Consider the following 57,671-nt stretch of genomic DNA (forward strand, 5'->3'; position numbering starts at 1 on the left):
TGATGCTCTATCCCGTAGACAGGTTCAGCGGTTTTGGCATAGGCGATCTTTATCGCCGTAGCACCGAACTGCCCGTCAGTCAGTCCGGTTCCCTTCACCACAAGCAGGGCGAGAAGCACGGCGCCTATGAGATTGCCCGTGTAAACTATCATCCAGTTCCGCAGCATGTCAGCGGCGGTTATCCTTTTATCCGCAACCCCTGCGATCATCATCGTATTCCCTGTCCAAAGCTCAGACCCCGGGATGACAGCCAGCATGAGCCCGAAGGAGAACACCGCTCCGGTGAGGAACCGCTGAACACCGACCCACTCTGTGCTGCCTGTGGTTACCATGGTAGCCAGATGTGCGGCAAAGCCTATGTACGCTCCCGCCAGAAGCGCCAAAACAAATGCTCTGGAAGCAGGCAGAGCGCATTTTGCGGCGGCGGTTTCAAGCATGGCTTCGGTCATTTCGGGAGGGGTGAGGAATTTCCGCATCAGGCACCTGTAACAGAGTATGTTCGTTTTATTTTTTGTAAAAAAGAAGAAATTTTGATGATTAGTTTTCCGGAAAGTTCTATAATTCTATAATATCTGTACTTTTTATATCAGCAGGTGAAAAAATGCAACTTTTAATGACGGCAATGTCCGTCAGCGAGAAGATCAGAACAAAAGGAATCGAAATCGGCGAACGCACATCCCATCTCCCGCTGAGCTTCCGGCTGGGTGAGGATCAGTGGGTGGTTATCTTCCGTTTCGGCGTGGTTGTCACTGTCGGTCTGAGCGATAAGGAGAGGAATGACATTCTCTCAGAGCTTGAGCCGTTTATAGATGAGCCCGACACTTCTATTGAAACTGAGAGTCTGTTTATCCAGACCGGATCAAACGAAGATAAGTTTGAGGGCGATTATGTGCGGGTGACGGAGCTTACCCGCCAGCATGTTCTCACAATGGCGGATATTCTGGCGAAAAGCGTAATGCTCGGCAGGTATGAGGCTGCCATGTCTGAGGTTTTTCAGCAGATAGAGCCCCTAGCCCTGCGTCTGAGATCCGGTGTGGGCAAAACCCGCACTTACAGAGAGCTGGTGAGCACCATCGGCTCGGCGCTGCTCATTCAGCACACCATGGTCGGCGGGGTTGAGGTGAACGAAAAGCCGGAGATCCTGTGGGAACATCCGGAGCTTGAAAGGCTTTACCTCAAGCTTGAGGACGAGTTTGAGATAATAGAGCGCAGCAAGGCGCTGGAGAGGAAGCTCAAGCTAGTGACCGACACCACGGAAAAGCAGCTCGGTCTTCAGCACAACGCCCATTCGCTCAGAGTGGAGTGGTACATAGTTATTCTGATTATTGTGGAGATAATGCTTACTCTTTACGAAATGTTCATTAAACATGTATAAATAGTGTTAATGGTACCTCAGCCGTCTTGGTCGGGCGGCTGTTATTTATTGACGGGGGTGTATTTTGGCGGGGTTCCCGAGGGAAAACTCATATCTTCGCGCGGAGGATTCAGCGTCAGGTGATGCAGACGGCATCAGCTGGGGCTTTACAGCCAAAGCGGCGAGGCTGATAATGAAATCGGCGGTGAAATACTATCTCCGCTTTTCGGAGGACAGCGTAACTGTTCTGCCTCCGGCTGACAAAAACAAGAGCTATCTGCTCTATCTTCATGTGCCTTTCTGTCTCACTCTGTGCCCTTACTGCTCATTTCACAGATTTAAGTTTAATGAGGAAACTGCAAGACGCTATTTCAGCCTGCTGAGGGATGAGATGCGCATGACGGCACGGCTGGGCTACAGCTTCAGCTCGGCTTATTTCGGCGGCGGCACAACGTCTATTCTCCCTGATGAGCTGGCAAAGACAATTGACCTTGCCAGAGAGCTTTTCGGCATAACCGAAATCTCCTGCGAGAGCGATCCCAATCATATAGATCCCGAAAGCCTGAAATACACCGAAGGGCGGATAGACCGTCTTTCCGTGGGGATACAGACCTTTAACGATAAATATCTCGAAAATATAGGCAGAAAAACGAAGTTCGGCAGCGGAGCCGAGCAGTATGAGAAGGTGCAGGCTATACTGAAGCACTTTCCCATCGTGAATGTGGATTTGATGTACAACTTTCCCGGGCAGACTGAGGAAGAGCTTCTGGAGGACATACGCAAGGTGCGGGAGCTGAACCCCCAGCAGGTGACTTTTTATCCGCTTATGTACGCCCCTTTTGTGGGGAGAAAGCTCAGGGAAAAGATTGGTAAATCAACAAACGAAAATGAGGCAAGGCTCTTCGCCCTCATCATGAAAAACATGACCGAACCGTACATTCAGCGCACATCATGGGCTTACGCCCTGAAAAAGAAGGAATTTATAGACGAATACGTTGTGGATCACAGCGAATATGTGGGCTTGGGTTCGGGGGCATTCAGCTTTCTGAACGGCACTCTGTATGCCAATTCGTTTTCTCTTAAGGAATATGCGGACCGTGTGGCGGCGGGGATGGCTTCCGTGGTAAAAAGCACTGCCTTCGGCAGGCATTCGGTTAAGCAGTACCGCATGATGGTGGAGATGTTCGGTCTCCACGCCGAGCCTCCGTACAGACCTTTTTTTGAATATAATGCCCTTAAAGCTGTGGGCGCTGTGAGCAGACGGGATGGTAAGACCATTCTCACCCCCAAGGGACGTTTTCTTCTTTCCGTAATGATGAAAGGGTTCTATAACGGTATGGACTATATAAGAGAATCCATGAGAGCAGACCTTAAGGCGGAGGATGAGAGAATCTGCCTTGGTTGCAGGGAAGATGAATGACGGAAAATTTTTTTGACGTGGCTGTAATAGGCGGCGGTGCTGCGGGGCTTATGGCTTCGGGGTTTGCGGCTTCCGCAGGGGCAAAGACCGTGCTTCTGGAACGGGGTTCTTCCCTCGGGCGCAAGCTGCTGATAACCGGCGGCGGACGCTGTAATCTCACCAATAATCAGACAGATATAAAGAAACTCACGGAAGTTTTCGGAAAGGAGGGGCGTTTTCTCTACTCCGCTTTCAGCTCATTTTCTCCGGCGGATACACTGAAATTCTTCTCTGAACTCGGGGTGGCGTGTGCGGAGGAGGACGCAGGCAGGGTGTTCCCTGATGATGACGACGCTAAGTCCGTTCTCAGGGCGCTTACCGCGTTCATCCGTTTCAGCGGCGTTAAGATATGGACAGACGCCGAAGTGAAACGTCTTGAATGTGCGGACGGCAGGGTCACAGGTATTATCCTTGAAAACAGCATCATCCGTGCTGACAGAGTTGTAATAGCAACAGGCGGACTGAGCTACCCCGCCACAGGCTCCAAGGGCGACGGCTATAAATGGGCGGAGCGCTGCGGACATACCATTGTTCCGCTCCGTCCGGTGCTTACCCCGGTTAAGCTCAGAGAACGCTGGATAGCTGATCTTGAGGGGCTGAGTCTGCGGGATGTGTCCTTAAGCGCATATTCCGGCAAAAAGATTGCCGAAGAACGGAGTGATCTCCTTTTTACAGGGGACGGAATGACCGGACCCGTTGTTTATAACATAAGCAGAAGAATCTCCGGAAGTGAGCATGGGATGAGGCTCTTACTGGATATATTCCCCGATGAGACGAGAGAGGAGCTTGATAAGCGCCTTGCGGAGCTCTTTGCGTCGAATGATAAAAAGATGATGAAAACAGCACTCGGGGCAATTCTCCCGCCAAAGCTGCTGCCTGTCGTGATTAAGCTCTCCGCTCTGGACGGCGAAATCCACGGGGCGAAGGTCTCAAAGGTGCACAGAAAGGTTCTTCTGGGACTGATGAAGGAGCTTGAGACTGTTATAGATTCCTTCCACGGCTTTAACAAAGCCACTGTCACTGCGGGCGGCGTGAACCTCAGGGAGGTTGACCCTAAAACCATGAAGTCGAAAATAATCGAAAACCTTTACTTCGCGGGGGAAGTTCTTGACCTTGACGCCCCCACAGGCGGCTATAACCTCCAGATGTGCTGGAGCACAGGCGCACTCGCGGGGAAATCGGCGGGCGCAGTTTAGCTGTAGGTGAACTTTTCGGTTGTATACCCGGTTTCCGCCGTCTTACGGAAGTATGAGTTGAAATTCGTTTTGCTTTGAAGCATGTAGAAGCCCGGTTCCCGTTTAAAATAAGCGGCTTCATCTTCACCGGCATTCCACACTCCCTTTGCTCCGGAGGACGAATCGCCCAGAGCCATCCCTTTCATATTCGGATTCCTGTACCTTATCGCGTCATCCCAGCGAAGGATGGTTTCCGGGGAAAGGGCAGTGAGATCAGTATCATAATTCTGATCCCTTGTGAACGAGGCGTTGCCGTATATAGATGAAATATCATAATCGGATGTGATCTTTATATTAGGTTGGGGTTTTGAGATCATTACAAACTCAAAGTCTGTGTTTCTCACAGCTTTTCCATTTTCTTTGAGAAAGTTTCCTTCCTCATCGGTTTTGAATACCGCCTTCCAGAAGCTGTCTGTATCTGTGAACTGCTTTATCGCCGGATCTGTGATTCCTTCCTTTTCGACAAATTCATTGAAAAAGAGGTTGAGATCCTCTGCTGTCAGGCTTGCCAGCACTTCGCCGTCATCGATACCTACGGTTTCGCCGAGGCGCACCATAGATCCCCACTGAACATCATTCGTGGTCTCATCAGGCTTGGGGATGCTTTTACCGTTTTCCGCGAGCGCAGAAGCAAGTTCGGATATTGAGGCGCTGTCAGGCATTATGAGCTTATAAAGTCCTGTGCTCTTCTCAAGCATAAGCGTGTTTTTGATGTCCTGCGCTTCCTGCACTGATTTTGCGCTGCGGAGGTCTTCAAGGATTTTGCCGAGCTTCGCAGCGGCTGACGAGATCTGAACTGTGTCTGAATCGGCTTTTCTTTCGGCATTGCCGCCTGCTGGGGTGCTTTCTGAAAAGGCGCCTGTTTGATACAGTCCGCCAACGGGGTTTTCGAATTTGATAATCATAGTACCCTTCCTGAGTATGCTTATCGGCAATATACTCAAAATGTTTAATCTGAGTTTTTGTTCCGTATCAGGCGCCCTTCACAAACTTTACATCCCTTTCAGAACCTTAACGTCCCATTTACGAATTTGCAGGTATAGTTGGACAACGCATAAACATTCGTTAATTCTTCAGGAGGTTTACATGTTTAAAAAGTGCGCTTTTATTCTCGGCGTTCTCGCAGGGCTTATGCTTCTCGTTTCAGCTCAGTCCGCGGAAGCAGCTCAGAAAGCTGCCGTTAAAAAAGTTGATCCCAAAACCTGTTATGAGTGCCATGATGTGGTTCAGGGACTTCACCAGTCCGGCAAACACAAAGGTGTTAACTGTATCAGCTGCCACGGCGGTCTTGACGAGCACCTGAAAGACTCATCCAAACGTCCCGAAGTGTTCACTTCATGGGATGCCTGCGGAGCATGCCATAAGGAACAGCACGGCAGTTTCCTTGAAGTCAGCAAGCACAGACCGGCAAGGGATGAAAAATCACAGCTCACAAACAGAGCGCCCAACCCCTTCTGGGACAAGCTTATGGCTCCTCACGGCTTCACAAAAGAGCATGCCCTCACAAGAAGCCACGGCTTTATGCTTCTTGATCAGGTCATAGTTGACCGTGCGGCAGGCGGAAGATTCCAGCCTAAAAACGGATGGATGTATGTTAATGAAAAACCCGGTAAACTCTGGGATTCTATCGTTGACACCCACCCCGAATCAAGCGACCACAAGCCCTTTATGAGACAGACCGCAGCAGCGGTAAATCCCGTGTGCTTCCAGTGTAAAACTCAGGACCACATACTTGACTGGGCTTATCTCGGAGATCCCAACGTCGGCGCTCCTTTCTCAAGAAAGAGCAACCCCACGGCTATGATCCAGACTAAAAAGCTTCAGCACGGTCTTAACTGCTATACATGCCATGATCCCCACGCAGCTAAGCCCAGAATCGTGAGAGATGCCCTTATTCAGGCTCTTACAAGACCCGAGGCTGACACTCTGTGGCACAAAGACCCGAACAGAACCAAAATCGAAGTTATCGACATGGGTATGAGAGGCTACACAAGGAAAATCGCTATCCTTGAGAAATACGATGCTACGCTTCAGTGCGGTCAGTGCCACGTTGAGTACAACTGCAACCCCGGTACAGATGCCAAGACCGGAGAGAAAGTAACATTTGACGATGAAAGAACAAACCACTTCCCCTTCAAAGACGTGCTTCAGCTCTATGACCACTACGTAAACCAGATTGCGTTCATAGACTTTAAAAACGCTTTCAGCGGCGCGCCTCTTTGGAAAGCTCAGCACCCCGAGGCTGAAACACACTACAACTCAAAACACGCAAAAGCGGGTGTAAGCTGTGACGGATGTCACACTCCGAAGATGATCAATAAGAAAACAGGCAAAAAATACACTTCTCACTTCGCCGTGACACCCAGAGAGCACATCAAAGAATCATGCCTCTCAGGCGGCTGCCACACAGGCTGGACAGAGAAAGACGCGATCTACTCCATCGACTCTGTAAAAGCCTACACCAAAGGCAAAATGAGAAAAGCGGAATTCTGGCTGTCTCAGCTTATCGACAAAATAGTTGAAGGCAAAGACAAGGGTCTCAGCGAAGATGTGATCAAACAGGCTCAGCAGCAGCAGCTTAAGGCTCACATTCTTTGGGAATACTGGGTAGCCGAAAACTCCGACGGCTTCCACAACCCTGAACTGGCGAGAGAATCTCTCACCAAATCTGTTGATGAGTCACAGCTTGGAATTAAGATAATCAACGATGCCATAGCCGAAATGAAAAAAGCACAGGCTGCGGCGAAGTAATTAAGACCACAGGCGAATAATGCGGATCGGGGGCTTTACGCCCCCGATCTTTTTTACAAAAAAATACTGTATGAATATATCTAAAGAGTTTATATATATTATGGGATTCTCAGAAACAACATATAGAATACCGTAATTTATTTTATAAACAGGAATTTTAATTATGATAAAAAAAGTCTTCCACGCCGCGGGTTCGCTCAGGTTCGCTCTTTTCATTTTTACGGTTATAATTTTTGTATCTTCAGTGGGTACTTTTATCCGGCAGCATGCCCCCGCAGAGGAAACCACGGCAAGGCTCAGGGAAGCTTTCGGCGACGCCGCCCCCGTTGTTTACTCATTTCTGGATAAAACAGGTTTCACAGACCTTTACCATACATACTGGTTTAACTTCATACTGCTGCTTCTGGCGCTGAACCTTATTTTCTGCTCCGTCCGGAAGTTTCCCGCCACATGGAGGAAGCTCACAGGAAAAATAAGCACCGAGAAAGACTCCTTCTCCGCTTACTTTGTTGAGGAAAAGGAATTCAGGGCTTCATCCGAAAACGTATCCAAGGCGTTTGCGTCGGTCTTTTCCCGCTGGGCAAGGGCTGAGGGCGGGGATGTTCTTGCCGCCGAAAAAGGCAGATACGGCAAATCCGGCGCATTTGTGACCCATTTAGGTCTCGTGATACTCATTACGGGCGGCTTCATCGGCGGCATATTCGGTTACAACGGGAATATTGCCATTCTTGAGGGAAAGCTGGAGCACATCGTCACCGCAGGGAAGGATAAGGAGATAGAGCTTCCTTTCAGCGTATATCTTGAAAACTTTGAGTCCGAGTATTACGAAAATTCACCGAAGCAGAGCTCCTTCCGCTCCAAGATACACTTCATAAAGGACAACGTGACGACAGAGGCGGTTGTCTCCGTGAACAGCCCCGTAAAGTTTGACGGCGTAACCTTTTATCAATCAAGCTATGGTGTATTTCCCAACAGGGACGTTATTTTTAAATTCACAGTGGATTCTCTCATTTCCGGCGTACGCTCGGAATATTCCATGGGGCTGGGACAGGAATTTGACATTCCCGATCTCAATCTTAAGGTTAAGCTGAACGACTTCGCCCCCGCCCTCGGAAAGGACAGTGACGGCGGTCTGGTAAACTTCAGCACTCAGCTTGTTAACCCCGCTCTGAACTTTGTCTTCACCAATCAGGAAGGTGAGTCCGCCAGCGAGTGGATACTCATGAAAGACCCCGCTTCCGGCGATTTCAACAACATGCACATAACCTTCAGCGATGTATGGGGTGCTGAGTATTCTGTTCTTTCCGCACGCATAGATCCGGGTCTGCCCGTAATCTATCTGGGCTTTATAATCATTTCCCTTGGTGTAATTATTGCGTTCTACACATCGCACAGAAGGGTCTGGTCAGTTGTGAAGCCGAGCGGCGGCAGTGTTTCTGTCCGTTTTTTTTATCATAAGGACAAGGGCAGAGTAACGGCTCAGCGTGAGGCGGAGAAGATGTTTAAATCGCTTTCGGCGGCAATCGAAAGCGGCAGGGGGGAAAAATAATGAGTTCATCACCTCTTTTTGCGGCGGCGGGTCTGGGCTATCTGCTTGCTATGGTTATTTATATAGCCTACTTTGTCACCGGAAGGGATATTGTAGGCAAGGTTGCTTCATCAGTGGCTTTAGTGAGCTTCGCCTGCCACACCGGTGCTTTTGTGATCCGTTGGTTCGCATTCTCGCAGATGTACAGTCTGGGATTTTTCCAGTCGATCCCCATAACAAACCTTTATGAATCTCTGGTATTTTTCGCATGGTGTCTTATTCTGGGCAATATACTTGTGGAGTACTATTACCGTGTCAAGGCGTTCGGCGCTCTCGCCGCAATGCTTGCGGGGATGGCTATAGCGTTCATAGACACCACGGGAATGTCCAAGGACATTCAACCTATCCTCCCTGCGCTTAAGAGCAACTGGCTTCTTGCCCATGCCTCTCTCAGCTTCATAGCATATGCGGCATTCGCCGTTTCGTTCATAGCCGCGGTGCTTCATCTCGCTCTCAGCGATAAAAGGAAAAGCTCAGGAGTTTACCTGTTCTGGACAGGAACACTCTCTCTGTTCATTTTTACCATGGGGGGTATGCTGGCTGATATGCTGATCAAGGCTTCCTCCGGAAACAGGGAAGGGATGTCCAAGCCGTTTACAGACCTGTTCAGAAGGGCGGACGGTTCGGACATTGCCATAATCATAATCGGTTTTCTCACAGTGTGGCTTTTTCTGTGGTATTTCGGGAATGTAATCTCCGCTCTGGCGGAAAAGCTCGGGCTGACGCAGGAGCTTCTTGAGGAACTGACATATAAGGCGGTTTCCGTGGGATTCCCCGTATTCACCGTTGGCGGACTGATTTTCGGCGCAATCTGGGCAGACAAGGCATGGGGGCATTACTGGTCATGGGATCCGAAGGAAACATGGTCGCTGATTACATGGCTTATCTACGCGTTTTACCTCCACGGGCGTTATGTTCGGGGATGGCAGGGGCGCAAGGTGACAGTCGTTGCCGTTATCGGCTTTTTGAGCACTATTTTCACATATGTCGGAGTAAATCTGCTTCTGAGCGGTCTGCACAGTTACGGCGCCTTCTGACCTGATGATCTTCAGCGTCATTCTGAGGCTTTAGCCGAAGAATCCCAAACCTGCGGATATGTTGCTCTTGCAGCAGTTTGAGATCCTTCACTTGTGTTCAGGATGACGCATAATGCCGTTCTTTGAACTGTTTACGTTATTGCGAACCCTGAGACCGCTCCGACGCTTTCGCTAACTCGAAGTAATCTTTTGCGGATCCGGTGATTATTGTTAAGAACTTCCTCTCAGTTTCCCTTTCATTACTCCACAGGTATACATATATTTATTCTTACCCCTGTGCGGAGGCACTATGAAAAAATTTCTTTTCATTCCGGCATTACTCTTTCTATTAATGACAGGTGAATCTATGAGCGCTGAAAAATACGAAACCGCCACATTTGCGGGAGGCTGCTTTTGGTGTATGGAGCCACCCTTTGAAAAGCTGAACGGCGTAAAGGATGTCATAGCGGGCTACACCGGAGGCAAGGTTGAAAACCCCACCTACGAGGACGTGAGCGCAGGCTTTACCGGGCATTATGAAGCGGTGCAGATAACCTTTGATCCTTCTGTTATAAGCTATAAGGAGCTGCTTGAGGTATTCTGGCGGAATATTGACCCCGTGGACAGAGGCGGTCAGTTCGCAGACAAGGGCACACAGTACAGGACTGCGGTATTTTACCACAGCCCTGAGCAGAGAGACGCCGCCGAGATCTCCAAGCGGGCTCTGGCAAACTCAGGCAAGTTCAAACAGCCCATAGCGACAAACATTCTGCCCGCCGTGAAGTTTTACAGAGCTGAGGAATATCATCAGGATTACTACAAAAAAAACGCGAACCACTACAACAGATACAAAGTCGGCTCCGGCAGGGCAGGCTTCATCGAAAAGACATGGGGCAAGGAGAAACCCGCCGTACCAAAAACGGACTGGCGCAGCTTTAAAAAACCGTCTGATGATAATCTGAAGCAGAGGCTCACCCCGATGCAGTACAAGGTAACTCAGCATGAAGGCACTGAAAGAGCTTTCACCGGAGATACTTGGGACAATAAGCAGGACGGAATTTACGTTGACGTGGTTTCCGGCGAACCGCTTTTTTCCTCAAGGGATAAATACGACTCCGGCACAGGCTGGCCGAGCTTCACCAAGCCGCTGATGAGGGACAATGTGGTTACCCGTGTGGACAAGAGCCTTTTTCAGGCGAGAACGGAAGTCCGCAGCAAGCACGGCGATTCCCACCTCGGGCACGTGTTTGAGGACGGTCCCGCTCCCACAGGCATGAGATACTGCATGAACTCCGCTTCCATGCGCTTTATTCCCAAGGAAGACCTTGAGAAGGAAGGCTACGGCGAGTTTTTGAAGCTTTTTGAGGAATAATCACAAAAGAAGGCGCATCGGCAGCATGGGCGAGATTGTAAACCCGTGACGTTCGTAAAATCTCTGCGCCTTTTCGTTTACAGTGTCCGTAAGCAGGGTTATGCGCATGCAGCCCTGCTTTTTCGCATGTTCCACGGCAGCGCCGAGCAGTTTTTTGCCTGTTCCAGTGCCTCTTTTTTCAGGCGCGACCACCATATCCTCCAGAACCGCGACTTTGCCGCCCAGAGCGGTACTCACTGTGTACAGAAGGTTTACCATGCCTACGGCGTGTCCGCTTTCCCGCATTATGAGTATGTCGCCTGTGCGGGGATCATCTATTATGAGCCTGAGCCCCTTTTCCTGCGCCTCTGTATCCGGTGAAAATTCCGCTTCCTGCTCAAAAAGATAAGAGAGCAGGCGGGATAGGGTGGGTATATCCTTCATTTCCGCTCTGACAATTTCCATAACTTTTCCTGCCTTATTTAAACTGGCGTATGCAGTATTTGATTATATAATTAATACTATAAAGGAGGCGTATATGCCACACTTACAGTTCGAGATTAACAGGAAAATAAGCGACGACGAGAAAAAGGCTCTCGCCGAGAGGGTTAAGGAGCTTTTTTCGCTTGTTATGGACACAGGTACAGACCATGTCGGCATAAGCATCCGTGAGTATGACACCTATAACCTTTTCATAGGCAGAGTGAAAAACAACAAAGAGGGTGTGGCTCTCGTAAACGCCGACATAAGGGAAGGGCGCACGATTCAGCAGAGACGCAAGCTTGCGTTGGGGTTCATGGAGATTATCAACAGCCTGTTTTTCATCCCGTTTGACAATATGTATGTGACCTTTACCGAGCATAAGGGAGAGGATTTTCACCTGAACGAACGCTATCTTGCCTCTTGGCATCAGGGGGAAGATCCTCTTAATGAGTGATTGTAATCCTTGCCGCCTGAGGTTATTATCCGCTCCATGAGCAGCGATGTTAAAAGAGCCGTTCTCACCTGCGGGCGTGAGGTTTCCTACCGCCACACGGTGAAGGCGGGACTTAAGAATATATATATTTCCGTGGACGCGGACGGCGTGATTTTGGTGAAAGCGCCTGCCGTACCGGAGAAGACGATCCTCTCAGTAATTGAGAAAAAGGCGGAGTGGATATTCCGGCGGATGTCAGTAACGCGTGAAAGGCTGGACGCCGTGCGGTTTGAAGACGGCTGCCCTGTGCCGCTGTTCGGCGTGAAATATCCCCTTGAGATAATCCGCAATCCTCTGGCAGGACTAGGCAGGGCGGATGTGTATTTATCCGGCGGCTGCATAAAGGCGGAGATCAATCCGTATCTCTTTAAGGAAGAATATTTTTTCAAGGCTCTGGAGACCTTTCGCAAGAGAAAGGCGGAGGATGTGATAACTCCGATGCTTGAGAAGCGTTCCTCAGAAATGGGGCTGATATACCGCAAGGTATCTTTCCGCAAAACGGGCAGCCGCTGGGGAAGCTGCTCCTCCCTCGGGCGTATATCAATAAATTACGAGCTTACCAAGCTGCCCGCCGAATGCGCTGATTATGTGTGCGTCCATGAGCTGGCGCACCTCAGACACCCCAACCACAGCGACAGGTTCTGGGCTCTTGTTGCCGAGTATGTGCCTGATTATAAGCGGATACGGCAGTTTATGAAAAGCTGCGTAACAGGCTGACTGTCAGCATTCGCCGCTGCTGTAGAATGCCGTGCGGTTCCTTCCGTTTGCCTTGGCGGTGAACATCGCTTCTCTGGCTTTATAGAAAACATCCGCTGCGTTTTCCGTTCCTTCCGGGCAGACAATGGCAATGCCTGCGGAAACAGTCACCATCGACTCAGACTTGGGTGTCTTCCACCTGCTGTTTTCAATATTTATCCTTATTCTTTCCGCCAGCTTTCCCGCAGTTGCTTCCGTTTCGTCCGCAAGGAGGACGGAGAACTCCCCTCCTCCGGTTCTGGCGATGATGTCCGCGGGGGATACCATGCTTCTCAGCCTCTGTGCTGTTCCCTGAAGTATCATGTCTCCGGCTTCCTGTCCGTGGGCTCTGTTGATTTTATCAAAACCGTCAATATCGCAGACTATGATGAAGCTGTCATTCTCGGCGGGTTTGCCTTTCAGAAGCGAATCTGCCTGTTCCAGAAACGTATCGAGAGTTTTCAGCCCGGTGAGGAGATCCTTTCCGCTGCCGTTGCCCGCAGCCTGCGCGAAGTGTCCGGTTCTTTCTCCGGCGCTTTCTCTGCGCATATGGAGGAAGTAGCTCCTGCGCATGTAAGATGTGATAACATAGAAGACCGTTCCTGCAAAAATAATGAGAACCGCCGCAAGTCCGCTTCCGGCTCCGGTCAGCCATTTAAGGGTAAAAAACGGCAGCAGGGTGAGATAGATAAGGGTTTTCAGCGGAATCTCCGGAAAGATGAACGGGACAAGCAGTCCTGCGTAAATCAGCGGGTGCGTTTCGCCGACAAGGAAGCTATATAAAAGGTTGAAGACAAAGAAAACCAGAACCGATGTGCCGGAGAGAATGTTTGCTCTTGCCGGTTTTTTCGGGAGCCTGAGCACGCAGACGGCTGATAACACAGCCAGAAGCGCTCCTGCGATCCGCACTTCCGGCGGCTGAGCCGATGCGGCGTAAACGGAGTACATCACTGCGTACAGAGTGAAGAAAAGACGCATTTTCATTATCGTGACGCCAGCCTTTTCCCTGCGGAAAAGAGCTTCCAGCCGCCTGTTTTTGAAGCCGCCCGACAGCCTTATGCGGTCTGAGACCGCTTTTTGTTCCTTTGTCATATCTACATTCCGCAATTTTTTTATATAATCGTAAATTACAGAGAAAAGATTAGCTTTATGCGCTTCCTGTTTCCCCTTGCTGAAAAGTGTTTTCAGGGTTATATTTTTTGTTTCCCATTATTCGGAGTTATTTGTGAGTTCTAACGTCAGGTACGCCGAGGGCGGCGTTAAAGAGATGATTTACATAGCGTTTCCCATGCTTGTTTCAAATGCGTGTGAAACGGTGATGGTTTTCACGGACAGGCTTTTCCTCTCCCGTCTGGGCTCTGTGCAGATGAGCGCGGCGATGAGCGGCGGAATGAGCAGCTTCATGCTTACTGTTTTCTTCATAGGGCTAATCGGTTATTCCACAGCGATGATAGCGCAGTTCTACGGTGCCGGTAAAAAGGAAATGTGCGGCACTTCCGCTTTTCAGGGTATAATAATCTCTGTCCTTGCTTATCCGCTTATCCTCCTCACCCGCCCGCTGATTCACTACATGTTCACCAAAACAGGCATGGACGAGGCGCAGCTTTACTATCAGCGCCAGTATTTTGATATACTCATTTACGGATCGGTATTTTTTCTCATCAGGCACTCCTTAAGCTGCTTCTTTTCAGGTATCGGTAAAACAGGGGTAGTGATGTTCGCCTCTCTGGGCGCTATGGTTGTGAATGTCGGGGCAAGCTGGGTGCTTATTTTCGGTCACTTCGGTCTGCCTGAGATGGGCATGCGGGGCGCTGCGATCGGTACTATAATCGGCAGTATCTCAAGTATATCGATTCTTGTTTTTGCTTATATGAGAAAGGATAATGTAGACACTTACGGTATAAAGGGCTCATTCAGATTTGACAGGGCGCTTACCCTCAAACTGATGAAGTTCGGCACACCCGCGGGATTTGAGTTTTTGCTCGGTTTCACGGCGTTTACATTCATAGTGCTTATTTTTCATGCTCAGGGACTCACCACTGCCACAGCGGCGACAATAATGTTCAACTGGGATCACGTTGCCTTTGTTCCGCTGATCGGTGTGGAAATAGGCGTTACAAGCCTTGTGGGGCGCTACATAGGCGCAGGAAGGCATGACATTGTGCACAAGACCGTCATCTCAGGTCTGAAGCTCGGCGTGATTTACTCCGTCATAGTGGCTTTGCTCTTCGTATTTCTCCCTTATCAGCTTACGGATTTTTTCAGACCGGATACGGCTGATCCCGCATTTGAGGCTGCCGTACCCCTTACAGTTTATATGCTGAGGTTGGCTTCTGTCTATGTGCTTGTTACGGCGCAAATGGTGGTTTTCATGGGCGCTCTGCGAGGTGCGGGGGATACTTTCTGGGCTATGGTTATTTCGGTGAGTATAAACTGGTCAATAACCATAGCCACGTATATTATTATGAACACACTGAATTTCTCGGCAAGGGCAGGGTGGACGTCTGTTGTGCTCCTCTTTTTGCTCTTTCCTGTGCTGCTTTATGTCCGCTATAAAAGCGGCAGATGGAAGGAGATTCAGCCCGCAGTCTGAATTTTTCTTTGGCACATTCCGTAAATAATGTATATATAATTGAGGATATATATAAACAGCAGGAATGCCGATGAAAAACAGAATCCTTTTTGTTGACGATGATAAATTCATTCTGGACACCTTCCGCCGCACATTCAGGGAATTCGATATTGCCCTGTGCGATTCGCCGGTAAAAGCTCTTGAAATGATGCGTGAAGAGGCGTTTGATGTGGTCGTTTCCGATTACAAAATGCCCAAGATGGACGGCGTGGAGTTCATTCGGCGCGCTTCTGAAATCAATCCCAACAGCGTGAGGATTATGCTCACCGGAAATGCGGATCTCGAAATCGCCGTGAGAGCGGTGAATGAGGGCTCCGTCTTCAAATTTCTCCAGAAACCCTGCGACAGAAACGTTCTTAAAACCATAGTGGAAAAAGCGATCGAAAAGTTCAACAGCGAAAAGGAGCTTCGTGACTCATCCGAGGAAAACTACTACAAAGCCACCCACGACAGCCTCACGGGACTTGCCAACCGCTTCATGCTTCAGGAAAAAGCCAGAGATTACATAGATAACTGGAACAGGTATCAGAAACGCTTCGCGCTTTTTTATATGGATCTGGATAAATTCAAACCCATCAATGACACCTACGGACATCACATCGGGGATGAGGTGCTTAAAGAGATTGCCTCAAGACTGCTGAAAATAGTGCGTGCCACGGATACCGTCGCGCGTCTTGGCGGAGACGAGTTTGTTATTCTTGCCGAAAATGTGAAAAACGAGGAAGAAGCATCGGTAATGGCTAAAAAAATAATTAAAGCGGTCACTGCGCCCATATATACAGATAATGATCTGGTGCTTGAGGTTGGTATAAGTATAGGGATAAGCATATATCCCGAACATGCGGATCAGTATAAAATTCTTCTGGAAGAGGCGGACGCCTGTGTCTATAAGTCGAAAGAGAAGGGCGGTTCAGCCTACACCATCGGCGGATGCAGGTAGGAGCTGTAATAGCTTCCCCCTTTGTTAAAGGGGGACTGAGGGGGATTTATGATCAGATATAATAAAAATCTTAAATCTTTCTCCAGAGCACTCAGGAAGAATATGACCGATGCTGAGTTGCTGATTTGGTCAAAAATCAGAAGAAAACAAATAAAGGGACTGCAGTTTTACAGGCAGAAAGTCATCGAAAATTATATTCTTGATTTTTATTGTCCTGCCTCTAAGTTGGTTATGGAAATTGATGGCGGGCAGCATTTCAGTGAAGAAGCAATTCAGAAAGATAATGAAAGAGACAGATTGTTGCTGAGGCACGGGCTCAAAGTGCTGAGATTCAGCAACACAGAAGTTTTGATTAATATTGACGGAGTTATTCAGACAATTTACGAACATTGCTGAAATCCTCCCCCCCCCTCCTTTGCAAAAGGAGGGGGTTTTTCTTTGACAGCAACAACTTCCCCCTTTATTAAAGGGGGATTGAGGGGGATTTTCTAACCGATGCGTTGCTGAAATCCTCCCCCGCCCTCCTTTGCAAAAGGAGGGGGTTTTTCTTTGACAGCAACAACTTCCCCCTTTGTTAAAGGGGGATTGAGGGGGATTTTCTAACCGATGCGTTGCTGAAATCCTCCCCCGCCCTCCTTTACAAAAGGAGGGAGTTCCTCTTTGACTGCAATAACCTCCCCCTTTGTTAAAGGGGGATTGAGGGGGATTTTCTAACCGATGCGTTGCTGAAATCCTCCCCCGCCCTCCTTTGCAAAAGGAGGGGGTTTTTCTTTGACTGCAATAACCTCCCCCTTTGTTAAAGGGGGATTGAGGGGGATTTTCTAACCGATGCGTTGCTGAAATCCTCCCCCACCCTCCTTTGCAAAAGGAGGGAGTTCCTCTTTGACTGCAATAACCTCCCCCTTTGTTAAAGGGGGATTGAGGGGGATTTTTATTTCTGCTTTCAATATTATCCCCAACTTCTTCACCTGTCCGTTTCTTCACACGCTCGCGCCGTGGTGAACACGGCTTCGCTTCGCACGGCGCAGTTCCGTCCGTGTAACTGTTCAGCTCTGAGGCGTCATTGCGAACCCTGAAAGGGTGAAGCAATCTCTCGTTAAATTTAGAGACTGCTTCATCGCTTCGCTCCTCGCAGTGACGCAATCTCCCGCTTCCTCATTTCAGAAATATCTCAATTAGTTCAATAAATTTTTTTTCCGGTAATCCATAGGTAAAATTCGATGATAAAACTAAAAACAATGTCTCCGTGGTGCGTAATATTAGTTTTCAGTTAAATCCTAGTGACTTAATAAGTCTTATGTGTAAGGCGTCTGCGGAAAATTATTATCAGGCTAAAATAAACCAATGTTAATTTATTTTCTTAATAATTTTTACATTGGCATTACCAAGAAAAGTCAGTTTCTATATTTCCAGATAAATAGAAAGGTTAAGTATACTTTAACACCTAGTCATCTTCTGGGTAATTATGCAAATATTACGAAATTACTATACATATGGAATAATAGGATTTTACGCTGATTTAGTAATGACTAATAAGTTTTGATTAAAACTAAAATATGAAAAAAATAAGATGGTAAAGCGAATGTAAATTTTATTAGCGCAAAGAGTTAAGTTCATTTTGACAAATCAATTTTTTTTGATATACTTCGATAACGTGAGTAATATCGTACAGATATGTAGTTTATTAAATGAGTCTTTGGAACAGAAACACCGTTTGACTAGGGCGTTATAGCCCTTAATCCCTGAAACAGGCATTAAGGGCTTAGAATAAGGGGCATAAAATTAAAGGAGGAAAGTTTATGTCAAAAAGACTTTTATTGCTTGTAATGGCAACATTACTTTGCATGTTCGTCGCTGTCGGCTGCGGCTCAGACGGTTCCGACGGAAAAGACGTTGATCCGGGTACGGTCAATAATCTTCAGGCTACTATCGACAGCCTTCAGGCTCAGCTTGATAACATGACCGCATCTGACAACGCTTCACAGGAGACCATTGAGGCTCTTGAAGCACAGATTGCTGATCTTCTTCAGCAGCTCAATGACACCACAGTTGTTGAGGGCGAACTTACTGTTGAAAACATTGCCGTTGCATCCGATTCTGAGGGTGTAGAAATCTCTTTCAGTGTTAAAGATGCTGCCGGCAAATACATCAACGGTTTCAGAACCGTCTACCGTTCATACTACAACTACGCAGTGGGCGACGGTACAAACATCAGCACTTCCCTTGTTGGAGCAACTCTTGCTAACTCAGGCAATATATACTCCCTTACAATACCTGCTGATAACAATACTGATCTTGCAACCCGTGTGACCGCCAACGAAGCTCTTCGTTACCTTGCGGTTCTTAACGGAACCTTCTCAGGTACTTCCACTTATGTAAACGTTGTGAAAGATTCCGGTGTTGCTACCCGCGACCTTATAAGCGATGCAGCTTGTATGAACTGTCACGGCGACCATATTTTCCGTGCGGGCAAAGCAACTGCGGTTAATCTTGAAGGTGAACTCAGTGAATCTACAAGAGCTTACCACAGATCAACCGTTGGTGTGGTTGCCTGCGTTGTGTGTCACGAAAACTCTGACCCCGGTCACCCCAGAACCAATCTTGATATTTATGTTCACAAAATTCACGCTTCTCATGGAATGCCCGCCGGTATAGGCGATGACAACACTACAGAAGGTGTTGCAAGGGTCAAAGACTCTTACAACTATTCTGTGAGTTATCCTTATGTTGAAGCAGGAACTTCAGATTGTACAGCCTGCCACGACACTGATGCAAAAATAACTGCTGTTACTGCTCAGGCTAACTTCACTTATGATGTCTGCATGAGCTGCCATAAAAACTGGGATTTCTGGACAGATACTCAGGCAAGCGGTACTCTTGATTTCCACAGAGGAATCACTGAGGACAATAAAGCTGAGACAGCAAACCTTTGCGTAACCTGCCACACCGGCGGCGCAGCTCCCACTTTTGCTCAGATCCACAGCGGATATGACGAACTGAGAGAAACTGGCAAAGACTTCAGATACGTAATCGATGAAATCAGAGTTACTGATCCCGTTCTTGGCACTGTTGAAATCGATTGGTATATCGAAAATCCTGCTGATGGTACTAAATACGACCTCAGCCCTGTTGCTGTGACTGATCCCGGCGATGTTATGTTTACTGGCGTGTCTATGTATCTTGCATACGGCACAAAAGACGACTGGACTAACCAAGGAACCGGTGTTGCAGCAGGTCAGCCTTCTACAAGCAGCGTTATTCTGGCTGCTGATCGTACAACTGCTGGCGCAGGCATAGCTACAAGTACTGCTACTATCCCCGCTGGTGTTCTTGCGATAGCTGACAACGTTAAAGGCGCAGTTGTAATTCAGGGTCGTCCCACTCTTATGACTGAAGACGGCACAGTTACTCCCAATGTACCCGGTGTTGTTAAAGCATTCAACTTCGATGATACAGAAGCTACAGAACGCCGTACAGTTGTAGACACTGAAAAATGCCTTGCATGCCACGGCACACTTGCTTTCCACGGCGGAAGCAGAGTTATGTCTGTTGAGCTTTGCACAGTTTGCCACAACCCCAACCTGACAGACAGACAGTACAGAGAGATCTGGGCTGCTGACGTTAACGGTGCGGCTCTTTTTGAAGCCGGAGTAGGTTCAGCAAGCATACTTGACGGTAAAGAGGAAGAAAGCTCAGACCTCAGATACATGCTTCACCGCATCCACTCTGTAACTCAGAATGATGAACCTTATGTTCTCTTCAGAAATACTTCAGGTGGTGGTTCAGGTATCTACATGTTCTACGGTCCCACTATGCCTGCCAACTTTGAAAACACCTACGGCATAGCTTCCGGCTGGAACACTGGTCACATCACTTACCCAAGAGATGCTAAGGACTGCGAAGCTTGCCACAATGCAGGAACTTATGAAGTGCCCGATCAGACAAAAGCCGTAGCGCTTACTATCGGTGAAGGCGTAAGCCCTACTACTCATACAGATGACGTAGTTGTCGGACCTGCTCAGGCTGCATGCACAAGCTGCCACACTGGTGAAATCTCCGACGCAACTTCTATGGGTGCACACACGCTTTCATTCGGTTACAACGGAGCATACGACAAAACTGCTCCCGGTGTTGCTGAGTCTTGCGCAACCTGCCACAGCGATGTTGCAGAAATTCACGAAGATTAATCTAAATTAATCGCAATATAAAAAGCGGAGCTTCGGCTCCGCTTTTTTTTTGCTCCCATGGAAGGGAGCCCGCCGTGCGCAGCGAAGCCGGACGTGTTCGGCGCGAGCGTGTACATCAAACTGACAGGATGTACGGTTTTTTTACTGTCAGGTCAGTTCCATGGAAAGATTTTTTAAAATCCTCCCCCGCCCTCCTTTACGGAAGGAGGGTGCTTTTACTCTTATTCGCAATAGCTTCCCCCTTTGCAAAGGGGGACCAGAGGGGGATTTGAAATAGCTGATTAAAGACTGCCGGCATGAACACAAGAGCAGGATGTACGGTTTTTTACTGTCAGGATAGAGATTGCTTCACTTTGTTCGCAATGACAGTAGCTTACGTCACTGCGAGGAGCAAAGCGACGTGGCAGTCTCAGATCTGAGATTGATGCGCTTTGTTATACGCCTTGATGAAAGCGGCGAGACGTTTGTCGAAATCATTTATATGCGCCACGTACCAGATTTGGCAGAGCTTTGCCAGTTTGTCGTGCAGTTCGTCTGAGGCGCCGTTCTCAATAAGTTCTTTGTAGATTTCAACAAGTTTTTCAGTTAGTTCTCTGTGAGATTTTCTGTGTTCCTTCTGTCTTGCGTATTCCATTTGAGTCATGATGTCGTCTTCGGTTTTGAAGTGGATTTTAACGTATTCCACCAGATAGTTGAGAGTTTTTATCAGATCCTGCGGACTGTGATTGTGCTCGGCGCATTCAAAATATCTGTTTATCCTGCTGAACAGTTCCTTATGCTGGGAGTCTAAAAGCTCATTGTTGGTTTGTATATAGCTTGTCCATTCAATCCGCATTCCGCAACCTCTGCATTAAGATAATGTTATCAGAGGAGAAAATCAATTGTATTCATTCTTTACATATTTGGTGTTTATTTCTTTCTGTGTTGGTTTTGAGGTATTGAACATGAAGTTAAGCGGATTTACCGGAATGCCGTTTATAAGCACTTCGTAGTGCACATGAGGACCAGTGCTGTGACCTGTCGAACCCACCAGAGCTATCCGTTCACCCCTTTGAACGAAGTCGCCTTCCTTTACTGTCAGCCTGCTGTTGTGTCCGTATCTTGTCACAAAACCGTAGCCATGGTCGATTGTAACCAGATTACCGTAGCCCGGTTTGTAACCGGAGAAAATAACTATACCCTTAGCTGACGCACGCACAGGAGAGCCAAAAGACGCTGCTATGTCCAGCCCCTCATGGAAGACAATTCTTCCGGTGAAGGGGGAGAGGCGGAAGTCGAACTTGCTTGAAATCCAGCCTTCAACAGGGGAGCCGGAAGGAGTGGACTGGAAAAGATATTCCTGCTCCTCTATAAAATTCGCAAGCCCTGTAATGCTTTTTATGCGGGAATCCAGTTCCTTGCCAAGAAAATCTGTCATAGGATTCAGCGCATTTGTCTGGTAAATATCCTCCGCAATCTGGTATGGCTGCGAGCTTTCCGCGCCGCCTTCCGGCTGAGGGTCGGAAATCTGCAATCCGGCAAGGGAGGCAGTGCCCATAAGCCTGTTCTGGGTGGAATCGAGCACAGCGGATTTATGTTCAAGCGCTGCTATTACGGGCTCATAAAGCTTAATCTGCTTGGTCAAACGTTTGTTCTCATCTTTCCACTGCAAAAAATGCACCCTGTCCACCGCAAAATCAAAAAGAACGGCAAACACAATCATTGATAACGCAATAAATACAAAAGCCCCCGTCAGAGCCAGCCTTAAGCTGTTCTGGCTGATAGAAAAGCTTTTAACGGAATCGGTGCTTTCGGAACCGAAAATAACAACAGTTTTTTTACTTCTCACAAATCACCTTCCGGTGTAATCATTTATTAAATAATCGTCACATTCGCAGAAAATATTAGAATTCCTGAAAGATACAAGCTATTATTTACTTCCTAATAAAAAAAGACGGAGTTAATATGCTGCGTAAACTCATTTTGCTTCTGGCTGCGGTTCTGGTTTTCGGATGCAGTACACAGAAAGAGGCTGACAAAACTGAAGAGGTCGGGATGAAAAACACAAAAGTATTATTCAGCACAAGCCTAGGTGATTTTGAAGTTGAGCTTTACGATAATGAATCACCGGAGACGGTAAAAAATTTCCTTGGTTATGTTAAATCAAGGTTTTATGACGGAACTGTTTTCCACAGAGTAATCCCCGGGTTCATGGCTCAGGGCGGCGGTTTCACTGAGGATCTTGAGCCTAAAGAGGGGAACGCTCCCATAAAAAATGAGGCATCAAACGGCATTAAAAATGAACGCGGAACAATCGCTATGGCGAGAACCAATGATCCCCACTCCGCTTCATCGCAGTTTTTTATAAACTATACGGATAACTATTTTCTGGATTATGCAGCAGAAACTCCGCAGGGCTGGGGATATGCCGTATTCGGAAAGGTCACTAAGGGGATGGAGATCGTAGACGCTATGGCGGATGTACCCACCGGAAGCGGCGGCTTTTTCAGAAGCGATGTTCCGCAGACTTCTATTGTAATCAAAAAAGTGAAAATGATTAAAAAGAAATAAAACGAAGGAGCTCTCTTAGTTTAAGAGAGCTCTTCAACTACTTAACGCACTCAAACTTTTTCCTTCATAACCTCTTATTATTTCGTAATTTTTATTAAATGATTCTGATTATCTAAATATTTCTGTGGACAAAAAATGAATCATAATATAATAAAGTGTATTAGAGTGGTTATCAGATAATATTCTTTCTTTTTTAGGAATATGATAATAAACATTAAAAATCTATTGTGACAAATACTTATGTAAGGCACTCTTTTCCGGCTTTTAGAAAAGTATTGCCATTAACTACATAATTATTATTTTTAGTTGCAATATATTTGTATTTGAAGACATAATTAGTTTGAATAAGAAGGCTGTAATATTGCTGACTGAAAGTTAAAGGAGCAGGTATATGAATTTTGAAGAGTCGCTCAGGTCGAAAAATCTTAAGGTTACGCCTCAGAGGATGCTTCTGCTCAGCGAGATCAGGGGTAAAGGGCATGTCTGCATTGATGAACTGCACAAGCTTGTCAAAGCGGTTTCCCCTTCCGTTTCTCTCGCAACCATATATAAAAATGTAAACCTACTCGTTGAGGAAGGCTTGCTGAAAGAGATACCTATCGAGGGAGCAAAGCCCGTTTATGAGATTAACGTAGGCGACCATGTTCACTATGTCTGCTCAAAATGCGGCTATGTTGAGGATCTTGAAACGGATTCCTATGAGCTTAAAAAATTCTTCTATGAAAAATACGGAAAATATGTGGACTCTGTGGGTGTCATGATAAAAGGCACATGCAGAAGCTGCTCGGGAATGAATTCATAAAATAAAGAAGGGAACCTTTCGGTTCCCTGTCTTTTCGGGAGGTTGTTTTCTGCTTCTCGTTATAGATATGAACACCACTCCGAGGAATAGTTCAAAAAAAAGTCCGTAATTAAAAGCTGAATCGGCAGTCAGGCTTAAAGCATGCCTGCTTTTTTTGCAGTTCCTTATTTCCCGCTGAAAAGATACTTTTCCAACACACTGAATATGTCTGTTGTTATCTGATCCGGTGTGAGTGCCTCTTTAATTGTTTTCAGGGGCTGCCCGGTCACAATGTTTTTTGTATTGAGATCCATGGGGAAAGGTTCTGTCTCATTTCCGTTTTCATCCATGATAACAAGTATTTTTGGTTTGGTTGAGCTTCCTCTGGAAACTTCGTAAACTATGCCTGTCTCCCCTGATTCCAGCCGGAGAACCGTCCCCACCGGATAAACCCCAAGAAGACTGACGAAAAATTTGACAAGGGTTTCGTTGAAGTGTCTCCCTGACCAGCCGAAAATAAGCTTGATAGCCTGCACGGGAGAGCGCCCTTTGCTGTATGGTCTGTCGGATGTGATAGTGTCGTATGTGTCAGCTATCGCAACTATTTTTGCGTTTTTTGTAATCTGCCTTTCAAGCAGTCCTTCCGGATAGCCTGTTCCGTTTGCCTTCTCATGATGCTGAAGCACAGCCTGAAGAACGCTTTCATTCAGCCCGCCGCATCTTTTCAGCATTTCAAACCCTTTTTCCGCGTGGCTTTTGAGTGTTTCGAGCTCATTGTCCGAGAGTTTGCCGGAATCCTTGTACACGTATTCCGGCAGAATCAGCATGCCTATATCATGCAGAAGCCCCGCCATCCCGAGGTTCTCAAGCTCATAGGTGGGCAAGCCGAGCCTTCGTCCCAGCGCTATGGAAAGTATGCTGACATTTATGGCGTGGTTGACTTCACATTCCAGAGCTTCTTTAACCAGAAGCATGTTCATAAAAACTTCATTTTTATAAAGACATGTGCTGACAAACTCGTCAGTGACGGAGCGTGCGGCGTCAAGATCGGGGAGTGAGCCTGAGGCTATTTTATCAAATATGGATTTAACATTGTCACGGGCGCGCTGCCGGATTTTTTTGGCGAAAATAAGATTGTTCCCCGGGGAGAATACTCCCGGGCGCATATTTTCTTCATCATCAGGTTCGCCTTCCGCTTTTCTGCACGGCGGGCGCAGATCATCCTTCCGAGCCAGACCGAAGTTTTCAAAAGAGAAGTGAAGCCGTTCCTCCTCCGGATCAGCCAGATAAACATAGCCGACTCCCTGACTTTTAAGCTCCTCAATAAAATTAAGGTCTGTAATAACTTGCCCGTAAAAGGGAAAATGCACTCCCTGTTTGTCCAGTCTGGCTATAATCATTCCTTTCTGAATGTCCGATAAAGGAATTCTCTTCACTTAATCACCTATATAAGCGTCTCCCTCTCCCGCCTGTTATATCAGTCCGGATTTAATGGCGTAATTCACCAAAGCGGTGGAGTTGGAGAGATTAAGCTTTTGCAGCATTTTGTTCCTGTGTGTGTCAACGGTATTTTTACTTATTTGGAGTTGTATTGCAATCTCTTTACTTGTTTTTCCTCCAGCAATGTGGCGGAGAATCTCATATTCCCGAACAGTAAGAAGCAGAACGGATTTTGCCCAAGGTTTCATACGCTTTCTGGGCTTTACGCCTTTGAGAGCCTCTGTGAAGGAGTGCACATCGTTCTCAATGTATAAGAAATTTATAATATTAAATTTTTTGAAGTAATATTTCTGGAACGGATTGCTTTTTGAGGTGAGGAGCATGATTGTTGACTGCTGCTCGCCGTTCAGAAAAGGGCGTATACATTCCTCATCGAAGTTGCTGGAAAAAATGTCAAATATCACGAAATCAGGCGTGAAAGTTTTGCCGGAATTTTCAAGCTCTTCTCTGTCTTCGTAACGAAGGGTGAGGCACTTGTGTCCCTGTATGCTGAGTATTTCGTTTATCCATTCAAGGTGAATGGTGTTGTTGCTGATAACAATATAATTTTTCATCCTAACCTCAGTTCGGCAATGCTTAGCTGGCAATATAAAATATCACTATAAATAACGTTTATCATGCGGACGTGAAAATATCGTGAAGGAAAATCAGACTAAGTAAGGTTGGAAAAATATGTAATGGATATATCAGGAATTAATGAAGTAGCCCAAACCTTTAGCACTTTTGATTATGTCTGTGCCAATTTTCTTGCGTAAAAATTTTATGTGGCTTCGTAATGTTTCCTTGGACATATACTCATTGCGCCAGATTTCGGACTCGAATTTCTCGTAGCGGACTATTCTGCCTCTGTTTTCGATCAGGATCTCCATAATGCGGGATTCAATGTTGGTTAAGGGAATTTCCCCTTCACCGGATGAAATGCTTTTGAGTGGAATATTGTAGATGAGACCGTTTTCAAAGCAAATCTGCTCCGGATTTTTCTCTTCAAGCTCACGGACGCACTTATACAGCGCTCCCCGCAGATCCTCCAGCATAACTGGCTTTACCAGATAACGGCTTATATCAAGCTCTATAGCTTGGAGAGTGTACTGTTCGTCAGTGTAAGCAGTTGTGAGTAGTATGCGTAATTCTTTGTCAAAACGGCGTATTTTTGTTACAAGCTGCATTCCGTCAGTGTAGGGCATTTTTATATCAGCTATGAGGATGTCGGGTCTTTTTTCGGTGTAAAGAGCGAAAGCCTCATTTCCGTCGGAGGCGCAGCGAAGGCTTCCGCAAAGCTTTTTCAGTATCATCTCATAGCTTTTGCGTATGCCTTCATCATCCTCCGCATAGAGAACGGAATATTTTCGCAGTTTCTTTTCCAGTTCGTTCATGCAGTTTGACCTCTTGATAACATCAATCCGTGCGTCCTGCCGGATTGTTGAACACGCTCGCGCCTCGCAGAGCAAAGGCTTCGCTTCGCACGGCGCAACTGCGTCCATGGAGTTGTTTTGCTCAAACAGGTTTCACTTTTATATAATCTGCCAAAATTTTTGCGTGGTCAAATGCCAGATCGCTTGGAAGAGCGTCCAGCGGGAAGAATTTTGCCGTTTTAGCGTCGTCTCCCGCTACAGGCTCGGCGTTCGATTCGGTGTAATACACGGCGGAAGCCACATGTCCCCGTTTATCCCTTGAGGGATCGGAATAGATGCCGAGAAGAGTGATAGAATCAGCCTTAATCCCTGTTTCTTCAATGAGTTCCCGCACTGCGGCATCTTCAGTCTTCTCTCCGTATTCAACAAAACCGCCCGGGATCGCCCATCCCTTCGGTTCATATTTTCTTTCAACCAAAAGGACATAATCCCCTTTTCTCACTATAACATCCGCCGCGATTCTAGGGGTGTAAACAAAGATTCTGCCGTATTTGAACTTAAGCGATCTGTAAACGGTTTCGCAGTAGGGAGCGCTTTTTCCGGCGGCTTCCAGACGGCTTATCACAGGCATGAGTATGCCGTCCAGTTCGGGCTGTCTGTTTTTCTGTATGTCTATGAGCATGCTGGTTTTATAATCATCCAGACTGTCCTTGTGGGCGATCAGGGGCATCCACTCCTCTTCGGGAATTTCAACACCTTCCATCCTTGCCGCCGCAAGGGTTTCTTTCACCATTTTCACCATCAGGGAAAAAACCTCAGAGTCTTTCGCCATTTTTCCGCAGGTGCTTTCAAGAAGCGCCGAAAGAGGATTGTAGGCAATATTCCAGATCAGCTTTTTCCACAGGATATATTTCATGCTTTCGGCAATATCGTATTTCAGGTGTGAAGCGGCGAGGATGTCCGCAAAATCTGCTTCTTTTTCTTTGCTCTCGTCGCTGAACGCGCCGAAGGTTATGCTTCCGAAGGCGGAATGCTTCAGCACCCCCGGGGATTCTATCCATACGCCGATGTAAAGGCTTGCGGCGAGAACACGGTCCTTGCCGAAGTATTTTTCAAGCAGAGCAGGGTTCTCAACTCCGTTCTGGAAGGATACCGCGTAACCGTTTTTTTTCAGGTGCTTCACTGCGTCTGCGCACACGGTTTCCGTATCCTGAGACTTCACTGCGCATATTATAACGTCATATTCGCCGGAGAGCTCTCCCGCTGCTTTAACGGGAATAACCGAGTCCCCGTGGATTCTGCTTTTGAAAACAAGCCTGCCTGTTTCCTGCATGGCTTTAAGATGCGCCCCCCTTGCGATGAGCTCCGTGCTGAAGCCTGCCTTCGTGAAGAACGCGCCGTAGTAGCAGCCTATGGCTCCGGCTCCCACTACGGCTATGCGTTTATTTGAAGCTGATTTGTCCATCTTTTAAGACCGCCCTTAAGTTCCTGCGTTTTTTGTATCTGCCGGATATTAGTATATCGGACAGATTGTCTTCTATATGTGTCTGGAGAATACGCTTGATCGGTCTTGCTCCGTAGTTGAAGTTGTAATCCTGCTCAAGGAGAAACTCCTTCACTTTATCATCCAGAACAACCTTTTTCTCGTGCTTTTCCAGCCTCTGGTTGATTTCATCCACCTGAAGATCAATGATCTTGAGGAGATCGCTCTTGCCGAGAGGTTTGAATACTATATGACTGTCAACCCTGTTGAGAAACTCCGGCGAGAAACGGTCACGCAGTTCCTTGAATGCGTTGGATTTGAACCGTTCATAATCTATCTCGAAACTGACCTTGTCTTCCGAGGTACTGAACCCCATGGAGCGTGAATCCAGCGTGAGTTTGGTGCCGAGGTTAGAAGTCATGATCACTACTGTATTTTTGAAGTTCACCATGTGCCCGAGGCTGTCGTGTATGTGTCCTTCGTCCAGAATCTGGAGCAGAATATTCATCACTTCGGGGTGCGCCTTCTCTATTTCATCAAAAAGCACCACAGAGTAGGGTTTTCTGCGTACCTGCTCGGTGAGTTTGCCTCCCTCCTCATAGCCCACATATCCGGGGGGAGCCCCTATGAGTCTGGAAACATTAAACTTTTCCATGAACTCACTCATGTCGATACGGATCAGGGTTCCCGCGGAACCGAAAACTATCTCAGCCAAACGTTTTGCGACTTCCGTCTTGCCCACACCGGTGGGTCCGAGGAATATGAAAGAGCCTAACGGACGGTCGGGGTTATTGAGCCCCGCGAAGCTGCGTTTTATGGAGCGGGCGAGGGCGTCCACTGCCTCATCCTGACCGAGGACGTATTTTTTAATATCCCTGCCTACATTCGCTATGCGTTCCATCTGGTCTTCACGGAGCTTCTGCACGGGGATTCCCGTCATCATCGCCACCACTTCGGATATATGATCCTTGTTGAGGGAAGGCCAGTTCAGGTCAAGCTCCTGAGTCCATTCCCCGAAGAGATTACGGAACTTCCCGCTGAGACGGTCTATGTCTTTCGTGACCTTTTCCACAGAGTCAAAGTCGTTGTCGGCTATCAGCCTGTTGCGTTTGTCCATTGCCGCGTCAAGCTTCAGCTTGACCTCTTTCAGGCTGTCGGGGAGTATATTAACGCTTAGTTTCAGCTTGGAGCTTGCTTCGTCTATCACATCAATGCTTTTGTCCGGCTGAAATTTATCCGTAACGTATCTGTCTGTCAGGTAAACTGTTTCCTTCAGTACTTCATCAGTGATGTAGACCTTGTGGAAGTCTTCGTAATATTTTCTTATTCCTCCGAGGATTTCGATGGTCTCGTCTGCGTTGGGCGGGTTTACGAAGATTGTCTGGAAGCGCCTGTTCAGTGCTCCGTCCTTTTCAAAATGCTTTCTGTATTCCGTGAGCGTTGTCGCGCCGATACACTGAAAAGAGCCTCTGGCGAGAGCGGGTTTGAGCATGTTGGATGCGTCAATGGAGCCTTCCGCCGCCCCTGCGCCGACTATGGTGTGTATTTCATCTATGAAGACTATTATATTCGTCGCCTGTTCGATCTCTTTGATCAGGTTTTTCATCCTTTCCTCAAACTGACCTCTGTATTTGGTTCCTGCGACAAGACTGCCAAGTTCCAGAGATATGAGGCGTTTGTTTTTCAGAAATTCGGGTATGCCGGAGGAGACCATCTCACGGGCGAGACCTTCGACAATGGCTGTTTTGCCCACGCCGGGTTCGCCGATTATCACGGCGTTGTTTTTTATCCTCCGGCAGAGGATCTGGATAAGTCTTTCGATTTCTCCGCTTCTGCCTATCACGGGGTCAAGCTTTCCTTCCTTGGCAAGTTCGGTGAGATCCCGCCCGAACTCGTCCAGAGTGGGGGTGGAGACTGTGGCTCCCTGAATCTTTGTTGAGGAGAGCGCGCGTATTTCCTCCCTCACCGGCGCAAGCTCAAAGCCCAGCTTGCTGAGGAGCATATATGCCTTGCCCCTGCGCTCACGGAGGAGACCGAGGAGGATATGCTCGGTGTTGATGTATTTACTCTCAAGCAGGCGTGCTTCTTCCACCGCTGCCTCAAGCACTGTTTTTCCCATGGGGCTGAAGGGGAGGCTTCCTTTTATCATCAGGTTTCTGCCCTGAACGCTCATTTTTTTGATGTCGTTTATGAGCACGTTGGTGTCGAGCCCGCGTTTATTGAAAATATCTGCGGCGGCGCCAGTCTTCTCTCTGAGGAGCCCCATAAGGATGTGTTCCGTATCTATGGATATTTGAAGGAGCTTTTCCGCGGCCTCTCTGGAGTAGAGAATCACCCGCCTAGCCCTGTCCGTGAAGAGATCAAACATGTGTTTCTGCCCCCTTTGTTTAAATGTATGTTTATAATTATATGGTCTTTAAACACTTCTTTTCAATACTAATATGCCTTCTGTTTCATTTGGGAGCAAAAAAGTCCGTTGACAAATAGTCAGGTGAACGCATAATAAATCATCAGTAATAACGGGGTGCATCTATGGGAAAGGCAAACCTTTTTTCACTAATGCTCGTTGCGGGCGACAGGCCCGGTATAGTAGCGGACGTAACTAAAGTTCTCCTTGAGAACAATTTTAATATCGAAGACTCAAGCTCCACCCTGCTTCAGGGTTTCTTTGCGGCTATATTCATCGTAAGCCATGAAAAGCCCATGACCGAATGCGAGGTGAAGGAACTTTTTGAAGGGCTCCTTGAAAAGAAAGGCGTTTCCGTAAAAGTGCAGAGCATGACGGAAACCGAAGAGGCTCCCGCGGGGGAGCATTATATTATCTCTGTTTACGGTTCGGACAAGCCGGGCATAGTTCATAAGGTGGCTTCGTTCCTCTCTGCGGAAGGGATAAATATCATTGATCTTCAGACGAAGGTCGCGGGCAAGGAAAAATCCCCCATATACATCATGGTTATGGAAGTTGTTCTGCCCGAATATTTCCCTGATAAAACATGGACGGACAAGCTTAAGCAGATCTCAGCCGAGCTGGGCACAGATATACATTTAAGACAGATCGAAACATACGAGTTGTAATATATGGCAGTCAGAGAAGTTCTGGTTTACCCCGATCCGGTTCTGAAAGAGATTTCGGAAGATGTGACGGAGCTGAACGATAAGATAAAGCAGGTCATTGAGGATCTGAAAGATACGATGGAATCATCCTCGCACTCTGTGGGGATAGCCGCACCGCAGATAGGTGAGCTTTACAGGATTATCGCAATCGATCCGGGCAAAAACCCCAAGTGCGGGCAGAGCCACGGCAGGCAGATAATGATCAACCCCGTTATTCTCAAATGGGAGGGCATAACCCCTTTCAGGGAAGGCTGCATGAGCGTTCCCGATTACACAGGGAATGTGAACAGGGCAAGGAAAATCCTTGTGCAGTATATGGATGAGAATCTGGAAGAAAAAGTCATTGAAACCGAAGGCTTTGAGGCGATTCTCATTCAGCACGAATCGGATCACCTCGATGGCGTTCTGTTTATCGACCGTGTTATATCAAGAAGAACGGATCTGTTCCGCAGGAAGAAATATAAGTAAACGCAAACAGTCCCATGGATGGGACTGCGCCGTGCGAAGCGAAGCCGCATTCACTGCGGCGCGAGCGTGTATTCAAAATTTCCATGGATGGCAAATTTTGAATTATAAAGGAAAGGCACTGCGCCGTGCGAAGCGAAGCCGCATTCACTGCGGCGCGAGCGTGTATTCAAAATTTCCATGGATGGCAAATTTTGAATTATAAAGGAAAGGCACTGCGCCGTTGTCATTCTGAACGCCAGTGAAGAATCTCTTATTGAGCATAATATTGAGACTCTTCGCTTTGCTCAGAGTGACGCTGAACAGGGAGAAAAACCGGGGCTGCCGTGCCGCTGTATTCCCCGCATTGACTTAATTTGCGGTCATAGCTGACCTTAGTGAAGCATTCTCTTCTATGGACTATGGCTGAAAGTGTGTTTACACCGCTTTCATTATCTCAGCCAGCCTGCCCGTGAATGCGTCTATGTCCTTCTTTTCCGTTGCGAAGTTAGTCATCAGGCGCACTTCGTTCAGTTCTTCGTTCCAGATATAAAAACCGAATTCTTTGATTATTTCATCGATTGCCCTGCGGGGAATCTGCGCGAAAACAGCGTTTACCTCAGGTTTTCTGCTGAGCTTTACTCCGTCTATCGCCTCCAGCCTGTTTCCGAGATACGCAGCCGTGCTGTTTGCGTGCTCTGCCGCGCGGAGCCACAGATCATCCTCAAACATTCTCTTAAACTGCGCAGCAACAAAGCGGTATTTGGATAAAAGCTGCATGGACTGCTTGCGGATATATTTGAAATTCTCTGCGAGCCGTTTATTGAAAAATACAGCAGCCTCACCGAACATCATCCCCGCCTTTGTTCCGCCGAGGCTCAGGAGATCCACGCCGAGTTCCCCCGAGATCTCCCCAATGGTTTTCCCCATGGCGCAGGCGGCGTTTGTTATCCTTGCCCCGTCCATATGGAGAAACATGCCGTTTTCGTGGGCGACGCGGGCTATCTCCTTAATCTCGTCAACAGTATAGAGGCTGCCCGCCTCCGTAGCCTGAGAGATGGAGACCATGGCGGGCTGGACATTGTGCTCAAAGCCGGAGTAGTGTGCAAACTTCGTGATCTCTTTCGGGTTCAGTTTGCCGTTTTCGGACGGAACAGGAAGCAGTCTGCAAGAGGTAAACCGTTCCGGCGCGCCGCATTCGTCAACGTTGATATGCGCCGTTTCCGGGCATATCACAGCCTGATAAGGCTTCAGTGCGGAGGCTATGAGGGATACATTTGTACCTGTTCCTGTTAGCATGAAGTTAACTTCAGCGTCTCCGAGGTGTTTTTTGAGAACTTCTCTCGCTTCCGCAGTAGTTTGGTCATATCCGTAAGGTCGTGCGAAATCATTATTTTCTGATATTATTGCATCCATGATTTCCGGCAGAATGCCCGCACAGTTGTCGCTGAAAAAGCCTTGATACATTTTCTTAACTCCTTATTGCATATGTAAATTTTAAGAAATACAATTCCATTGTCAACACCTTCTCTATGGGTGTGAATCCCCATTTATTGGTATTTTACGCTGCCGTCAGTAATATTCTCTTGCATAAATAGTTAAATTGGATAAGTATACTCCTATGCACCGATAACCGTTATTGATATATACAATGCACAGCCAAGGTGGGAGATGGAAACTAATTTCAGTTCCGGATTGACTGATTTCGGTATTCTTACTGATTCCGACAGTATAATAATTGTTACCGACAAAAACAGATGCTTTCTTTACGTCAACAAGGAAGCCGAAAAGTTTTTATCCCTTTACGGAAGCGAATTCTGCGGCAGGTTCTCCTCCGAGATTTCTGACTCACTTTCGCCATCATACGTATCCACAAGAAGCATAACTCTTTCTGATCCGCAAAACAATACCCGAACTTTCCGTTTTACACGCATTCCAATGAACGGCAGCGAAGGGAAATATCTCTGCGTTGGCACGGATATAACCGAAAGCACCGCTGAAGAGGAAGGCGCGGAGGGGCTGCCTGATATACTTGAAACAGTTACGGAACATCTTCCTTCCGGTGTGGTGATTCTTGACAGCGGACTCAAGGTAAAGTTCGCTAACGCCGCCGCTGTGGAGATGCTCATATTCGGCAGCCGTGAAAATTGGTTTAACAGAAATATAAAGGAATTTTTTGCGGGGAAGCTTGTCGGCGACATCTGCTTTCTTTATAACTACAACTGCCCGTTTGAAGATCTGCTGAAAACGGGAAAAGCCTTCTATAACGAGCTTTTCTGCTCCGGTAAGGAACGTGAGACGGGATACGTAAGTGTGAGCGCGTCCCTCAGCAGGGACGCCACAGGAAGGGTCAGCGGCATAGTCTGCACTCTTGAGGACTGTACGGATATTACAAAGACGCGTAAGCTGCTGGAAAAAAGCGAAAACAAATACAGGCTTCTCACCGAGTTTTCCCCCATGGGAATTCTTGTGCATGAGAATATGCGCATCACCTACATAAATCCCGCCGGAGCGGAACTTCTCGGCTTTGACAAACCGGAGGACGCGTTCGGGGAGCACATTCTGGATTTTTCTCCGGAGCATGACAAGCAGATGGTTGAGAGCTTTATCGTTGATATGGTGAAAACAATGAAGCCTTCCGTGGGCTTTGAGAGAGCCCTGATAAATAAGCGCGGAAGGGAAATGACCATCAAAATGTCCAGCCAGCCTTACGAAAGCGGAAACGGCGTGGCTGTGCAGAGCGTTTTCAGGGATGTTACTCAGGAAAAAAAGCGCGGCGAAGAGATAATGAAGCTCTCCCTTGTGGTGGAGCAGAGCCCTGTTTCGGTGATAATTACTGATTCATCAGGGCATGTGGAGTATGTGAACCCTGCCTTCTGTGAGATTTCCGGCTACACCGCGGCGGAAATATACGGGAAAAATATCAATATTCTCAAGTCCGGCGTTCATCCTCAGGAATATTATCACAACCTGTGGGAAACCATAAGAGCAGACCGCACGTGGAGCGGCGAGCTTTGCAGCAGGGGAAAATACGGTGATATTTTCTGGGAGCTTTCGACAATAACTCCTGTAAAATGCAGTGAGGGCAGGCTTCTTTTCTACGTTGCTGTGAAGGAAAACATCACAGAGAAGAAGCTCCGTGAGGAAAAGATACGACACATGGCTATGCACGATATTCTCACCGGACTTCCCAACAGGTTTCTCATGCGGGACAGGCTGGAAACAGTGCTCGAAAGGGTGCAGAGATACGGGGAGATGGCGGCGGTTCTGTTCATAGATCTGGACGGGTTTAAAAACGTTAATGACAGCTTCGGTCACAAGGTTGGAGACGATGTGCTGAAAGAGACGGCAAGGCGCATACTCACCAGTATACGCACCGCCGATACCGCCTGCCGCATAGGCGGTGACGAATTTCTTGTGATTTTAAGTAAAATAGAGAACAGGGAAAAAGCCGGAGCCGTGGCACGGCGTATAATAGAGATGGTTGCCCGTCCCTACGGAGCCTGCGGGGATCAGCCGATCCTCGGCGCGAGCATCGGCATCAGTATCATCCCCGATGACGGAACAAACATAGATGAACTGGTCAGCAAAGCTGATTCCGCCATGTATGATGTTAAACACGGCGGAAAAAACGGCTTGGCTTACTTCTTTGATTTTCCCAAATAGTGCTCAAGCTCATAAATGAGCGATTTCAGAACCCTGTCCGCGGCGTTCAGGTCTTCCTCTCTGAACTTGGGCGCCACAGCCTCCACGTTCTCCCTCATAGCCTCATAAACTTCGCTGTAAAGCTCTTCGCCTTTCTTGGTTATTTTAAGGAACTGGGAGCGCTTGTGCCCGGGATTTTTGCCGTATTCCGCATACCCTTCGTCAACTATATCGTTGGCGAGCCTCTGTATATACTGTCTGGAAACTGAGCGCATCTTCGCTATCTGCGGCACTGTCTGCGGACCGTAGAGCTTCAGAATCCTGAGCAGAGCCCAGATCCTTTTGCCCGTTTCGCTGACTGCGCCTATTTTTTTCCCCGCTTCCTGAATTATTCCGAATGCTCTTGCCGCTTCAACTACAAAATCAAGGATAATTTCGGTTTTCTTGTCGTTTGTCATATTTCCTGAAATCATTCATGCCTCCGCTTGGTTAAGGAAATATAATAATCAGAATTTGTAAAATAACAACAAAAATTGACAATCCGATTGCCAGTTTTCGGTGCGTATCGGGCAGAAATTACTAAAAATAGTGTCACATTTATATACAGTGTAATTTTGAAAGGGAATTCATCTGTTTAAAATAGTGTTACATTTATATACAGTATGAATCAGGGGGGGTAATTGGTCTTAATTATTAATTATTTAAATAATCTAAACAATTTGTTTCCGAAACAAAAATAACCCTTGAAATTATTAGCAGCGGTTAATATTGTATTATGACAAAAAGGACAAAACAAGTGTTCTTTTAGGATATGACAGACACAAATCATGTATTCTGATTTACGGAGGTTATCCATGTCACTCTCTCTCAGGTTCAAATTCAGCGTTGTCACCACGCTGTCCGTTCTTATAGCGGTTATTGCTGTGATGCTGCTGGCGGTTTACGAAATAAAACAAATGGGTAAAGCATTTGTTGAAGACACCCGAAGCGATCTTGAAGCTTCCAAGCGTGAAGAACTCAAAACGTATATCGAGATGGCGGTCTCATCCATAGACGATATTTACAACGGTGCAGCGGCTGGCGACGAAGAGGCTAAGAACGCAGCCGGAGAAGTATTGAGAAAATTCAACTTTGATAACGGCAACTATGTATTTGTTACGGATTTCGATTCAAATGTACTTGTGCACCGCGCAAGCCCTGAGCTTGAGGGAAGAAATCTCGGTGATTTGAAAAGCAGCGACGGTAAATATATTTTCCGTGAGATGAGCCGTATAGCCAGAGACGAGAAGCAGGGTTATGCGCTTTACCAGTGGGACAACCCTGAAACAGGCAGAAGCGGAGATAAACTCAGCTATGTCGTGGGTCTTGAAAAGTGGGGCTGGGTTGTAGGTACGGGCTTTTTCATAGATGATATAGGCGAGGAAGTCGGGCGGATCGAACAGTCTGTCTCTGATAATATGTCTTCAATGATCAAGGTTATGGCTGCTGCCGTGGCGGTTCTGCTGATTTTTATGGTTGCAGCGACCTTTCTGGTGGTGAGGGTTCTTACAAAAAGTCTCGGGCAGACAGCAGGAATGCTCAAAGATATTTCTGAGGGTGAAGGAGACCTTACGGTAGCCATCAAGGTAAGCCAGAAGGATGAAGTGGGGCAGGTTGCCGAAAACTTCAACAGATTTATAGAAAAGCTCCGTGAGCTCATAATAACAATCAAACAGAGCTCGGTCAGTGTCGCTTCGGCAAGCTCCCAGCTCGCCTCTGCTTCGGAGGAAATGGCTTCGACATTTCAGGGTCAGTCCTCTCAGGTTTCGAGCGTAGCAGCTGCTACGGAAGAGCTTACTTCATCCTCCAGAGAGGTACTGGACGCTCTTCGTGAAGGAACGGAACGTTCAAAAGAAGCGGTACGGTTTACAGGTGAAGGCAGAAAAAGCCTTAATAAAGCCACGGATGAGATAAACGCGATCAAGGACAAGGTCGGCAGGCTCAGCACTGCAATAGGCAGGCTCTCCAACTCATCTGATGAGATAGGAAGCATTGTCAGCGTGATAGACGATATAGCAGATCAGACCAACCTGCTTGCTCTCAATGCGGCAATAGAAGCAGCCAGAGCAGGCGAAGCGGGAAGAGGCTTTGCAGTGGTGGCGGACGAGGTAAGGAAGCTTGCCGAACGCACCCAGAACGCCACAAGTGAGATAAGCAAAATAATAGGCAGCCTTGTCAGGGAAACCGGCGAAGCGGAAAAAGATATGAAAGAAGCGAGAAGTCAGGTCGACGAGGGCGTTAAGGTCATAGGTGAAACCGGCGCTGTTTTCGGGCAGATCGTGAGCACAATGGAAACAGCGGAGCAGGTGAACGGTATAATAAGCAACGCCGTGCAGGAGCAGACCGCAACGATAATAAGCATAAACGACAACACACAGGCGCTCAGCTCTGGTTTGGAGGAGAGCTCCGTGGCGATGCAGGAGATAACCTACACCATAGCTGATCTCCAGCGGCAGGCGGATGAAATGAGCCAGCTTGTCTCAAGGTTCAGAACTGAGTAATTGCAAATAGAGTTTTCAGCGTATAGAATAATGACCGCCGTCTCTTTTCTCAGAAGGGCGGCGGTTTTTGCGTTCATTTAAATTTTTCGGAGGCATTCCATAGAAGTATTCGGTCATCTTGAGGGGCTTCGTCCCCAGCAGATTAAACGTCTGGAAAAGCTTTACAACAGAAAATCATCATCCTTCTCCGTGATTTCGCCTGAATTCGCCAGAGCTCTCTGTGAGCTTACTGCGGAAACAGGCAGACAGACTGCGGTTCTCTTCGACAGAACAAACATGGTTCAGTATGTGATGATCGGCGGTTCGTCGGAGATTGTCATTCCGGTTCTCAGCAGATACAGAATCACTCCCGGGGGCTTGCGGGGCTTAAGGCTTGTGCATACTCATACAGGGGGGGAAGATCTCACGGACGATGACCTCACCGACCTTGCGCTGCTCCGTCTGGATTCCGTTACTGTCCTTCACGGGGACAGTAGGGGAATACCCATGCGCATGCAGACCGCTCATCTTCTCCCGCCGGACAGTCCGCAAATGTTCGGCTTCCTTGAAGACACAGATCCGCACAGACAGAACACTGACTATGGGGATTTCATCTCCGCGCTGGAAAAAGAGATAGAAGACAAAACCAAGGCGCTGTTCAGGGTGAAGAACGCCCATTCAGCCATACTTGTCGGCTCATACCGCAGGAAGCACGAGGCAGAGGAGCACATGGCGGAGCTCAAGGAGCTTACCGAGAGCGCCGGAATGGACGTTCTGGACATACATACGCAGATAAAACAGCAGATACACCCCAAATTCGTTATGGGACCGGGCAGGCTGAAAGAGGTTGTTATCCGCGCCCTTCAGACAGGGGCTGACTTCATAGTGTTTGATAACCCGCTTTCTCCGGCGCAGTCCAGAGCCGTTTCGGAATTTACCGAGCTTAAGGTGCTTGACCGCACTCAGCTTATTCTTGATATATTCGCCCGCAGGGCAAAGTCAAACGAAGGCAAAATCAGGGTGGAGCTTGCCCAGCTCAAGTACATCCTTCCCCGTCTCTCCGGCAGGGATGATGCTCTCTCAAGACTTACGGGCGGAATCGGGGGAAGGGGGCCCGGCGAAACGAAGCTTGAGATAGACAAGAGACGTATAAACGACCGCATAGCCTTCCTTTCCAAAAAGCTTGAGAAGATAGAACAGAACAGGACAATCCAGAGGGGCAGGCGCAACAGGGGCGGGCTGCCGATAGTCTCCATTGTGGGCTACACCAACGCAGGTAAATCCACCCTTCTGAACAGCCTAACCCAGAGCGAGGTCTATTCGGACGATCTGATGTTCGCCACACTGGATACAAGCTCAAAAAGAATACGCTTCCCCGAGGAGCGGGATGTTATCATAACCGATACGGTGGGCTTCATCCGTGACCTGCCGGACAACCTTAAGGGTGCGTTCAAGTCAACCCTTGAGGAGCTGAGCGAGGCGGATCTCCTTGTTCATGTGGCTGATATATCAAACCACGGTTTCCTGAACCACATCCGCTCTGTGGAGACTGTTCTTGCGGAGCTTGATCTCACGGACAAGAAGGTGATAACCGTGCTGAACAAAACGGATCTCCTGCCGCCGGAAGAGGCTGACTTTGTGCTGAACAATGTCCTGCCCGATACGATGTTTGCCGATGCCAGACTGCACAGTCTGATGGAAGTGAAAAACTCCAAGCCGGACGCAGTGTACATCTCCGCCTTGGACAGAAAAACCTTCCGCCTGCTCCTTGAGCGGATACGCTTCACTCTTTTCACCGAAGGAAAAGGGCGGGACATACCTGTGGAGAGTTATTTCGATGATGACACCGAAGCAGATTATTGAACACAGGGCAAGACTTTACACTGAAAAAAACGGCGGCGGAGTCTATGACCTTTATTCCGAAAACAGCGATCTGAAGCGTTTCTTCACGGATATTGAGTCCTTCTGCGTACGCTTTTCGGAGATCACCGGCGAGAGCTCCCACGCCGGACTCAACATAGTGAAGGAGCTTGTGAAAGGAAAACTCGCAGAAGTGACCTTCATAGAATACTTCTCCAAGGAGGACAAGATACTGAGCTTTTTCAGCAGGAGCAGGCTTATTCTTGAGGAAGGCAGATGGCGTATTCTCCGAGAAGAAAGAGAGATGAGCATAAAATAAGTCTCCCACCTAAATTTGAGCAATCAGGATTTGACTTAAAGTGAATACTCTAATATTGTCAACAAATATTATGAGCGGAGAATCATTTGTTGGAAAGCAGCGAGAAGCTTTATATTTTTTGTGATGAAGCTTGTGTTAATGATAAGTTTATTCTTTATGGCGGTTTCATTTGCGATTATGACACTCAATGCGGCATACAGGATGAATTGTATAGATTCAAAGAAAAACATGGACTCAATCGTGAAATAAAATGGAATCATTGTAAAGCTCCTTTATACGACAGATATGTAGGTTTTGTGGACATAATATTCCGCTATATCAGTGAAAAAAAACTCGCTTTTAAGTTTATGTCTGTTGAGAGAGCTTTTATCGATTACAAGACATATTACGGCAATGATAAAGAGCTTGGTTTTTATAATTTGTATCAAATGCAGTTATTGCACCAGTTTTGCGTTCCTTATTATAATGAATCTCTGAAAACAAAGTTTTTTATTCGTTTAGACGCAAGAACAACCAAATACTCATTAGAGAATGTACGGAATAATCTTAATAACAAACTAAAATATAAGAAAAAAATACTTACATACCCAGTTGTGAATATTGAACCAAGAGACTCAAAGAAATGTATTCATATACAACTGAATGATGTAATTTTGGGAGCCGCCTGTTTCATAAAAAATGATAAGTTTAAGGACAAAGATATTTCTGATGCAAAAAAGAATATGGCTCTGTATATACAGGAAAAGTCTAAAATAAATTTTAAAAAGAACCAAAATTCTCTGAAAGGTCAGATGAGCTTTTGGTGCTTTAAACTTAAAACCGCCCCATAGCCTAGCTTTTCAGCCCGCCCAATGGCAGTTCTTCCGGCTAAACCTGAAGTTTCGGTCTATGGTGGCGGTAATTATTACTAATATAATCTATCGGACGTATTTTGTCAAAAAAAATGCCCGTTTGCTCGTGATTTTGTCCGTAAAACAGACCTTCCGAAAAGAAGGTCTGTTTGTGCTCCAGTTAAAGGTCTATATCCTGAACATTCTTACCGCGTTGTGCAGCTCGTCCGCCAGCCTGCTGAGCTTGCCTGTGGCGCTGCTTATTTCCATAAGCTCTTTGGTGTTGCTTTCGGAAACGGTTTTTATTCTGTCCACGGTTTTGGCTATTTCATCGGTGGTTGCGGACTGCTGCTCCGCCGCTGTTGCTATCTGGGTTGCCATGTCGGAGGTGGTGTTGGTGTTCTGTATAATTTCGCCGATGGACAACTCCGCCCTGTTTGCCTGCTCGGTTCCTGCCTGAGCGTGTTTCACGCCGCCTTCTACCTTGCTTACCGCGTCCTTGGTGGAGCTCTGGAGTCCGCCGATCATTGATGTAATCTCCTGAGTGGCTCTCTGCGTGCGTTCCGCGAGCTTGCGCACCTCATCCGCGACAACGGCGAAGCCGCGCCCGTGTTCTCCGGCTCTTGCCGCTTCTATGGCGGCGTTGAGCGCCAGAAGGTTTGTCTGGTCTGCTATATCGTTGATTACGTTGACTATCTCACTGATTTTACCCGATGATGCGCCCACGGATTCGATGACTGAAGCGGACTCCTTGATGAATGCGGCAATATCCGCCACTTTCTGCACTGTTCCCATCACTGAATCCTTGCTGTATTCGGCGCTTTTCAGTGTATTGTTAGCCTGTTCCGCCGTGCTGGAGGCATTTTCGGCTATCTGCTGAATAGTCTGGTTCATCTCTTCGATCGCCGCGGCGAGTTCGTTGGTGTCTCCCGTCTGGTGTCCGAGACCTTCGGATATTCCCGTGACAGCGTGGGCAAGCTCCGAGCTTGAATCTGTCATGGTTCCGGCGAGATCGTCGACCTGACGTATTATGTCCTGAATCCTCTGCATGAACCTGTTGAACAGCTTCGCCACTGTACCCAGCTCGTCTGTGCGGGTCTCATCCAGACGCTTGGAAAGGTCTGCCTCGCCCTCCGCTATGTCCTGAAGTCTCGTCACAAGAGTGTCGATGGGGCTTAAGAGCTTTTTGGTGAAGAAAAATATTACAAGCACGGAAAGCGCAGTGATCAGAAAGCCCGTAAAAATCTGCTTGAGAAGCTTTGAGTGGACATCGCCGAATACCGCTTCATCGGAAATCGCCGTAAACACATACCAGCCGAGGGAGGGCACTGCGGAGCCCGAGAGAAGATAATCCTGCCCGTCTGTTTTAAACGGAACCGTACCTTCCCTGCTGTTTATTATGCTCTCTATGCTGCCGAGCTTGGGGTCAAGGTCTGAGAGCTTTTTGCTGAGAACATATTCCTTGTTTCGGTGAACGAGAATTACGCCGTCTTTATTGGTGATGAATGTGAACCCTTCATTGCCGCTACTTCTGGAAAGCACGGAGGTCACTATATCTGTCATGGTGACATCAGACGCGAGAACGCCGGCGAACCGTCCGCCCTGATAAACAGGCTTCATGAACGATATGATCAGTCTGCCGTCCTCCGCGTCGGCATAGGGCTCCGTTGCGGAAACGGCATTGTTGCTTTTAGCGCCCTGATACCAAGGTCTCTTTCTGGGGTCATAGTCCGCCGGAAGGTTGATATGATCAGAGGGAAGAAACTCTCCCGTAGCTTCGACGCCAACGTACATAAGGTCGAAGGCATGGGAATCCGAAACCAGTTTAAGATTTTTTGTGAGATTGTCTATGTCGCTGAGCGCATACTCCCCCTTATTGCCGAGATCTTCGGCGAAAACATCCACTGCCTTCATTTTTGACTTTGACCATGCGTCAACATAAAGCGCGGTTTCGTCAGATACCGCTTTCTGTGAACTGTTTATTATTCCTCTGGAAAGATCCTTTTTATCGCCGTAGGACTGTATGTTCAGGATAGCCGAACTGATAAGGAACACAGCCAGCGTTATGATGAACAGTTTAAGCTTGAGACTCATCCGCTCCTCCTTGTGTTGTGCGGGCAAAACTGCCGACAGACTTTCTAAATATGTACTTTGACAAGCAAGTGCAATGCCTTTTTTGTGCTTTAAACAAAATTTTACAAATATTTTACGCTAAGTTCATGGAGCAGAAAGATTTTGTTCATAAAATAAATCTATAGTAAAACAGATTAACGGAGTTGTTTTATCTTAAATAATCAGTATAAATCATTATCTTTTTACTTTTATTAATGCTTTAACTCTGCTGAACGTGCGGACAGCGATCACCCCGTGAAGCTCCTTGACACAGTTAATATCCTTAATAAATATGCGGTGCTCTCTAAAACCGTGCTTGCGTGTGAATGCGGCTGTCTTCTGCGATGCTGCTCACTGAACGGTCAGAGGATAGGCAGACTGCCGCCTCTTTTCTGACCGCTGCGGTCTGTGTTCTTGCTTCATATGTGTCATAGATGTATTATGATTATAAGCAGACCCTTTGCGGAGGGTTTTGACTCGGAGGAGACTATGAAAACCGGATTCATCGGAATGGGCAATCTCGGAAAAGCCATGGCGGGAAGGCTGATTGAGCAGGGATTTGAGCTTGTCGTGTGGAACAGAACCCTTGAGAAATGCGAAGGACTCGGGGCTGAGATTGCCGAATCCCCCGCCGCTGTTATTTCCGCCGCTGATGTGACCGTGCTTAATCTGTTTGACACGGCGGCTGTTCTGGACGTACTCTGGATGGAGAACGGACTCTTGTCAGCGGATATTGAAGGCAAGCTTATAATAGATACGACAACCAACCACTTCGGCGATGTTTTTCAGCTTTATGACGAGGTGGAATCAATGGGCGGAATGTACCTTGAGGCTCCGGTGCTGGGTAGCACTGTTCCCGCCGCGAAGGGGCTTCTGGTGGTGCTTGCCTCTGGCTCTGCGAAGGCTCTTGAGAAGGCCCGTCCTGTGCTTGACGCCGTGGGCAGGAAAACCTGCTGGCTGGAAAAGGAAGGCGCCGCCTCAAAGGTCAAGGTTATAAACAACATGCTTCTGGGTGTCTTCTGCGCGTCCATAGCCGAAGCTGCGGCTCTGGGAGAAAAGGCGGGGATAAACAAAGCTGAGCTGCTGGATATTCTCGCTGAGGGAGCGGGAAAATCCCTTGTTATGGATGCTAAAAAAGACAAAATCATAAACGGTGACTTCTCAGCCCAGTTCAGCGGCGCCTGCATATTCAAGGATATGGGGTATCTCCAGTCGCTGGCGCATGAGCTGCGCACGCCTCTTTACACGGGTTCTCTGGTGAAGGAGCTGTTCGGCGAAATGTTCCGCAAGGGGATTGCCGATGAGGACTTCTCCGCTGTTTACAAAATTTTCAGCGGTGAGTGAGGGAGTTTCAGCGCATTTAATTTAAAGTAATGGTGCTCGGATGGTAATAACAAATATGCACACAGCAGAAGGCACGGTTTACAGGAATAATTTACGTTCTTATGTTATTTCACGTCTTGATCTTATTATGGGGCTCTCCCGTGTTGTGGATTTGGTGAATCCGTTTATTGACGGGCATCATCAGCGTGTGGCGTATATTGCTGGCGTGATCGCCCGGGAATGCGGTCTGCCGGAGAATGATGTTAACGATATAGTCTCCGCTTCCGCTCTGCACGACATTGGCGTTGTAGCGGAAAAGGAGTTCAAGGAGCTGGCAAATCCAGAATTCAGCGGACATGAGTACGGTCACGGCTATGTGGGGCATCTGCTTTTCAGAGATACCGACTGCTTCGGCAGTATAGCCTCCATGATCCGTTATCACCATGAAAAATGGAACCACGGCAAGGCAGCCAGAGAGCTTGGTTCCGCTCTGCCCGAAGGGGCTCTGATAATCCATTTGGCGGACAGGGTGGATATACTCACCGACAGAAACAGGACCGCCCTTGAACAGAAGGCTGCTGTAATCGACAAAATATCCTCAATGAAGGGGCGGTGGTTTAAGCCCGCCCATGTGGACGCCTTTCTCCACGCCGCCGAGAAGGAATCCTTCTGGTTCAACCTTGAGGAGCCGGACAAATACAGGCTTCTCAAACGGGGCTACCGCTTTAATACACTGATTCTCGGTCAGGAGGAGATTCTTGAAATATCCAAGCTGATCAGCCGGATCATAGATTTCAGATGCAGCTTCACATCCACGCATTCGGCGGGAGTGGCGAAATCAGCTTCTCTGCTCGCTGAGATATGCGGAATGGACGCCGGATCCGTGCGCAATATGGAAGTGGCGGGTTATCTGCATGATTTGGGCAAGCTGGCGGTTCTTCCTGATGTGCTTTATAAAAACGGCGCGCTGAACATCAGCGAGCAGCGGATGATAAAAAAACACACTTACTACACTTATTACGCTCTCAACTGTTTCGAGATATTTGACCATATCAAGGAATGGGCTTCCTTCCACCATGAAACTCTGGACGGCAACGGCTATCCCTTCCATGTGAAAGGGGACAGGCTTGACCTTGGCTGCCGCATCATGGCTGTGGCGGATATTTTCACAGCACTCACAGAGGACAGACCCTACAGAGCCGGTATGGACAGTGAAGGGGTGATCTCCGTTCTGGATGAGCTCGCTGAGAAAAATAAGATAGACGCCCGTGTTGTCGCCGCCCTGAAAGACAATTATACGCGGATAAACACCGGAAGGGAAGAGGCGCAGGCAGCCGCAGCCGTGTCCTTCAGGGAGTTCTTGGGCAATATGCAGGGGAAGGGGATAGAGCTTTATCTGGATGAGTAGTTTTCAGTTCCCGCTGAATTCCACTGAGAACAGAGGCTTGTCATCGGGAAATTTTTCCAGCACCTTTTCGCCGTACTCGTTCATTATTTCCTCAAGCGCCTTGTCAGCCCATTGGCTTTCCGGTATCTTACGGGCGGCAACGTAAATGTCACGGCAGACTGTGGTGAAATAATCCAGACGGTTGCTTGTCCAACACTCTATTCCGAGAATGTCAATTCCGCAACTCTTTGCTTTATCAAGAAGTTTTTTTATATTATCCGCATCGAAGAACGGTGTCTCGGGCTCATGCTCCGTAATGCGGAAATGGATACCCTCAAGCAGTTCATCGTGCAGCGTTGTGTTCATTTTTTTAAAAGTCATTGCTGTAAAACCTGAAATATTAATAGAATGATGTTCTGATTTATAATAAGACTATACAGGTAAAGAATAGGGCTGTCAAGCAATTGTTAAGCCTTTTCGGTGTGAAAAGGCTGAGTCAGTTTTGCGGCGTGCCTTTTTGGAGTTCATATGTTAAAACAGGTTAAACTCACGATTAAACGGGGTGGCGTATGAACAGGTTTGACAAAGCCGCAGCAGGCTGGGACGCCAAGGAACGCAGGGTGAAACTTGCCCGTGACATAGCGGATGCTGTAATGAAAAAAGTCAGCATAGACAGGAACATGTCCGTTCTGGACGTGGGCACGGGCACAGGGCTTATTCTTCTTTCTTTTTACGGGAAGGCGGGCAGATTAACCGGAGCGGACAGCTCACTGGGAATGCTTGACACGCTGAAGGAAAAAGCGGAAAGCGCGCAGATCGATATTGAAACCCTGATTTTTGATGCCGCCTCGGATCAGCTCCCCGTTGAAAACTATGACTTGATAACCTCCGGAATGATGCTGCACCATCTTGAGGATGTGCGGATATTCTTCCGCAAGGCTCATGCGGCGCTGAAAAAGGGCGGGCATTTCTGCGCGGCGGATCTGGAAACGGAGGACGGCAGCTTTCACGACAGCTCCGAAGGCGTCCGCCATTACGGTTTTGATAAGGAGTTCATTCGCAGTGCGGCGGAGGAATGCGGGTTTATAAATGTCTCAGTTGAGGCAGTGACCTCAGTGGCTAAGGAGAGGGACGGAAAGGTGAGACTGTTCCCTGTTTTCCTGCTGAGTGCGGAGAAGTAAGCCCCATGTTTTCCGTAATGCGGTTATTTGATTAGCAGCCTTACGGCTTTTATTTTTTTTCAGTTCATTTCATCCACGTTTAAAAGCCCGTCATGACAGACTTTTTTCTCTGAGCCCTTTCCGATAAGGTGTTTGGGAAAATCACGCTTGTTAATATAACAAAAATAAATGTTGATCCATAATAAATACAATGGTATCCATTCTGTGTTATCAATATTTCTTATAAGCATGTTTATTTTTTCTGATAGCTTTATTGTTTATTGAACGCAGAATATGATGCCCTGTTGCCTTGGGAGGCGTATGGGGTTAAAATCCGCTTATCAATGAAGATAGTGAGGCGGAATATGGAACTTAACAGAGAAAGCGCTTATGCGCTTCTGACTGAGTATACAAAATCGGATTCGCTGCTGAAGCACGCTCTCTCGGTGGAGCAGGCTATGAGGGCTTATGCCCGCAGGCTGGGCGGCGATGAGGAGAAATGGGGAATAGCCGGACTGATTCACGATTTTGACTATGAGCAGTTCCCGACCCTTGAGGATCATCCTTATAAGGGCTGTGAGATACTCAGGGAGAAGGGCTGGACGGAAGATATAATAAGAGCTGTAATGAGCCATGGAGAACACACCGGAGTGACACGTGAAACCCCTATGGAAAAAGCGCTCTTCGCGGTGGATGAGCTTTGCGGCTTTCTTCTCGCCTGTGCTTATGTCCGCCCTGACAGGAAGATCTCCATGGTTGAAGTTAAAAGCGTCAAGAAGAAGCTGAAAGACAAAAGTTTCGCAAGAGCAGTGAACAGGGAAGACATAGCCAAGGGAATAGAAGAACTCGGAGTGGAGGCGGATGAGCATATACGCTTTGTTATAGACGCTCTCTCTGAGATTTCGGATGAACTCGGGCTTTAAAGGATATTATCACAGACTACACCTCTGGAGGGGCGGCACTGAGTAGTTATCGGACTCGGTGACCGCCTTTTCCGCATCTCCGGTTTCGGCGAATACTTTCCTGAAATATGCCAGTCTGTTGGACTTCTCCATCTGAGCCTTCCATGAGCCGTACTGAATGCCGTATCCGGCAAGTTTTTCCAGCGTGGCGGCAGTCTTAGGCGACACGGTCACAGGCGGAAGATTCCCGAACGGGGTTCCGGCAAGGGGCATGAAGGTGTGGCTGTGCACCTTTGCGCCCATGGAGAACAGCTCGGTCATGAAGCGGATGCTCTCCTCCTCATCCTCCTCCGTTTCGCCGGGCAGACCGAACATGAAATCCACATTGGCAGCGAAGCCGTTTCCGAGGATAATCCGCACCGCCCTTCTTACGTCATCCACGGTGTGGCTGCGTCCGATGTGCCGCATCAGCCTGTCGCTTCCCGTCTGAGCGCCTATCACCATATTGCCGTTGGAAACATAAGCCGCCAGAAGCTCCATTGACTCCTCCGTGACAGAGGTTGGGAATACCTCCGACGGGAAGGAGCCGAAGTGGATATTCCGTCCGTCAGCGCATTTTTTCATATCACTGAGAAATTTTTCGAGGAAAGGCAGATTCGGTCTGCCGACATCACGGCTTCCGTATGAGAGGCAGTCCGGCGTTATAAAGCGCAGATCCTTCACGCCGAGAGAGACGAGCCTTTCCGCATAGCCAAGCACCTTTTCGGGCGCTCTGTGCCGGTAGCGTGCTCCCTGAATGTAGCTTGTCTGGCAGTATCTGCACGCCACCGGACAGCCTCTGGTTATTTCTATGTAGCTGAATTTGATGAGGCGTTCGGGAAACGGCGGATAATCATCAAGATTCACCGCCTGTGCCCGCCCCTTGGAGACGAGTCTGCCGTTCTCAAGTCTGCATACGCCCCTTATTTCACAGGGATCGGTTTCGTTTATGAGCGCTGCTGTCAGAGCCGGAAAGGCATATTCCCCCTCTCCTTTCACCGCATAATCGAACCCGCAGCCGAGAGTTTCCTCAACAGAACCGCTGGGGTGGGCTCCGCCTGCTATGTAAAGCGGCGGAACGGGGAGTTTGGCGAGCTGCTTTTTGAGGAGGAGAAGCTCCTTCACTGTGTCCAGAAAGTGCAGTGTGGTGAATGAAAAGCATACAACAGGCAGAAGACCTTCCTCAGAGGCCTTTGCCGCTTCCTTTACAATATCCTCCCTGTTCCAGAGGACAGACGGCTCAAGCTCCGCTGTTTCGGGGCAGATCTGCAATGCTCCGGTCAGTGCGGCTATGCTGTTCTTATTAAATTTATGGGAGAGGATCAGCACCTTAACTTTTCTCAGAAAAACTCCTCATACACTTACGGAAGAAAAATAACTTTTTCTCCGCCAGTTGGCAAAAGAAAAATGCGCAGGTGATATTTGCCGCCTGTTGGGTTATAATGTAAAATCTCAGAAAGGAGAATAAATTGGATCTTAAAGACAGAAAATATACACTTTTCGCCGTTATGGCAGGCTATTTCCTCACCGGATTCATGGGCAGCGCAATGGTGGTGGCTGTTCCGGTGATAGCGCTGAATATGCAGATGAGCGTGACAATGACCGGATGGGTCATCTCAGGCTTCGTGCTGGCAAGCGCCATACTCCTCATGCCTGCGGGCAGATTTGCCGACTACATGGGCTATACCTCCGTTTTCAGGGCGGGTATGGCATCCTTCGCTGTTACCACACTCGCCTGCGGGTTTGCCCCGTCGGGTGAGATGCTGATCTTTTTCAGATTTCTTCAGGGCGCAGCCTCTGCGCTCATATATTGCAGCGGCATGGCGCTTATCTCCTGCGTTTATCCGCCGGAAGAGCGGGGGCGTGCCATAGGCTGGGTGACCTTCACTGTGTATACAGGACTCTCCGTGGGTCCGGTCATAGGCGGCTTCTTGAACGAGATTTACGGCTGGCGCAGCATCCTTCATGTCACATGGGTTATGGCGGCGTTTGTTTCACTTTATTCTTTCAGGGTGCTTCAGCCTGTGCGGGGGCGTGAGGGCAAGGTGAGCGACTACACCGGAATGGCGCTGTTTATGCTGATGGTGCTGCTTATTTTCGGCGGGCTCTCCGTGCCGGACACGCGGGGATATTCCGCCTTCGGTTTGGGGCTTATCGTGATGGTGATCATGACTTATTACGAATACAGACAGAAAGATCCGCTGATCAATGTACGCCTGTTCTTCGGTAACCGCACCTTCGGCTTTGCCAACAGCGCGTCCATGCTGAACTACTGCGCCACCTCCGGCGTTCTGTTCCTTGTAAGCATGGAGCTCCAGCTTAATTACGGGCTCACCTCCGAAAAGGCAGGGATGGTTATGCTGGCGCAGCCCTTGGCAATGGCTGCCGTCACCCCTTTTGCGGGGAAAATGTCCGACAGATCAAACCCGAAAAACCTTGCCTTCGGCGGGATGCTGCTTATCGCCTGCGTGCTTGCCGCCATGGCGTTCATGACGGGCAGAGCGCAGCTTTATCAGGTTGCTCTCATGCTGTTTATTCTGGGTTTGGGTCTAGGCATATTCTCCACGCCGAACAATACGGTGATCATGAACTCCGTGGAAAAAAAGGATTACGGCTTCGCCGCATCCTCTCTCTCCACCATGCGTCTCATGGGGCAGACCTTCAGCATAGCGGCGTCAGTGATACTGCTTAATATGTTCGCCGGCTCCGCGAAACTGGAAACCATGAGCGAGGAAGGGCTCACAGCCGCTCTTCGCGCTGCTTTCATACTGTTTGCGCTGATCTGTGCCGCGGGGGCAGTTATGTCCCTTGCCGGAAGAAACTCCGCAAAATAAACGGGAGGCTTTGTTCATGCTGAGATTTTTTAAGACGCCGGAAAAAAGGCTGGGCTCTGCCCCCGGAACACTGCATGAGGAAACGTCGGACTACGGCTTTTCCGCCGCCTGCACAAGCTACTGTGAGGATGTTTTTGAGCACGCCTCCTGCGATACTGTGGAGGCATGCTTGGAAGCGATAGGGCGGGAGGGCACGATCAACTGGCTGAACGTGACAGGACATGCCACCCATGAGGTTCTGCGGGAAATAGGACGGAAGCTTGATGTGCATGATCTCGTCCTTGAGGATATTCAGAGCGCCACGCAGCCGCTGAAGTTCGAGGAGTACGACAGCTTCGTGTTTATCATCGTCAAATCACTTATATATGACCACAACAGAGAGATATTCACCATCGCTGACACAAAGATACTTGTGGGCGAGAACTACGTGATCACTTTCAGCGCCGAGCCTGTGCCCATGTATCTGAAGCTTTTCAAGAGACTTTCCCAGAAGAATACCAAGCTGAGGAAGATGGGTATTCCGTATTTTCTCTTCGCTCTGCTGGACGCCCTGAGTGACGGAAGCTACGAAACGCTGAACCGTATCATCGACACGGTTGAGGAGCTTGAAGAGGTTGTGCAGGAAAACTTTCAGGAGTTTGACGTTACGGAGATCTACCGCATCAAGCAGATCATGGGACACGCCAAGCGTTCCCTGTGGCGTTATATGGAGATAATAAACAGCATTAAGGTCAGCGACTATCTGGATATTCCTGATGAGGTGATGCCTTACTACAAAGATCTTGAGGATCACTATAAGCACATGCGCGACATAGTGGAATCGGTGCATTCCGCCGCTACTGACATGTTCAATCTCTATGTGTCTCTCAACGGACAGCAGATGAACGAGGTGATGAAGGTTCTCACAGTATTCTCCGCAATATTCATCCCGCTGACATTCATCGCCGGTGTTTACGGCATGAACTTTCAGCATATGCCGGAGCTTGCCAAGCCTTGGGGCTACCCCGCCGTGCTGGTGCTTATGGCTGGTGTCGTCTGCGCCATGGTTGTATATTTCCGGCGCAAGCGGTGGTTCTAGCTCTGCTCTTTCAGCTTCGTGAGATAAAGGCGTATGATTGCCTGCTCTATCCTGCCTTTTCTGCGTGACGGCACGGGAACACGTACAAGCAGGTTTATTGTTTCCTTGTCGGGAAACTCTATGGATACTCTCGGCTCCACGGACGGAACCTCAAGACCTGCGCTTCTGCTTACTTCCGTCATATATTTCACAGCGCTTTCGAGATACTCGGTGCATACTTCGTTTGCCGCGTCGAGGATAATCTTTTCGGTTTTTTCCAGATCCTCTTCCCTTTTCAGGGGTATGCTGAAAATGTGCAGCATAAACTCATCAAGATATGTCTCATTGATTACCGGATAGCTCATGAAGAGGCTGTTGGGCAGAGTAACAGTGCGTCCGGTATACTGGTGAGTCGAGCTGATCTCCAGAAGCGTTGTGCTTATGAGGTTGACATCAATGACGTCACCTCTCAGTCCGTTCACCTCTATTCTGTCCGAGACTCTGAACGGCTGCGTGATGCCTCTTATTATCCCCGAGAGAAAGCAGAGCAGAATCTCCTTTGTGGCTATGACCAAGGCGACGGCTATTGCGGCGAGTGAGATGGCTATATCACGTATGTGCGAGAGCCAGATTATGCTGACAAGCAGTATAACAGTGAGAAAAAGCATATTGCGGGTAGTGACGAGAACACGTCTTTTTGCGTCTGCGTTGGGGAAATTATGCCTCTGCACGTAACGCAGAAAAATTAAACGCACGATTACCGCAACAGCGATTACCAGTGCTGTGCTGACTATTCTCCAGATTATTTCCTGCTGCATTTTTCAAAAAACCTCTTTACGTTACCGCTGCTTCGAGTATAAAGCAGTTCATACGGAAAATAAAACTAATGAAGCATCCCTGCGGAAAAAGCAAGAGGTTTCGTGAGGAGAAACAAAGGATGAGATATATAGATCTCACTCATACCATTACCGAAAGCATGCCCGTTTACCCGGGTACGGAGAAACCGCTGCTGGAGAAGCTTGAGATAGACGGCTACAGGGAGACTCTTTTTCATATGTTTTCCCATACCGGAACCCACATGGACGCCCCTTATCACGTTTTCAGGGACGGCAGAAAGCTTGAGGATTACTCCATAGAAGAGTTCACCGGAAAAGCGGCAGTGATTGACATTCCGAGGGGTACAAGGACGATTGAGCCGGACATGCTTACGCCCGCCGAAGGGTTCGGCTTTATTCTCCTGCGTACGGGCTGGGGAGAAAAATGGGGCAGGGACGAGTATTTCAGCGGTTTTCCCGTGCTCTCGCTCAAAGCGGCGGAGTATCTGGCGGGTCTCGGGCTCAAGGGTATAGGGTTTGACTGCATCTCAGCGGATGAGGTGGGTATGAACGAACTGCCTGTGCACAGAATCCTTCTGGGGAGCGGCATGCTTATTATAGAAAACCTTGCCTGTCTGGAAATGCTGCCCGCCGAGGTTGATTTCACGGCGCTTCCGCTTAAGTATACCGATTCCGACGGATGCAGCGTGCGTGCTTTCGCCTCTTACTGAGTCTGCTTTTCGGTTATCACGAACCTGTCATCAAATATTTTTTCCAGAACAGGGAGAACATCCGCCTTTTTCAATCCCCCTTTGCCGCAGCCGGGGAGGGGGAGGGTGATGCGCTTGATCCCCCTTCTGTTCACCTCTTCCAGAAGCTCAAGTGCGGAGCGCTCCACAAGGCGGAGCTCCGCGTATGAGAGCCACGTTTCCTCAACAGGGAAGCTGAATACCCTGTCACCAAGATAGTGCACACGGTTCCCGTCTTCGTTCAGGAGCCTGCCCAGCTCGGCGGCTATCTGCGGGAGTTTTGCCGCCACCTCCTTTGCGTTGCCTCTGCCCATGTTCGCAGTGCCGTTCTTTTTAACCGTCCCGTTGGTGGTTACGGCTATGTATTCCCGTCCGGCAAGCTCCGTCAGATCATCTCCGCTGAAAAGCATCGGCTCAGTCCTTTGTGAACATTTCCATGAAGGCAGCCAGAAGAGAGTTTGCCTCAGGTGTTTCCGCTATGAGGCTCATGGTTTTATCGGGTTCCTTCAGCTTGTGCTTCTGGTGCTCGGCGTACTGCTCCATGATGAAGGAGTCAAATTCGGGGTGAAACTGAACGCCCCACGCGTTTTTGCCGTATCTGAAAGCGTGGAAAGGCTCGTAGCCGTTCTGCGCAAGTATTACGCAGCCTTCGGGAAGCTTCAGAACCGACTGGGTGTGTGTGGCGTGGGCTATGAATTTTTTAGGCATAGTTTTAAACAGAGGATCTTTTTTGCCTGCTTCTGTGAGTTCGATTTCCACGGTGCCTATTTCAGGTCCGAAGGGGTGATTATCAACCCTGCCGCCGAGAGCGTGGGCGAGAAGCTGGTGACCGTAGCAAATGCCCAAGATCGGCACTTCCTTCTCTGCTGCCTTTTTCAGATATGCCGCTGTTTTTTCGCTCCACGGGTGAAGGTCTGTGACCATCTCATGGGCTCCGGAAATCACTATGCCTTCATAGTCCGAAGGATCGGGAAGCTCGTCCCCGTTCTGAACATCTATAACTTTTACCTGCTTTCTGAACGCCCCCATGAAACGGATTATCCAGTCGGCAAAGCCGCCGTAATTGTCCTCAAGCTCTCTGAGAGTGCTGCCCATTTTCAGTACAAGGAACATCTTAACCTCTTAACAAATTTGTTCTTGGGCTAAGAATATACCCTGAGGTTTAAGTCTTCAAGGGCAATCAGCTTATTGTGCCGTGGTAAAAATACGCGCCGGCGCCTATGGTGAACAGCATGTTGCCCCAGAGGGCGTGTTCAAGGGCTGTCAGCGTGAGAGAACCTGTCCGGGAATATGTGACGGCAAAGATAAGTCCGCCGAAGAAAGAGAAGACCGGAGCGACCGGATTGCCGTAAAAAAGATGCGCGAGGGAAAAAACAGCAGCGCTGAGGGGAACCAGCGCCTTGTCTCCGAATAGCTCTCCGTAGCGGCGGAAGAAAAACACCCTGAACATGATCTCCTGCGGCAGGGCGGACAGCATAGGATAAAAGAGCATTACGACTGTCCACATTACAGGCTTCTCCGAAGGAAAGGCAAACAGGAGCGAGGGCTCGGTCAGCCGGACAAACAGGAATATGAACACAGAGCCTGCGGCGAAAAGAGGAAGAATCCGCAGAAGCGATATTCTCTGCTCGGGCAGCTTCCATTTGTCTTTCCACCTGAAGCCGCGATCCCTGCCGAGGATGAAGACTGTATAAAGCGTTGCCGCGGCTATGACGGGGAGCACAAATCTGCCTGCGTGGCTGTTGAAGCGGAAAATGATCAGAGGCATCAGAACGAAGATTATTATAAACTCAGCGGTAAGCATCAGTTTTCTGTTCAAGGGCACATCTCCGCATTTTTCAGAGATTATGCACGGAATATGTCAGCGGAAGCTCAGCCGTATTTCAGAAAAATGTCAGAAAGCTCATCCTCTGAGTTTCTTCACTCCGAAAATCTGCATAAGGCTCAGCTCTTCCATGAGATCAATGAGCCTGTCATCGCCGACGTACATACTGATGTGGATTCTGTCCACGTTTACGAGCTTCATGAGATAGCCGATAACGGAGGAGGTCATGGACAGGGAGTCCGCTATTATGAAGCTTATGCTGTCTGCGCCTCTGTCCACCAAGGACTGAACGGTATCCTTTATGGTCATGTAGTTTTCCAGAGTCTTTATGTTGCCCTTGATTTCGATCTGTCTGTCGTGAACGTTTATTTCCATGCGCATTCTCCGCGGATTGTTTTATAGATTCTAACTTTATTCCCTTTTTCATTAAAGTAAATATCATCCACTGCCGAGGTCACCATTTTTATTCCGTTTCCGCCGAAGAAGGATTTTTTCAGTCTGCGTTTTTTACGGAAATCAAAACCGCGTCCGTTGTCGCTGATTTCAGCGCAGAAAACAAGTGAACCGCCTCTGTTCTCCACACGTGTTCTTACTTTTATGAATTTATCCGGTGCGGGCTTCGCCTTTTTGAGACACTCGTCGTACACTCCTTCCGTTATGAGCCTTGTCTTCTCCTCAAGTTCAATCTCAAGGCAGCCGTGCTCAAAAGCGTTCATTACAAGCTCGGTTAGAACACCCGTCATAGACGCTGCGTCATCGTCCGAGAGCCCGCTTCTCTTAAGAGTCTCCTCCACGCTGTTAATATAGATCATAACATCATGGAAGCCGGGATACACTGATCTTTCCTCCGCATAGCCCCCGACGGAGGAATTGATGTATATAAACGTTATATCGTCCTCATAGTCGGTAACCGTACTCTCCAGAAATGTACGCATGTGCATAAAGGGCGGGTTGTCCTTTATGAGATCATACAGCATTTCCTTGTGTTCCGCAGTGCTTATGAATGTATTTTCCAGAAGTCCGTCAGTGAAAACAGCCAGAGAGAGCATCCCTGTTATGTTTTCTCTGCCTATATTGAAGCTTTCCGTGGAGGACATGAGAGGCGGGTTGTTGCTTTTTATTTTGCGCAGCCCCTCGGGCATGGAAAAGGAAAGGGAGGGTACGGAGAAGAGGGCGTATTCCATCTCCTCAAACCCTTCGCTTATGCGGAGAAAGGCGCAGCTTACGATCTCCTCCTCAAGGAGAACCTTCCTGATGTACTCAAGATACCTGCCAATGAGGGTGGAGAGACCGGAGCCTTTGCGTTCGTTAAAGCGGTCTATTATGTGGTTAATGAAGGCTATGCTCATGAAGGTGGTTACGGAGGCTGAGATTCCTTTGCCCATGGAATCAATGAGGAAAACGAATATGCTTCCGTCGGAGAGTCTTCTGATCGAATATCCGTCGCCGCTGAGGGTGTCCAGCGGCTTGTAGAAGGTATTTATGAAGTACGGCTTGCCGGCGTTTTCCTGCATCATGCCCTGAAAGTCGTTTTTGATCAGGTTCAGCTGTTTTTCAAAGGCGTTCTTTTCCTGAAGGGAGTGATAACGCTCCTGAAAGCGGAGGAGTTCAATATCCTTCCTCCGACTCTCATTCTCAAGCTTTTTTACAAGCACCTTCTGAAAAGAGTCTTCCAGAGCGCGGCGGATGGTTTTTCTTGTTATGGGCTTCGGCAGAAAGTGGGTTATGCCGCTGTTTAGGGCGCTTATTACCACATCGCTCTCATTATGCCCGGTAACCAGAACCACAGGGGTATCGGGCTTTTCCTCAAGGATTTCCCTAGCGAGCTCCAGCCCTGTCATCTGCGGCATGTCATGGTCAGTGAAGACCACGTCTATCTCACGGCGGCGGAACAGCTCAAGCCCTTCTATGCCGTCGGCGGCGGTGAAAACCCTGCCCACCATCGGTTCCAGAACCAGTTCCATAGTCCGCCTGTTGACGGAGTTGTCCTCTACCACCAGAACATTAAGCTTACCGAGCAGACCCCCCAGAGTCATTTATTAAACCTTGAATCTTTTCAGAACCGCAAGCAGACCGCCGGATTTTTCCGAAAGCATCCTTGCGACCTCCTCAACATTTTCACCGGAGTATTTGTTTTCGGTGGAAAGAGCGGTGAGTCTATGTACTATCTCTATCATTTCCTTGGTTTTTGTGGCGATGATCGTGTTCATTTTCACCACCTCTGAGGATACTGCCACAGTGTCGCCCAGCTTGCTGCCTGTGGCGTTTGCCTCTCCGATCAGCTCCTTGGAATCATCGGCGACGGTCACTATCTTTTCGGATATATCGCTTATCTGTCTGTTTGAGTTTTCAACGCCGCTGGTTATCATGCCGATTATCCGATTGATCTCCACAAGGGATGTCTGGGTGCGCTCCGCAAGTTTGCGTACCTCATCCGCCACAACAGCGAAGCCGCGCCCGTGTTCACCCGCCCTTGCCGCTTCTATGGACGCGTTAAGGGCAAGAAGGTTTGTCTGGTCGGCTATGTCACTGATTATTGAGAGAACCTGACGGATCTGCGCCGCCTGTTCTGTGAGGTTTTCCATATCTTTTGCCAGAGATGCCTGACGCGCGCTTTCCGTGATTATGGTGCTTACCACGTTGTTCAGGTTTGTGACGAATTTATTCAGCATGTTCCGGCTGTCTTCCAGAACTTCCGTTGTGCTGATGGCGAGCTCCTCTGTTTTATCAAGGTTGGAGGCTATGTTGTTTACGATGTGGCTGTTCTCCTCCGCTAGGCTGGTCATTTCCTGAATGTTGCTGTACAGGGATTCGGAGGTGGAGGAAAGCTCCTCACTGGCGCTGGCG

Annotated in this window: 52 protein-coding genes (2 of these 52 only partly in view); 29 read left to right on the forward strand and 23 right to left on the reverse strand. The window is 48.3% G+C overall.

What is annotated here, in order from left to right; all coding sequences use genetic code 11:
* Nucleotides 1–476, reverse strand: partial view of a formate/nitrite transporter family protein gene (locus tag EP073_RS03555; protein WP_128465797.1) — the 5' portion only. 379 nt of this gene lie to the left of the window's left edge; the window shows 476 of its 855 coding nt (coding positions 1–476); it begins with the start codon at nt 474–476; its stop codon lies beyond the left edge, outside the window.
* Between the two features lie 125 nt (nt 477–601).
* On the opposite strand from EP073_RS03555, the gene EP073_RS03560 reads away from it, so the two are divergent.
* From EP073_RS03560 to EP073_RS03570, 3 genes are all read left to right on the forward strand, one after another.
* Entirely contained in the window at nt 602–1,375 is a 774-nt protein-coding gene (locus EP073_RS03560) for an RMD1 family protein (protein ID WP_128465798.1), read from the forward strand.
* A 64-nt stretch (nt 1,376–1,439) separates the two neighbouring features.
* Nucleotides 1,440–2,774: a coproporphyrinogen III oxidase family protein gene (locus EP073_RS03565; protein ID WP_128465799.1), complete on the forward strand. Its 1,335-nt coding sequence runs from the start codon at nt 1,440–1,442 to the stop codon at nt 2,772–2,774.
* The gene (locus tag EP073_RS03570; protein WP_128465800.1) at nt 2,771–4,009 is read left to right on the forward strand and encodes a BaiN/RdsA family NAD(P)/FAD-dependent oxidoreductase; all 1,239 of its coding nucleotides are present in this window, start codon (nt 2,771–2,773) and stop codon (nt 4,007–4,009) included. The genes EP073_RS03565 and EP073_RS03570 overlap by 4 nt, the downstream gene beginning before the upstream one ends.
* On the opposite strand, the gene EP073_RS03575 is transcribed toward EP073_RS03570, so the two are convergent.
* On the reverse strand, nt 4,006–4,953 hold the full coding sequence (locus EP073_RS03575; RefSeq protein WP_128465801.1) for a hypothetical protein: 948 nt from the start codon (nt 4,951–4,953) through the stop codon (nt 4,006–4,008). The two genes, EP073_RS03570 and EP073_RS03575, sit on opposite strands and share 4 nt — an antisense overlap.
* Before the next feature lie 181 nt (nt 4,954–5,134).
* Between EP073_RS03575 and EP073_RS03580 the strand changes: the two genes are divergently transcribed.
* The 4 genes from EP073_RS03580 to msrA all read left to right on the forward strand — a co-directional run bounded on the left by EP073_RS03580 (nt 5,135) and on the right by msrA (nt 10,775).
* The gene (locus EP073_RS03580) at nt 5,135–6,799 is read left to right on the forward strand and encodes an ammonia-forming cytochrome c nitrite reductase subunit c552 (protein WP_164885257.1); all 1,665 of its coding nucleotides are present in this window, start codon (nt 5,135–5,137) and stop codon (nt 6,797–6,799) included.
* A 163-nt stretch (nt 6,800–6,962) separates the two neighbouring features.
* Nucleotides 6,963–8,348, forward strand: a complete 1,386-nt coding sequence (gene resB / locus EP073_RS03585; protein ID WP_128465803.1) for a cytochrome c biogenesis protein ResB — start codon at nt 6,963–6,965, stop codon at nt 8,346–8,348.
* On the forward strand, nt 8,348–9,424 hold the full coding sequence (ccsB, locus tag EP073_RS03590) for a c-type cytochrome biogenesis protein CcsB (RefSeq protein WP_128465804.1): 1,077 nt from the start codon (nt 8,348–8,350) through the stop codon (nt 9,422–9,424). Before resB ends, ccsB begins: the two co-directional genes overlap by 1 nt.
* Nucleotides 9,425–9,713: 289 nt before the next feature.
* The gene (gene msrA, locus EP073_RS03595) at nt 9,714–10,775 is read left to right on the forward strand and encodes a peptide-methionine (S)-S-oxide reductase MsrA (RefSeq protein ID WP_128465805.1); all 1,062 of its coding nucleotides are present in this window, start codon (nt 9,714–9,716) and stop codon (nt 10,773–10,775) included.
* Here the strand turns inward: msrA and EP073_RS03600 are convergent, their stop codons facing one another.
* Complete coding sequence (locus tag EP073_RS03600) at nt 10,776–11,219, reverse strand: GNAT family N-acetyltransferase (protein WP_128465806.1); 444 nt, start codon at nt 11,217–11,219, stop codon at nt 10,776–10,778.
* Between the two features lie 73 nt (nt 11,220–11,292).
* On the opposite strand from EP073_RS03600, the gene EP073_RS03605 reads away from it, so the two are divergent.
* Nucleotides 11,293–11,691, forward strand: a complete 399-nt coding sequence (locus tag EP073_RS03605; protein WP_128465807.1) for a tautomerase family protein — start codon at nt 11,293–11,295, stop codon at nt 11,689–11,691.
* A 36-nt stretch (nt 11,692–11,727) separates the two neighbouring features.
* A complete protein-coding gene (locus EP073_RS03610) occupies nt 11,728–12,447 on the forward strand; it encodes a M48 family metallopeptidase (RefSeq protein ID WP_128465808.1) in 720 nt (239 codons plus the stop codon).
* A gap of 3 nt (nt 12,448–12,450) precedes the next feature.
* Here EP073_RS03610 and EP073_RS03615 read toward each other — a convergent pair whose 3' ends face one another.
* Complete coding sequence (locus EP073_RS03615) at nt 12,451–13,557, reverse strand: GGDEF domain-containing protein (RefSeq protein WP_128465809.1); 1,107 nt, start codon at nt 13,555–13,557, stop codon at nt 12,451–12,453.
* Between the two features lie 133 nt (nt 13,558–13,690).
* Here EP073_RS03615 and EP073_RS03620 point away from each other — a divergent pair, with 133 nt between their 5' ends.
* From EP073_RS03620 to EP073_RS03635, 4 genes are all read left to right on the forward strand, one after another.
* Nucleotides 13,691–15,058: an MATE family efflux transporter gene (locus EP073_RS03620; protein ID WP_128465810.1), complete on the forward strand. Its 1,368-nt coding sequence runs from the start codon at nt 13,691–13,693 to the stop codon at nt 15,056–15,058.
* Nucleotides 15,059–15,128: 70 nt separating this feature from the next.
* Nucleotides 15,129–16,037 (forward strand): two-component system response regulator, encoded by a 909-nt coding sequence (locus EP073_RS03625; protein ID WP_164885258.1) that lies wholly within the window; start codon nt 15,129–15,131, stop codon nt 16,035–16,037.
* 48 nt (nt 16,038–16,085) lie between these two features.
* The gene (locus EP073_RS03630) at nt 16,086–16,433 is read left to right on the forward strand and encodes an endonuclease domain-containing protein (protein WP_128465812.1); all 348 of its coding nucleotides are present in this window, start codon (nt 16,086–16,088) and stop codon (nt 16,431–16,433) included.
* 1,403 nt (nt 16,434–17,836) lie between these two features.
* Nucleotides 17,837–20,224 carry an OmcA/MtrC family decaheme c-type cytochrome gene (locus tag EP073_RS03635; RefSeq protein ID WP_128465813.1) on the forward strand — a complete coding sequence of 796 codons (2,388 nt, stop codon included), beginning with the start codon at nt 17,837–17,839 and terminating at the stop codon, nt 20,222–20,224.
* A gap of 409 nt (nt 20,225–20,633) precedes the next feature.
* Here the strand turns inward: EP073_RS03635 and EP073_RS03640 are convergent, their stop codons facing one another.
* Together EP073_RS03640 and EP073_RS03645 are read right to left on the reverse strand one after the other, a co-directional pair.
* On the reverse strand, nt 20,634–21,059 hold the full coding sequence (locus EP073_RS03640; protein ID WP_128465814.1) for a bacteriohemerythrin: 426 nt from the start codon (nt 21,057–21,059) through the stop codon (nt 20,634–20,636).
* Nucleotides 21,060–21,101: 42 nt separating this feature from the next.
* Nucleotides 21,102–22,052, reverse strand: coding sequence for a M23 family metallopeptidase (locus EP073_RS03645; protein ID WP_241654044.1), 951 nt, complete (start codon nt 22,050–22,052; stop codon nt 21,102–21,104).
* 116 nt (nt 22,053–22,168) lie between these two features.
* Here EP073_RS03645 and EP073_RS03650 point away from each other — a divergent pair, with 116 nt between their 5' ends.
* Together EP073_RS03650 and EP073_RS03655 are read left to right on the forward strand one after the other, a co-directional pair.
* Nucleotides 22,169–22,774 (forward strand): peptidylprolyl isomerase, encoded by a 606-nt coding sequence (locus EP073_RS03650; RefSeq protein ID WP_128465815.1) that lies wholly within the window; start codon nt 22,169–22,171, stop codon nt 22,772–22,774.
* Nucleotides 22,775–23,165: 391 nt separating this feature from the next.
* Nucleotides 23,166–23,576: a Fur family transcriptional regulator gene (locus tag EP073_RS03655; RefSeq protein ID WP_128465816.1), complete on the forward strand. Its 411-nt coding sequence runs from the start codon at nt 23,166–23,168 to the stop codon at nt 23,574–23,576.
* A gap of 164 nt (nt 23,577–23,740) precedes the next feature.
* On the opposite strand, the gene EP073_RS03660 is transcribed toward EP073_RS03655, so the two are convergent.
* The 5 genes from EP073_RS03660 to EP073_RS03680 form a co-directional block, all read right to left on the reverse strand.
* Entirely contained in the window at nt 23,741–24,991 is a 1,251-nt protein-coding gene (locus EP073_RS03660) for a cyclic di-GMP phosphodiesterase (protein ID WP_128465817.1), read from the reverse strand.
* 36 nt (nt 24,992–25,027) lie between these two features.
* Nucleotides 25,028–25,609 carry a response regulator transcription factor gene (locus EP073_RS03665; RefSeq protein ID WP_128465818.1) on the reverse strand — a complete coding sequence of 194 codons (582 nt, stop codon included), beginning with the start codon at nt 25,607–25,609 and terminating at the stop codon, nt 25,028–25,030.
* A gap of 132 nt (nt 25,610–25,741) precedes the next feature.
* Complete coding sequence (locus EP073_RS03670; RefSeq protein WP_164885259.1) at nt 25,742–26,428, reverse strand: response regulator transcription factor; 687 nt, start codon at nt 26,426–26,428, stop codon at nt 25,742–25,744.
* A gap of 121 nt (nt 26,429–26,549) precedes the next feature.
* Nucleotides 26,550–27,872 carry a 2-dehydropantoate 2-reductase gene (locus EP073_RS03675; protein WP_128465820.1) on the reverse strand — a complete coding sequence of 441 codons (1,323 nt, stop codon included), beginning with the start codon at nt 27,870–27,872 and terminating at the stop codon, nt 26,550–26,552.
* Nucleotides 27,850–30,258 carry an ATP-dependent Clp protease ATP-binding subunit gene (locus EP073_RS03680; RefSeq protein ID WP_128465821.1) on the reverse strand — a complete coding sequence of 803 codons (2,409 nt, stop codon included), beginning with the start codon at nt 30,256–30,258 and terminating at the stop codon, nt 27,850–27,852. Before EP073_RS03680 ends, EP073_RS03675 begins: the two co-directional genes overlap by 23 nt.
* A gap of 164 nt (nt 30,259–30,422) precedes the next feature.
* On the opposite strand from EP073_RS03680, the gene EP073_RS03685 reads away from it, so the two are divergent.
* Together EP073_RS03685 and def are read left to right on the forward strand one after the other, a co-directional pair.
* Complete coding sequence (locus tag EP073_RS03685) at nt 30,423–30,965, forward strand: glycine cleavage system transcriptional repressor (RefSeq protein ID WP_128465822.1); 543 nt, start codon at nt 30,423–30,425, stop codon at nt 30,963–30,965.
* A 3-nt stretch (nt 30,966–30,968) separates the two neighbouring features.
* On the forward strand, nt 30,969–31,472 hold the full coding sequence (gene def, locus EP073_RS03690; protein ID WP_128465823.1) for a peptide deformylase: 504 nt from the start codon (nt 30,969–30,971) through the stop codon (nt 31,470–31,472).
* Between the two features lie 414 nt (nt 31,473–31,886).
* Here the strand turns inward: def and EP073_RS03695 are convergent, their stop codons facing one another.
* Nucleotides 31,887–32,915 (reverse strand): threonine aldolase family protein, encoded by a 1,029-nt coding sequence (locus EP073_RS03695; RefSeq protein WP_128465824.1) that lies wholly within the window; start codon nt 32,913–32,915, stop codon nt 31,887–31,889.
* Nucleotides 32,916–33,119: 204 nt separating this feature from the next.
* Here EP073_RS03695 and EP073_RS03700 point away from each other — a divergent pair, with 204 nt between their 5' ends.
* Nucleotides 33,120–35,114 (forward strand): PAS domain S-box protein, encoded by a 1,995-nt coding sequence (locus EP073_RS03700; RefSeq protein WP_128465825.1) that lies wholly within the window; start codon nt 33,120–33,122, stop codon nt 35,112–35,114.
* Here EP073_RS03700 and EP073_RS03705 read toward each other — a convergent pair.
* Nucleotides 35,090–35,566 carry a MarR family winged helix-turn-helix transcriptional regulator gene (locus EP073_RS03705; protein ID WP_128465826.1) on the reverse strand — a complete coding sequence of 159 codons (477 nt, stop codon included), beginning with the start codon at nt 35,564–35,566 and terminating at the stop codon, nt 35,090–35,092. The two genes, EP073_RS03700 and EP073_RS03705, sit on opposite strands and share 25 nt — an antisense overlap.
* Nucleotides 35,567–35,947: 381 nt before the next feature.
* Here EP073_RS03705 and EP073_RS03710 point away from each other — a divergent pair, with 381 nt between their 5' ends.
* From EP073_RS03710 to EP073_RS03725, 4 genes are all read left to right on the forward strand, one after another.
* Nucleotides 35,948–37,633: a methyl-accepting chemotaxis protein gene (locus EP073_RS03710; protein ID WP_164885260.1), complete on the forward strand. Its 1,686-nt coding sequence runs from the start codon at nt 35,948–35,950 to the stop codon at nt 37,631–37,633.
* Nucleotides 37,634–37,822: 189 nt separating this feature from the next.
* Entirely contained in the window at nt 37,823–39,475 is a 1,653-nt protein-coding gene (hflX, locus tag EP073_RS03715) for a GTPase HflX (RefSeq protein ID WP_241654045.1), read from the forward strand.
* Nucleotides 39,450–39,791: a hypothetical protein gene (locus EP073_RS03720; protein WP_128465829.1), complete on the forward strand. Its 342-nt coding sequence runs from the start codon at nt 39,450–39,452 to the stop codon at nt 39,789–39,791. The genes hflX and EP073_RS03720 overlap by 26 nt, the downstream gene beginning before the upstream one ends.
* An 89-nt stretch (nt 39,792–39,880) precedes the next feature.
* Entirely contained in the window at nt 39,881–40,621 is a 741-nt protein-coding gene (locus tag EP073_RS03725; protein ID WP_164885261.1) for a DUF3800 domain-containing protein, read from the forward strand.
* Between the two features lie 189 nt (nt 40,622–40,810).
* Here EP073_RS03725 and EP073_RS03730 read toward each other — a convergent pair whose 3' ends face one another.
* Nucleotides 40,811–42,715 (reverse strand): methyl-accepting chemotaxis protein, encoded by a 1,905-nt coding sequence (locus EP073_RS03730; RefSeq protein WP_128465831.1) that lies wholly within the window; start codon nt 42,713–42,715, stop codon nt 40,811–40,813.
* 507 nt (nt 42,716–43,222) lie between these two features.
* Between EP073_RS03730 and EP073_RS03735 the strand changes: the two genes are divergently transcribed.
* Both EP073_RS03735 and EP073_RS03740 read left to right on the forward strand, forming a co-directional pair.
* Entirely contained in the window at nt 43,223–44,077 is an 855-nt protein-coding gene (locus EP073_RS03735; protein ID WP_128465832.1) for an NAD(P)-dependent oxidoreductase, read from the forward strand.
* A 40-nt stretch (nt 44,078–44,117) separates the two neighbouring features.
* Nucleotides 44,118–45,464, forward strand: coding sequence for an HD-GYP domain-containing protein (locus tag EP073_RS03740; protein WP_128465833.1), 1,347 nt, complete (start codon nt 44,118–44,120; stop codon nt 45,462–45,464).
* Nucleotides 45,465–45,467: 3 nt separating this feature from the next.
* Here EP073_RS03740 and EP073_RS03745 read toward each other — a convergent pair whose 3' ends face one another.
* Complete coding sequence (locus EP073_RS03745) at nt 45,468–45,824, reverse strand: hypothetical protein (RefSeq protein WP_128465834.1); 357 nt, start codon at nt 45,822–45,824, stop codon at nt 45,468–45,470.
* Nucleotides 45,825–46,012: 188 nt separating this feature from the next.
* Between EP073_RS03745 and EP073_RS03750 the strand changes: the two genes are divergently transcribed.
* Both EP073_RS03750 and EP073_RS03755 read left to right on the forward strand, forming a co-directional pair.
* Nucleotides 46,013–46,624 carry a class I SAM-dependent methyltransferase gene (locus EP073_RS03750; RefSeq protein ID WP_128465835.1) on the forward strand — a complete coding sequence of 204 codons (612 nt, stop codon included), beginning with the start codon at nt 46,013–46,015 and terminating at the stop codon, nt 46,622–46,624.
* Nucleotides 46,625–46,968: 344 nt separating this feature from the next.
* On the forward strand, nt 46,969–47,526 hold the full coding sequence (locus tag EP073_RS03755) for an HD domain-containing protein (protein ID WP_128465836.1): 558 nt from the start codon (nt 46,969–46,971) through the stop codon (nt 47,524–47,526).
* A 9-nt stretch (nt 47,527–47,535) separates the two neighbouring features.
* Here the strand turns inward: EP073_RS03755 and EP073_RS03760 are convergent, their stop codons facing one another.
* Complete coding sequence (locus tag EP073_RS03760; RefSeq protein WP_164885262.1) at nt 47,536–48,873, reverse strand: TIGR04013 family B12-binding domain/radical SAM domain-containing protein; 1,338 nt, start codon at nt 48,871–48,873, stop codon at nt 47,536–47,538.
* Between the two features lie 140 nt (nt 48,874–49,013).
* Here EP073_RS03760 and EP073_RS03765 point away from each other — a divergent pair, with 140 nt between their 5' ends.
* Nucleotides 49,014–50,378, forward strand: coding sequence for an MFS transporter (locus tag EP073_RS03765; protein ID WP_128465838.1), 1,365 nt, complete (start codon nt 49,014–49,016; stop codon nt 50,376–50,378).
* A gap of 16 nt (nt 50,379–50,394) precedes the next feature.
* On the forward strand, nt 50,395–51,456 hold the full coding sequence (gene corA, locus EP073_RS03770) for a magnesium/cobalt transporter CorA (RefSeq protein WP_128465839.1): 1,062 nt from the start codon (nt 50,395–50,397) through the stop codon (nt 51,454–51,456).
* On the opposite strand, the gene EP073_RS03775 is transcribed toward corA, so the two are convergent.
* Nucleotides 51,453–52,253 carry a mechanosensitive ion channel family protein gene (locus tag EP073_RS03775; protein WP_128465840.1) on the reverse strand — a complete coding sequence of 267 codons (801 nt, stop codon included), beginning with the start codon at nt 52,251–52,253 and terminating at the stop codon, nt 51,453–51,455. The genes corA and EP073_RS03775 overlap by 4 nt on opposite strands.
* Nucleotides 52,254–52,372: 119 nt before the next feature.
* Between EP073_RS03775 and EP073_RS03780 the strand changes: the two genes are divergently transcribed.
* Nucleotides 52,373–52,981, forward strand: a complete 609-nt coding sequence (locus EP073_RS03780; RefSeq protein ID WP_128465841.1) for a cyclase family protein — start codon at nt 52,373–52,375, stop codon at nt 52,979–52,981.
* Here the strand turns inward: EP073_RS03780 and EP073_RS03785 are convergent.
* The 6 genes from EP073_RS03785 to EP073_RS03810 all read right to left on the reverse strand — a co-directional run.
* Nucleotides 52,975–53,409, reverse strand: a complete 435-nt coding sequence (locus tag EP073_RS03785) for a macro domain-containing protein (RefSeq protein ID WP_128465842.1) — start codon at nt 53,407–53,409, stop codon at nt 52,975–52,977. The two genes, EP073_RS03780 and EP073_RS03785, sit on opposite strands and share 7 nt — an antisense overlap.
* Before the next feature lie 4 nt (nt 53,410–53,413).
* Nucleotides 53,414–54,112 (reverse strand): glutamine amidotransferase, encoded by a 699-nt coding sequence (locus EP073_RS03790; RefSeq protein ID WP_128465843.1) that lies wholly within the window; start codon nt 54,110–54,112, stop codon nt 53,414–53,416.
* Between the two features lie 67 nt (nt 54,113–54,179).
* On the reverse strand, nt 54,180–54,818 hold the full coding sequence (locus tag EP073_RS03795) for a CPBP family intramembrane glutamic endopeptidase (protein WP_128465844.1): 639 nt from the start codon (nt 54,816–54,818) through the stop codon (nt 54,180–54,182).
* 84 nt (nt 54,819–54,902) lie between these two features.
* On the reverse strand, nt 54,903–55,199 hold the full coding sequence (locus EP073_RS03800; RefSeq protein ID WP_128465845.1) for a hypothetical protein: 297 nt from the start codon (nt 55,197–55,199) through the stop codon (nt 54,903–54,905).
* The gene (locus EP073_RS03805) at nt 55,190–56,860 is read right to left on the reverse strand and encodes a response regulator (protein WP_128465846.1); all 1,671 of its coding nucleotides are present in this window, start codon (nt 56,858–56,860) and stop codon (nt 55,190–55,192) included. Before EP073_RS03805 ends, EP073_RS03800 begins: the two co-directional genes overlap by 10 nt.
* Before the next feature lie 3 nt (nt 56,861–56,863).
* On the reverse strand, nt 56,864–57,671 hold the end of the coding sequence (locus EP073_RS03810; RefSeq protein WP_164885263.1) for a methyl-accepting chemotaxis protein. It continues 1,115 nt past the right edge of the window; 808 of the gene's 1,923 nt are visible here — the last part of the coding sequence; its start codon lies off the right edge, out of view; it ends in the stop codon at nt 56,864–56,866.

It is taken from the genome of Geovibrio thiophilus, assembly GCF_004087915.1.
GTDB classification, from domain to species: domain Bacteria; phylum Chrysiogenota; class Deferribacteres; order Deferribacterales; family Geovibrionaceae; genus Geovibrio; species Geovibrio thiophilus.

What these genes read in the sequence shown, in the direction of transcription:
- EP073_RS03560 (WP_128465798.1), top strand. Translation starts at nt 602, where the DNA reads ATGCAACTTTTAATGACGGCAATGTCCGTCAGCGAGAAGATCAGAACA.
- EP073_RS03570 (WP_128465800.1), top strand. Translation starts at nt 2,771, where the DNA reads ATGACGGAAAATTTTTTTGACGTGGCTGTAATAGGCGGCGGTGCTGCG.
- EP073_RS03575 (WP_128465801.1), bottom strand. Translation starts at nt 4,953, where the DNA reads ATGATTATCAAATTCGAAAACCCCGTTGGCGGACTGTATCAAACAGGC.
- EP073_RS03580 (WP_164885257.1), top strand. Translation starts at nt 5,135, where the DNA reads ATGTTTAAAAAGTGCGCTTTTATTCTCGGCGTTCTCGCAGGGCTTATG.
- resB (WP_128465803.1), top strand. Translation starts at nt 6,963, where the DNA reads ATGATAAAAAAAGTCTTCCACGCCGCGGGTTCGCTCAGGTTCGCTCTT.
- ccsB (WP_128465804.1), top strand. Translation starts at nt 8,348, where the DNA reads ATGAGTTCATCACCTCTTTTTGCGGCGGCGGGTCTGGGCTATCTGCTT.
- msrA (WP_128465805.1), top strand. Translation starts at nt 9,714, where the DNA reads ATGAAAAAATTTCTTTTCATTCCGGCATTACTCTTTCTATTAATGACA.
- EP073_RS03600 (WP_128465806.1), bottom strand. Translation starts at nt 11,219, where the DNA reads ATGGAAATTGTCAGAGCGGAAATGAAGGATATACCCACCCTATCCCGC.
- EP073_RS03605 (WP_128465807.1), top strand. Translation starts at nt 11,293, where the DNA reads ATGCCACACTTACAGTTCGAGATTAACAGGAAAATAAGCGACGACGAG.
- EP073_RS03610 (WP_128465808.1), top strand. Translation starts at nt 11,728, where the DNA reads ATGAGCAGCGATGTTAAAAGAGCCGTTCTCACCTGCGGGCGTGAGGTT.
- EP073_RS03615 (WP_128465809.1), bottom strand. Translation starts at nt 13,557, where the DNA reads ATGACAAAGGAACAAAAAGCGGTCTCAGACCGCATAAGGCTGTCGGGC.
- EP073_RS03625 (WP_164885258.1), top strand. Translation starts at nt 15,129, where the DNA reads ATGAAAAACAGAATCCTTTTTGTTGACGATGATAAATTCATTCTGGAC.
- EP073_RS03630 (WP_128465812.1), top strand. Translation starts at nt 16,086, where the DNA reads ATGATCAGATATAATAAAAATCTTAAATCTTTCTCCAGAGCACTCAGG.
- EP073_RS03635 (WP_128465813.1), top strand. Translation starts at nt 17,837, where the DNA reads ATGTCAAAAAGACTTTTATTGCTTGTAATGGCAACATTACTTTGCATG.
- EP073_RS03640 (WP_128465814.1), bottom strand. Translation starts at nt 21,059, where the DNA reads ATGCGGATTGAATGGACAAGCTATATACAAACCAACAATGAGCTTTTA.
- EP073_RS03650 (WP_128465815.1), top strand. Translation starts at nt 22,169, where the DNA reads ATGCTGCGTAAACTCATTTTGCTTCTGGCTGCGGTTCTGGTTTTCGGA.
- EP073_RS03655 (WP_128465816.1), top strand. Translation starts at nt 23,166, where the DNA reads ATGAATTTTGAAGAGTCGCTCAGGTCGAAAAATCTTAAGGTTACGCCT.
- EP073_RS03665 (WP_128465818.1), bottom strand. Translation starts at nt 25,609, where the DNA reads ATGAAAAATTATATTGTTATCAGCAACAACACCATTCACCTTGAATGG.
- EP073_RS03670 (WP_164885259.1), bottom strand. Translation starts at nt 26,428, where the DNA reads ATGAACGAACTGGAAAAGAAACTGCGAAAATATTCCGTTCTCTATGCG.
- EP073_RS03675 (WP_128465820.1), bottom strand. Translation starts at nt 27,872, where the DNA reads ATGGACAAATCAGCTTCAAATAAACGCATAGCCGTAGTGGGAGCCGGA.
- EP073_RS03680 (WP_128465821.1), bottom strand. Translation starts at nt 30,258, where the DNA reads ATGTTTGATCTCTTCACGGACAGGGCTAGGCGGGTGATTCTCTACTCC.
- EP073_RS03685 (WP_128465822.1), top strand. Translation starts at nt 30,423, where the DNA reads ATGGGAAAGGCAAACCTTTTTTCACTAATGCTCGTTGCGGGCGACAGG.
- def (WP_128465823.1), top strand. Translation starts at nt 30,969, where the DNA reads ATGGCAGTCAGAGAAGTTCTGGTTTACCCCGATCCGGTTCTGAAAGAG.
- EP073_RS03695 (WP_128465824.1), bottom strand. Translation starts at nt 32,915, where the DNA reads ATGTATCAAGGCTTTTTCAGCGACAACTGTGCGGGCATTCTGCCGGAA.
- EP073_RS03700 (WP_128465825.1), top strand. Translation starts at nt 33,120, where the DNA reads ATGGAAACTAATTTCAGTTCCGGATTGACTGATTTCGGTATTCTTACT.
- EP073_RS03705 (WP_128465826.1), bottom strand. Translation starts at nt 35,566, where the DNA reads ATGATTTCAGGAAATATGACAAACGACAAGAAAACCGAAATTATCCTT.
- EP073_RS03710 (WP_164885260.1), top strand. Translation starts at nt 35,948, where the DNA reads ATGTCACTCTCTCTCAGGTTCAAATTCAGCGTTGTCACCACGCTGTCC.
- EP073_RS03720 (WP_128465829.1), top strand. Translation starts at nt 39,450, where the DNA reads ATGATGACACCGAAGCAGATTATTGAACACAGGGCAAGACTTTACACT.
- EP073_RS03730 (WP_128465831.1), bottom strand. Translation starts at nt 42,715, where the DNA reads ATGAGTCTCAAGCTTAAACTGTTCATCATAACGCTGGCTGTGTTCCTT.
- EP073_RS03735 (WP_128465832.1), top strand. Translation starts at nt 43,223, where the DNA reads ATGAAAACCGGATTCATCGGAATGGGCAATCTCGGAAAAGCCATGGCG.
- EP073_RS03740 (WP_128465833.1), top strand. Translation starts at nt 44,118, where the DNA reads ATGGTAATAACAAATATGCACACAGCAGAAGGCACGGTTTACAGGAAT.
- EP073_RS03745 (WP_128465834.1), bottom strand. Translation starts at nt 45,824, where the DNA reads ATGACTTTTAAAAAAATGAACACAACGCTGCACGATGAACTGCTTGAG.
- EP073_RS03750 (WP_128465835.1), top strand. Translation starts at nt 46,013, where the DNA reads ATGAACAGGTTTGACAAAGCCGCAGCAGGCTGGGACGCCAAGGAACGC.
- EP073_RS03755 (WP_128465836.1), top strand. Translation starts at nt 46,969, where the DNA reads ATGGAACTTAACAGAGAAAGCGCTTATGCGCTTCTGACTGAGTATACA.
- corA (WP_128465839.1), top strand. Translation starts at nt 50,395, where the DNA reads ATGCTGAGATTTTTTAAGACGCCGGAAAAAAGGCTGGGCTCTGCCCCC.
- EP073_RS03775 (WP_128465840.1), bottom strand. Translation starts at nt 52,253, where the DNA reads ATGCAGCAGGAAATAATCTGGAGAATAGTCAGCACAGCACTGGTAATC.
- EP073_RS03780 (WP_128465841.1), top strand. Translation starts at nt 52,373, where the DNA reads ATGAGATATATAGATCTCACTCATACCATTACCGAAAGCATGCCCGTT.
- EP073_RS03785 (WP_128465842.1), bottom strand. Translation starts at nt 53,409, where the DNA reads ATGCTTTTCAGCGGAGATGATCTGACGGAGCTTGCCGGACGGGAATAC.
- EP073_RS03790 (WP_128465843.1), bottom strand. Translation starts at nt 54,112, where the DNA reads ATGTTCCTTGTACTGAAAATGGGCAGCACTCTCAGAGAGCTTGAGGAC.
- EP073_RS03800 (WP_128465845.1), bottom strand. Translation starts at nt 55,199, where the DNA reads ATGGAAATAAACGTTCACGACAGACAGATCGAAATCAAGGGCAACATA.
- EP073_RS03805 (WP_128465846.1), bottom strand. Translation starts at nt 56,860, where the DNA reads ATGACTCTGGGGGGTCTGCTCGGTAAGCTTAATGTTCTGGTGGTAGAG.